54 protein-coding genes (1 of these 54 only partly in view) are annotated in these 57,345 nt (G+C 61.9%); 26 read left to right on the forward strand and 28 right to left on the reverse strand.

What is annotated here, in order from left to right; translation table 11 throughout:
* Positions 1–164 precede the first annotated feature (164 nt).
* From QRN54_RS29830 to QRN54_RS33765, 6 genes are all read right to left on the reverse strand, one after another.
* Positions 165–533: a hypothetical protein gene (locus QRN54_RS29830; RefSeq protein WP_285183790.1), complete on the reverse strand. Its 369-nt coding sequence runs from the start codon at positions 531–533 to the stop codon at positions 165–167.
* A complete protein-coding gene (locus QRN54_RS29835; protein ID WP_058228272.1) occupies positions 530–1,171 on the reverse strand; it encodes an AAA family ATPase in 642 nt (213 codons plus the stop codon). The genes QRN54_RS29830 and QRN54_RS29835 overlap by 4 nt, the downstream gene beginning before the upstream one ends.
* A gap of 538 nt (positions 1,172–1,709) precedes the next feature.
* A complete protein-coding gene (locus QRN54_RS29840) occupies positions 1,710–2,285 on the reverse strand; it encodes a hypothetical protein (protein ID WP_285183791.1) in 576 nt (191 codons plus the stop codon).
* Positions 2,282–3,484: a replication protein gene (locus QRN54_RS29845; protein ID WP_285183792.1), complete on the reverse strand. Its 1,203-nt coding sequence runs from the start codon at positions 3,482–3,484 to the stop codon at positions 2,282–2,284. The genes QRN54_RS29840 and QRN54_RS29845 overlap by 4 nt, the downstream gene beginning before the upstream one ends.
* Positions 3,485–3,834: 350 nt before the next feature.
* Positions 3,835–4,065, reverse strand: a complete 231-nt coding sequence (locus QRN54_RS29850; protein WP_285183793.1) for a hypothetical protein — start codon at positions 4,063–4,065, stop codon at positions 3,835–3,837.
* A 145-nt stretch (positions 4,066–4,210) separates the two neighbouring features.
* Entirely contained in the window at positions 4,211–4,792 is a 582-nt protein-coding gene (locus QRN54_RS33765; protein WP_502944079.1) for a helix-turn-helix domain-containing protein, read from the reverse strand.
* A 262-nt stretch (positions 4,793–5,054) separates the two neighbouring features.
* On the opposite strand from QRN54_RS33765, the gene QRN54_RS33685 reads away from it, so the two are divergent.
* Positions 5,055–5,942, forward strand: a complete 888-nt coding sequence (locus QRN54_RS33685) for a nucleoside hydrolase (protein ID WP_350318892.1) — start codon at positions 5,055–5,057, stop codon at positions 5,940–5,942.
* On the opposite strand, the gene QRN54_RS29865 is transcribed toward QRN54_RS33685, so the two are convergent.
* Positions 5,870–6,154 (reverse strand): hypothetical protein, encoded by a 285-nt coding sequence (locus tag QRN54_RS29865; protein WP_285183794.1) that lies wholly within the window; start codon positions 6,152–6,154, stop codon positions 5,870–5,872. The two genes, QRN54_RS33685 and QRN54_RS29865, sit on opposite strands and share 73 nt — an antisense overlap.
* 75 nt (positions 6,155–6,229) lie before the next feature.
* Between QRN54_RS29865 and QRN54_RS29870 the strand changes: the two genes are divergently transcribed.
* Both QRN54_RS29870 and QRN54_RS29875 read left to right on the forward strand, forming a co-directional pair.
* Positions 6,230–6,469, forward strand: a complete 240-nt coding sequence (locus QRN54_RS29870; RefSeq protein ID WP_222672036.1) for a hypothetical protein — start codon at positions 6,230–6,232, stop codon at positions 6,467–6,469.
* The gene (locus QRN54_RS29875) at positions 6,466–7,500 is read left to right on the forward strand and encodes a DUF6545 domain-containing protein (protein ID WP_285183795.1); all 1,035 of its coding nucleotides are present in this window, start codon (positions 6,466–6,468) and stop codon (positions 7,498–7,500) included. The genes QRN54_RS29870 and QRN54_RS29875 overlap by 4 nt, the downstream gene beginning before the upstream one ends.
* Here the strand turns inward: QRN54_RS29875 and QRN54_RS29880 are convergent.
* Both QRN54_RS29880 and QRN54_RS29885 read right to left on the reverse strand, forming a co-directional pair.
* Entirely contained in the window at positions 7,439–7,825 is a 387-nt protein-coding gene (locus tag QRN54_RS29880; protein ID WP_222672038.1) for a hypothetical protein, read from the reverse strand. The two genes, QRN54_RS29875 and QRN54_RS29880, sit on opposite strands and share 62 nt — an antisense overlap.
* Positions 7,818–8,408: a helix-turn-helix domain-containing protein gene (locus tag QRN54_RS29885; protein ID WP_285183796.1), complete on the reverse strand. Its 591-nt coding sequence runs from the start codon at positions 8,406–8,408 to the stop codon at positions 7,818–7,820. The genes QRN54_RS29880 and QRN54_RS29885 overlap by 8 nt, the downstream gene beginning before the upstream one ends.
* A gap of 801 nt (positions 8,409–9,209) precedes the next feature.
* On the opposite strand from QRN54_RS29885, the gene QRN54_RS29890 reads away from it, so the two are divergent.
* From QRN54_RS29890 to QRN54_RS29985, 20 genes are all read left to right on the forward strand, one after another.
* Positions 9,210–10,520, forward strand: coding sequence for a cutinase family protein (locus QRN54_RS29890; RefSeq protein WP_285183797.1), 1,311 nt, complete (start codon positions 9,210–9,212; stop codon positions 10,518–10,520).
* Between the two features lie 97 nt (positions 10,521–10,617).
* Positions 10,618–11,220 (forward strand): lytic transglycosylase domain-containing protein, encoded by a 603-nt coding sequence (locus QRN54_RS29895; protein WP_285183798.1) that lies wholly within the window; start codon positions 10,618–10,620, stop codon positions 11,218–11,220.
* Between the two features lie 3 nt (positions 11,221–11,223).
* Positions 11,224–12,315, forward strand: coding sequence for a C40 family peptidase (locus QRN54_RS29900; RefSeq protein ID WP_042925521.1), 1,092 nt, complete (start codon positions 11,224–11,226; stop codon positions 12,313–12,315).
* Positions 12,312–12,956 (forward strand): hypothetical protein, encoded by a 645-nt coding sequence (locus QRN54_RS29905; RefSeq protein ID WP_285183799.1) that lies wholly within the window; start codon positions 12,312–12,314, stop codon positions 12,954–12,956. The genes QRN54_RS29900 and QRN54_RS29905 overlap by 4 nt, the downstream gene beginning before the upstream one ends.
* Positions 12,953–13,531 carry a hypothetical protein gene (locus QRN54_RS29910; RefSeq protein ID WP_285183800.1) on the forward strand — a complete coding sequence of 193 codons (579 nt, stop codon included), beginning with the start codon at positions 12,953–12,955 and terminating at the stop codon, positions 13,529–13,531. The genes QRN54_RS29905 and QRN54_RS29910 overlap by 4 nt, the downstream gene beginning before the upstream one ends.
* Positions 13,532–13,591: 60 nt before the next feature.
* The gene (locus QRN54_RS29915) at positions 13,592–13,891 is read left to right on the forward strand and encodes a hypothetical protein (RefSeq protein WP_223304642.1); all 300 of its coding nucleotides are present in this window, start codon (positions 13,592–13,594) and stop codon (positions 13,889–13,891) included.
* A 38-nt stretch (positions 13,892–13,929) separates the two neighbouring features.
* On the forward strand, positions 13,930–14,334 hold the full coding sequence (locus tag QRN54_RS29920; protein ID WP_502944080.1) for a hypothetical protein: 405 nt from the start codon (positions 13,930–13,932) through the stop codon (positions 14,332–14,334).
* A gap of 15 nt (positions 14,335–14,349) precedes the next feature.
* Positions 14,350–15,123 carry a DUF8175 domain-containg protein gene (locus QRN54_RS29925; protein WP_285183802.1) on the forward strand — a complete coding sequence of 258 codons (774 nt, stop codon included), beginning with the start codon at positions 14,350–14,352 and terminating at the stop codon, positions 15,121–15,123.
* A 36-nt stretch (positions 15,124–15,159) separates the two neighbouring features.
* Positions 15,160–15,828, forward strand: a complete 669-nt coding sequence (locus QRN54_RS29930) for a DUF8175 domain-containg protein (protein ID WP_051649739.1) — start codon at positions 15,160–15,162, stop codon at positions 15,826–15,828.
* A gap of 9 nt (positions 15,829–15,837) precedes the next feature.
* Positions 15,838–17,499, forward strand: coding sequence for a hypothetical protein (locus QRN54_RS29935; protein ID WP_285183803.1), 1,662 nt, complete (start codon positions 15,838–15,840; stop codon positions 17,497–17,499).
* Positions 17,500–17,586: 87 nt separating this feature from the next.
* Positions 17,587–19,074 carry an SCO6880 family protein gene (locus QRN54_RS29940; protein WP_099698447.1) on the forward strand — a complete coding sequence of 496 codons (1,488 nt, stop codon included), beginning with the start codon at positions 17,587–17,589 and terminating at the stop codon, positions 19,072–19,074.
* Positions 19,075–19,204: 130 nt separating this feature from the next.
* Complete coding sequence (locus QRN54_RS29945; RefSeq protein ID WP_285183804.1) at positions 19,205–20,833, forward strand: type IV secretory system conjugative DNA transfer family protein; 1,629 nt, start codon at positions 19,205–19,207, stop codon at positions 20,831–20,833.
* Positions 20,834–20,864: 31 nt separating this feature from the next.
* Positions 20,865–21,632 carry a hypothetical protein gene (locus tag QRN54_RS29950; RefSeq protein ID WP_285183805.1) on the forward strand — a complete coding sequence of 256 codons (768 nt, stop codon included), beginning with the start codon at positions 20,865–20,867 and terminating at the stop codon, positions 21,630–21,632.
* A complete protein-coding gene (locus QRN54_RS29955) occupies positions 21,629–23,386 on the forward strand; it encodes a type IV secretory system conjugative DNA transfer family protein (protein ID WP_285183806.1) in 1,758 nt (585 codons plus the stop codon). Before QRN54_RS29950 ends, QRN54_RS29955 begins: the two co-directional genes overlap by 4 nt.
* Complete coding sequence (locus QRN54_RS29960; protein WP_285183807.1) at positions 23,383–23,970, forward strand: DUF4913 domain-containing protein; 588 nt, start codon at positions 23,383–23,385, stop codon at positions 23,968–23,970. Before QRN54_RS29955 ends, QRN54_RS29960 begins: the two co-directional genes overlap by 4 nt.
* A gap of 369 nt (positions 23,971–24,339) precedes the next feature.
* Positions 24,340–25,518 carry a hypothetical protein gene (locus tag QRN54_RS29965; RefSeq protein ID WP_285183808.1) on the forward strand — a complete coding sequence of 393 codons (1,179 nt, stop codon included), beginning with the start codon at positions 24,340–24,342 and terminating at the stop codon, positions 25,516–25,518.
* 71 nt (positions 25,519–25,589) lie between these two features.
* A complete protein-coding gene (locus QRN54_RS29970; RefSeq protein ID WP_285183809.1) occupies positions 25,590–27,020 on the forward strand; it encodes a hypothetical protein in 1,431 nt (476 codons plus the stop codon).
* On the forward strand, positions 27,017–27,523 hold the full coding sequence (locus QRN54_RS29975; RefSeq protein WP_285183810.1) for a hypothetical protein: 507 nt from the start codon (positions 27,017–27,019) through the stop codon (positions 27,521–27,523). The genes QRN54_RS29970 and QRN54_RS29975 overlap by 4 nt, the downstream gene beginning before the upstream one ends.
* Before the next feature lie 48 nt (positions 27,524–27,571).
* Positions 27,572–27,886, forward strand: coding sequence for a hypothetical protein (locus tag QRN54_RS29980; RefSeq protein WP_285183811.1), 315 nt, complete (start codon positions 27,572–27,574; stop codon positions 27,884–27,886).
* The gene (locus QRN54_RS29985) at positions 27,883–28,047 is read left to right on the forward strand and encodes a hypothetical protein (protein ID WP_176450595.1); all 165 of its coding nucleotides are present in this window, start codon (positions 27,883–27,885) and stop codon (positions 28,045–28,047) included. Before QRN54_RS29980 ends, QRN54_RS29985 begins: the two co-directional genes overlap by 4 nt.
* Before the next feature lie 232 nt (positions 28,048–28,279).
* Here QRN54_RS29985 and QRN54_RS29990 read toward each other — a convergent pair whose 3' ends face one another.
* The 5 genes from QRN54_RS29990 to QRN54_RS30010 form a co-directional block, all read right to left on the reverse strand.
* Complete coding sequence (locus tag QRN54_RS29990; RefSeq protein ID WP_285183812.1) at positions 28,280–29,218, reverse strand: hypothetical protein; 939 nt, start codon at positions 29,216–29,218, stop codon at positions 28,280–28,282.
* A 190-nt stretch (positions 29,219–29,408) separates the two neighbouring features.
* On the reverse strand, positions 29,409–31,766 hold the full coding sequence (locus tag QRN54_RS29995; protein ID WP_134999697.1) for a hypothetical protein: 2,358 nt from the start codon (positions 31,764–31,766) through the stop codon (positions 29,409–29,411).
* Positions 31,763–32,230: a hypothetical protein gene (locus QRN54_RS30000; RefSeq protein WP_285183813.1), complete on the reverse strand. Its 468-nt coding sequence runs from the start codon at positions 32,228–32,230 to the stop codon at positions 31,763–31,765. Before QRN54_RS30000 ends, QRN54_RS29995 begins: the two co-directional genes overlap by 4 nt.
* Positions 32,231–32,339: 109 nt before the next feature.
* Positions 32,340–33,911, reverse strand: a complete 1,572-nt coding sequence (locus tag QRN54_RS30005) for a relaxase/mobilization nuclease domain-containing protein (protein ID WP_285183814.1) — start codon at positions 33,909–33,911, stop codon at positions 32,340–32,342.
* On the reverse strand, positions 33,908–34,318 hold the full coding sequence (locus QRN54_RS30010; protein WP_223304641.1) for a MobC domain-containing protein: 411 nt from the start codon (positions 34,316–34,318) through the stop codon (positions 33,908–33,910). Before QRN54_RS30010 ends, QRN54_RS30005 begins: the two co-directional genes overlap by 4 nt.
* 823 nt (positions 34,319–35,141) lie before the next feature.
* On the opposite strand from QRN54_RS30010, the gene QRN54_RS30015 reads away from it, so the two are divergent.
* Positions 35,142–35,531 (forward strand): hypothetical protein, encoded by a 390-nt coding sequence (locus QRN54_RS30015; protein WP_285183815.1) that lies wholly within the window; start codon positions 35,142–35,144, stop codon positions 35,529–35,531.
* A gap of 120 nt (positions 35,532–35,651) precedes the next feature.
* Here QRN54_RS30015 and QRN54_RS30020 read toward each other — a convergent pair whose 3' ends face one another.
* The 10 genes from QRN54_RS30020 to QRN54_RS30065 form a co-directional block, all read right to left on the reverse strand.
* Positions 35,652–41,000 (reverse strand): helicase-like domain-containing protein, encoded by a 5,349-nt coding sequence (locus QRN54_RS30020; RefSeq protein ID WP_285183840.1) that lies wholly within the window; start codon positions 40,998–41,000, stop codon positions 35,652–35,654.
* Entirely contained in the window at positions 40,901–41,428 is a 528-nt protein-coding gene (locus tag QRN54_RS30025; RefSeq protein WP_285183816.1) for a hypothetical protein, read from the reverse strand. Before QRN54_RS30025 ends, QRN54_RS30020 begins: the two co-directional genes overlap by 100 nt.
* Before the next feature lie 241 nt (positions 41,429–41,669).
* Complete coding sequence (locus tag QRN54_RS30030) at positions 41,670–42,743, reverse strand: hypothetical protein (protein ID WP_285183817.1); 1,074 nt, start codon at positions 42,741–42,743, stop codon at positions 41,670–41,672.
* 157 nt (positions 42,744–42,900) lie between these two features.
* The gene (locus tag QRN54_RS30035) at positions 42,901–43,101 is read right to left on the reverse strand and encodes a hypothetical protein (RefSeq protein ID WP_285183818.1); all 201 of its coding nucleotides are present in this window, start codon (positions 43,099–43,101) and stop codon (positions 42,901–42,903) included.
* On the reverse strand, positions 43,098–43,280 hold the full coding sequence (locus QRN54_RS30040) for a hypothetical protein (RefSeq protein ID WP_042925465.1): 183 nt from the start codon (positions 43,278–43,280) through the stop codon (positions 43,098–43,100). Before QRN54_RS30040 ends, QRN54_RS30035 begins: the two co-directional genes overlap by 4 nt.
* A 141-nt stretch (positions 43,281–43,421) precedes the next feature.
* Complete coding sequence (locus QRN54_RS30045; protein ID WP_285183819.1) at positions 43,422–43,589, reverse strand: hypothetical protein; 168 nt, start codon at positions 43,587–43,589, stop codon at positions 43,422–43,424.
* The gene (locus QRN54_RS30050) at positions 43,586–43,810 is read right to left on the reverse strand and encodes a hypothetical protein (RefSeq protein WP_285183820.1); all 225 of its coding nucleotides are present in this window, start codon (positions 43,808–43,810) and stop codon (positions 43,586–43,588) included. Before QRN54_RS30050 ends, QRN54_RS30045 begins: the two co-directional genes overlap by 4 nt.
* Positions 43,807–44,382, reverse strand: coding sequence for a DnaB-like helicase N-terminal domain-containing protein (locus QRN54_RS30055; RefSeq protein ID WP_285183821.1), 576 nt, complete (start codon positions 44,380–44,382; stop codon positions 43,807–43,809). The genes QRN54_RS30050 and QRN54_RS30055 overlap by 4 nt, the downstream gene beginning before the upstream one ends.
* A 7-nt stretch (positions 44,383–44,389) precedes the next feature.
* The gene (locus QRN54_RS30060; RefSeq protein ID WP_285183822.1) at positions 44,390–44,716 is read right to left on the reverse strand and encodes a hypothetical protein; all 327 of its coding nucleotides are present in this window, start codon (positions 44,714–44,716) and stop codon (positions 44,390–44,392) included.
* 135 nt (positions 44,717–44,851) lie between these two features.
* Positions 44,852–45,799 carry a recombinase family protein gene (locus tag QRN54_RS30065; protein WP_209912037.1) on the reverse strand — a complete coding sequence of 316 codons (948 nt, stop codon included), beginning with the start codon at positions 45,797–45,799 and terminating at the stop codon, positions 44,852–44,854.
* Between the two features lie 97 nt (positions 45,800–45,896).
* Here QRN54_RS30065 and QRN54_RS30070 point away from each other — a divergent pair, with 97 nt between their 5' ends.
* Together QRN54_RS30070 and QRN54_RS30075 are read left to right on the forward strand one after the other, a co-directional pair.
* A complete protein-coding gene (locus tag QRN54_RS30070) occupies positions 45,897–46,727 on the forward strand; it encodes a hypothetical protein (protein WP_209912013.1) in 831 nt (276 codons plus the stop codon).
* 142 nt (positions 46,728–46,869) lie between these two features.
* A complete protein-coding gene (locus QRN54_RS30075; protein WP_209912016.1) occupies positions 46,870–47,829 on the forward strand; it encodes a hypothetical protein in 960 nt (319 codons plus the stop codon).
* A 584-nt stretch (positions 47,830–48,413) separates the two neighbouring features.
* On the opposite strand, the gene brxL is transcribed toward QRN54_RS30075, so the two are convergent.
* The 4 genes in view from brxL to brxC are tightly spaced (at most 47 nt apart) and all read right to left on the reverse strand, a layout consistent with a single transcriptional unit that may run on beyond the window.
* The gene (gene brxL / locus QRN54_RS30080) at positions 48,414–50,525 is read right to left on the reverse strand and encodes a BREX system Lon protease-like protein BrxL (protein ID WP_285183824.1); all 2,112 of its coding nucleotides are present in this window, start codon (positions 50,523–50,525) and stop codon (positions 48,414–48,416) included.
* On the reverse strand, positions 50,525–53,029 hold the full coding sequence (pglZ, locus tag QRN54_RS30085) for a BREX-1 system phosphatase PglZ type A (RefSeq protein ID WP_285183825.1): 2,505 nt from the start codon (positions 53,027–53,029) through the stop codon (positions 50,525–50,527). The genes brxL and pglZ overlap by 1 nt, the downstream gene beginning before the upstream one ends.
* Before the next feature lie 47 nt (positions 53,030–53,076).
* Positions 53,077–56,601: a BREX-1 system adenine-specific DNA-methyltransferase PglX gene (pglX, locus tag QRN54_RS30090; protein ID WP_285183826.1), complete on the reverse strand. Its 3,525-nt coding sequence runs from the start codon at positions 56,599–56,601 to the stop codon at positions 53,077–53,079.
* Positions 56,602–56,643: 42 nt separating this feature from the next.
* Positions 56,644–57,345 carry the 3' portion of a BREX system P-loop protein BrxC gene (gene brxC / locus QRN54_RS30095; RefSeq protein ID WP_285183827.1) on the reverse strand. The gene runs 2,820 nt beyond the window's last position, so the window shows 702 of its 3,522 coding nt (coding positions 2,821–3,522); the start codon falls outside the window, past its right edge — the gene reads right to left on this strand; it ends in the stop codon at positions 56,644–56,646.

Below are 57,345 nucleotides of genomic sequence, written 5' to 3' on the forward strand. Positions count from 1 at the left end.
ATTTCCACCTCCCCTCCCGATCGCGGCTTGACTCCTACACCCCGTGAGATGTCTTTCAGCGGGTTTCCCGGTCTGGAGCCTCGCCGGGTTGCCTCCCGGTGGGGCTCCTTTCATCTTTTGCGTATATCCGCATCTACGGATATACGTAAATACGAAAAAGCGAGTCAACGTCGAGCGAGAACGTCCCGTTTCACGCGGTTACTGAGGGTTTCGTCGGCGAGCAGACGTTCAACCAAGACGACTAGAATCTCCTGGGCCGTCACTCGAGCAACTCCCAAGTCTCTGGCTGCTGCGCGTTGCCAGTCTCCCAGCCTGTCGTTCTGGTCCGGCGACAAGTCCACGTTCTTGCGCACACTTCGCTGCAAGGGCGGAACGACGTTTTGCTCGCGCTTCTTCGTTGCCGGCTGAGGGCTTTGCATCGCAACGGGCTGTTCCCGTTCAGGGATCACGTCAGGTGTTGGTTCTGGAACCCTTTTCGCTGCACTTTGCGCACGCTCGGCGCTGGCGCGTATCCGATCCTTGGCGTTACTCATGCCGCATCCTCGTTTCCGATTTCCAAAAGTTCTTCTACGGCATCTCCGTAGGCGGTGTTTGCTGCGTTGTCGATCGGGAGGCCGAATGCCTGAGCGAACTGTTCGCGCCGGCCGACTGTTGCCCTAAGCACGTGATCGCCGGCCTCAGTGATCATTTCGCGGAACACATCGGTGGAACTGGCGTTCGGGATGGTGCGAGTGAGAAGCACCGCGAAGATCGGATCTGCTGTTCCATCGCCTCGCAGATCATTTGCCTCTTCAAGCAGTTCGCGCACTGCGGGCAGTCTGGCGAATTCCATGGTGGTGGGCGCGAGTGGGCAGATGACATGCGTTGCAATTCGCATCGACGACAACACGATTCCCCGCTGCTCCTTCATTGGCGGCGTATCGATCACGACGGCGTCGTATTTGTTGTTGGCGATGCCGGGTAGCTGCTTGTGAAGATTGTTCACCGGCATACCGATTACAGGGAAGGGCCAATCCCCCAGCGTTTGCCAGCTCAGCAGCGATTCGTTCTCGCCGTCCGCGTCCACGCCCAGTACGTTCAGGCCGGCCTCGTGCAATGCGTGCAACAGGTAGGCCGCGGTAGTGGTCTTGGTCGAACCTCCTTTGAGGTTCGTAACCGTGAATACAAGCATTTGCACTCCTTCCGAGTGGTTGCAGCAGAACCCCGAACCGTTCCCGAGATGCTGCATTCAAGTTGTCGAAATCGAAGACTGGCCGTGCGACACATTGCTGCGGAGACGCTGAGATACGGAGATGCGCGTATCCGCAATTCCGTAGATACGTAGCTGCGGATTTCAGCGTACACGACTATCCGCATAGTCGCATTTCCGTATTTACGTATATACGCATATCCGCGCAAAATCATAAGTAACCATCTCAGAACGCTGGGACGTTTCCCACCTCTTGCGGCCTAGCTGCGGGGACGAATGCGCGGCTTCAAGCGCGGACAGCAAGGCGCTAATTCGTATATACGGAACTCCGTATATACGTCTGCAAAATACCTGTTCAAGTAGTTTTTCGCGCCAGGTCGGGACAGCGCAGATTGTCCGGAAAGCTCCGGGCCCTGCCCAGAGGACTTGGACGGTGCAAAGTCAAAAAAAGCACTTTCCAGTCGACTTATGTCCGAGCGCTCGCTGACGTGCATCAGCCCGTGTTCTAGGGGCTGCGTTCTTACGATCGCAGGCGGATATTGCGTCGTGATGGCCCGAAAACTGTCACTCCATGTTCGACCTCGGCAGGGGTAGAGCTGTGATGGATGAGCGAGACGCGGTCTGTTGCGTGCACTGAGGCTTGGTCGTAGGAGTGGACGGTGGCGTTGTCGTAGGCATAGGTGGTGGTGTCTTCTCCGACTTCGCCGAAGGAGTCGTCGACGAGGTTGCTTGTGGCGCGGTTGGTGGCGCGGACGCGTGTGGTGTCGAATGCGTCGGTATGGGCGTTCCCGTAGGCGAAGAGAGTCGTGTGCCCGAAGATTTGGGATCGCGCGGCGTCGGTGGCCACGATTTGGGCGCTGCGCTTCGTTTCGGGTGTCAGTCGGGTGATGACGACCCGTGAGACGCCGACGATGCGGATCGTGATGCCGTCGGGCAGCTCGGCGTCGGTGAGTTCTAGGGGTTTGTCGTTGGGGTGGTCGATGACGATCGTCTTTGCGCCGGTGCGCAACCGTTCGTGGATCTGGGGGACTGTCTGGCAGGGGGAGAGCGGCCGGCGCTTGACGGGCGGCTTTGCGGACGGGCGTTTACCGTTCATCGCTTACCCCGATCTGAGAGATGGGTGATCCACACGGGCGAGGTTTCATTCTCGCGCGCGGATGCCTGGGTCTTTCGGATGCGGGCGCTGTCGGCGGCGCGGCGGGCGACGAAACGGGCAGCTTGGCGGCCGGGGGAGTCCTCGGGCGCGGCCGATGCGTAGCGGTTGCGTTCGGCCTCGAATGCTGCCGCCTGTCGTTCGCGCTCGGCTTTTTCCTGGTCAGCGGCTATCTGAGCGAGAACGTGTGGCGCGAAGGCCAAGTCCTGCTGCTTCATCAGCCACCGGATGAACGCGATGGGGTGTTTCGGGGCCGGTGCCATCCGCGTGGCCTTGCTCCAGGCGTCGATCGCGTCGTTGAGATCCGCGGCCGTCCAACCGTGTGCAGCTGGTTCGGCCAGTGCGGGTGCCCAACCTCGGGGGGTGTGCCGGCGCGCCCAAGCGGGAGTTCGAGGGTTGCTGAGCCATTTGGATGCGAGCAACAAGCCTTTCCGGACGCCTTCGGCCTGCTCGACGTCCGCCTTGGACTCCTTGCGCCGCGAAGCGGCTCGTTTATCCACAGATCGTTTAGTAGTTAGAACCTCTCTACGAGAGGAAGGGATACAAAACTGACCCCTGCGGGGGTGGGGTGCCATCTGTATAGATCCGTCGACAACGATGCGGGTGTTATCCACAGGTTTCCGTGGGTGCAATGCCCAGACAGATGCCCATCCGCGGCCCTTGTCTTGGAAGCGATGCGAGCCGAAGCGTTCGCCTCTACGGCGAAGCCGGCCGCGGAGTACCTCGGTGGCCACACGCAGCAGTTTGAGGGTCTCGCGGGCACGCTGAACAGTTCGCTTCTTCTTGCCGGTGCGTTCGACGAGGGTCGGGATCGACAGCCGTGAGTTGCGTCCGGTTTTGAAGTCGGCGGCTCCCGCCATTGCAGCGGCGACGCTCAGGAGTGTCTTGAGGCTGATGCCTCCACCGGTGCTGGCGACGAGCTGAGGGCGGATGGTGTTGTATTCCGCCATGTAGGCCTCGCGGACGATCACTTCGACCCAGTGCTGTTGTCCCTGCCAGTACGCGAGGCCGGCGTGCGCGCCTTCGTCGAGTTCAAGGCGGACTTGGCAGTAGCGGCGGCATGCTGCCGCGCGACCACCGAGAGCGTTGAGGTACGCCGGGGTCAGCGAATGGCACTGATGCCCGTACAGGTGCCCCGACATTCTGCGGGGTGTACGGGCGGTTCCGTAGCGGCGGCGGGTAGAGCTGCTACCGCAATACGGGCGTTGTAGGGGTGTGTGCGTGTGCTCCATCGCTGAGACACGCGAAAAATCGGTTATGGATTTTGCATCAGGACGCGATGTACCCTGAGACGTGTCTGGCAAGACAGGTCCCTTCGGGGAATAGCAATAACGCTGAGAATCGAGCTACTAACTCGAATCTCACCAACTTCGAAAAACCCTCGACCCCGCCCGGTTGGGGGTTTTTTGCTGTCAGTTGATGAGCGTTACTGCAAACGATGTGTGGTTGTCACGGCATCCCCCGCCCGGGTCGGCCGTCTACGCGAGCTTCGTCACGCGGTAAGCGGCAATACCTCCTGATCAAGTCCCAGATCGAACAGAATCTCCTGGTCAAGCTCGACCACGAGTTCCGAATGGCCGGTCACGAGCGCGAGCACATCAGCCAGGAACTGGCTCTCAGATGACACCCCCGCATTCATCCGGAGTTTGTCGAGAGCTTCGGCCACCGGTAATGGCAGACGAGTCGACACACGATGGCGATCACCCTTGCTAGGTGTAGGCATCTAGAGCTCCTTTCGCATCCGACCACTGAAGCAGGCGATCCTGGGCCAGCTTCCTGTCCATCCTGGCCCAGCATCGCGATTTCGTTGTGGTGACACGCCGCGCAAGCGTCAACTTCACAATCGGTTGAAATTATGGGGAGAATTCTTAGGAGTCATCGAAGCGTGTCGCGATGGCCTTCCTTCGCTCACGATCGCGCTGCCATGACCTCTCGATCATGTCCACGTCGACGCCGTACAAGTCTGCGAGCTGTTGCGCACGGCTCAGGTCATACTCCTTCTTTCCCTTCTCGATCCTCCCAAGAAGCGTTGCGGAGATACCCAGCGATTCCGCTGCGCGACTTTGGGTCAGGCCCGCATGCGCTCGACGGTCGCTGAGGCTAAGTTCGTCGTCTGGAATGGGCACGATGTCCGCGACCGTGATCCGCAACTTTGATGCAACACGTGCTAGCAGCTCTGGGGTAGGTGCGGCTCGTCCGTTCTCCCATGCAGAGATTGCTTGCGGGGACACCCCCGCAGCATCCGCCAAATCTTCAATCGTGGCTTTGCGCGCCTGTCTGTAGCGCCGCAGTCTTGCCGCACTAAATCCCCGCACAGCGCTTCGCGACACAACAACTCCCAGCTCTTGAGACCATCCCGAGAGTGATTGTGTCGTCCTTGTGGCACCATATCTTGCGTTCTGTTTAGAATTATGGAGCGTTATTATGGGGTTCGACCGCAAGGCCGTCATACTTCGGCCGTTGGACTACACGAAGAGGAGGGCCTGTCCAGCCAGGAATCCGTATATCCAGGGGCGTTGGGGAGAGCAGTAATCACACTCAATCAACCTCAAACTGTCAGAAACGTCACTTTTGAGTGAATCCGAGCACTCAGCCAACTAATACTGTTCTCACCTACAAAAGAAACCGGGTGGTACTTAAAGAGCTTTATATAAGTATTAAATAAGCGTCATATCACTTAAGCAATTAGGGGAAAAGTTGCGCTATGTACTTGTGGATTCGGACTGCGGAGTCGACGATTCCCTCGCGTTGAGCTTCGTGGCGCGGAGTACGGGATGTGTTCTAGCGGGAGTGACAACGACATGGGGCAATTGCACGGCCGAGGAGGCCGCCGCTAACGCCAGTTTTGTCCTGAGTCTCGCCACAAGTGATGACGTGCCAGTCGTGGCAGGCAGCATGCCGGAGAGTTCGTGGCAGCGGGGCAGCGCGCACGGCCGCGACGGTCTCGGTGACACTGAGCAGCCTCGGAAGCCTTGGTCCGGACCCGTCGGAGCCCCGGAAAAGATCGTTCAGTTTGCTCAAGAGAACGCAGGGAACGCGGAACTACTGTGCATTGGACCACTCACCAACCTCGCGACCGCGCTCGCCCTCGAACCCAATCTCCCTCAGCAATTGAGACACGTCGTCGTTATGGCGGGACACGGGGACAAGAGGAACGATTGGCTCCACACCGTAGGAGATACGAACACACGCCATGATCCGCTCGCAGCCCAGTTAGTAGCGGAATCAGAACTGGCGATTACCTGGGTCGGAATAGATGTCACCCGCCAAGTTCTACTCGACGAAGGCGACTTCGGAACAGACGTCCTTGGCCGCACCCTTCGGCGCATCCACGACTCTTACGGCGCCCAGCGCGGTGCTGCATATGGATACGATCCCCAGGTGGAGTGGAAGGTGCCCGCGCATGACGGAGTGACTGCGGCATGCTTGGTGAACGAACTGACGGCCAAACTCACGACCTTCTCAGGGAGGATGGCGGTCCAGGGTGATACCAGCGGGCCCGTGCTTCGATTCGTAGGTCCGGGTCATCACCGAATTGCGGTTGGGATCGATGCGTCATCGGTACGCGCAATGCTCAGGAGCTCAATGAGATGGGGGTAAGCAAGCAGATCACTCGACTCAGAGCTCGGAGGATTGTCGCTCAGGCTCTCAAGCGACAGGCGTTCACTGTCGATGACCTCCGCCAGTTCTGTTTCGAGCGGACCGGCCGGCCTGTAGTTCTCGTACCTTTCCCAGTTGCAGAAGTAGAGGATCGTCCTTCTGGATTTCTCCTGCGTGCCCGCAACAATGTTGATTACGTGTTCTATGACCATCGGACAGGTTCCTGGCGAGCAACATTAATTATCTGCCACGAACTGGCCCACATACTTCTTGAGCACAGTTGCGCGATGACCGAAGTACTCGATGATCAGATGTTAGCTGCATGGTTCCCGTCGTTGTCCCCGGAACTGTTGAAAAATGCTCTCAAACGCACCGACTACGACACCACCACCGAGCACGGTGCGGAATACCTGGCCACAAAGCTTTTGATCCTGACTCTGCTCGATGACCTGGACTACAAAGCCTTACGGCGCTCCGTCAAGATCATCTGTGCAAGCAACATGATTCAGGCGTATGGAAGCCGATGAGAAACCACTTACCGCTCGCCGTTGACCTAGGAATTCTCGTTTTTGCCTGGGCGATCGTGATCGCACGATTCTCGCTGGTGCGTAACTATCACGCCCAGATCGTCAGTGTCTTGATTCTGTGTTTCACTGCTGTCGACACTCTGAAGTTCGGCCCAATCAACGACCTGCTGACCTCTGCAATCGATGCTCGAGCGGTCCGACTATTTGCCCACATCCTGTGCGTTGCGGCGGCGGCTGTTGCCGCATGGGCAGCAGCGAGTGCCGTTGGACGGCTGAGACCTGGATTTCTTGTCCTCGGCGTCACGGCCGCGGCGCTGGCGCTGGCAGTTTTGGACGCGGTTGCTGGCAATCGCGGGCTAGTTATCGAAGCGGTGGAGCCTCAGTATTTCTCGCTCTCTTACTTCACAATTTATGCAGGCTCGATCGCGATATTTGAAGCGTACGCAGTGGTTGTACTGGCATCGGCCATTCGTACTGACAAGCCACACGGCGGGCTTCTTGCACCGGCTGCAACCGTCGTCGCACTCTTCCTCGCGACAGGTTTGAACGCGATAAGCCTCCTCTGGTACGCAGTGCGCGCTGCCACTGGAGATATCGGGCCGGCTGAGCAACTCCAACGAAACAGCAACGGAAACCTTTTTGCCTATTTCACGCTCGTCGTCGCGCTCGTTGGTTCGGCTGCCGTGATACGGCGAACTGTCGCAGGAAATGAATCGCAAGCGCGGTCCGCTACGAATGTCACTGAACTGCAGCGTCTGTGGCAAGACCTGACAGACGCTGCACCGAGCGTCAAATTCGATATGCGCCATTTTGAGCCTGATGCGCGAGTGGTTCGAATGATTACCGAGTGCATTGATGCGGTCTACGAACTCGGCCTTGATCCTGCCGTGGCAACTAGGTCCGACCTTTCATCTCAGCGGACCACACAGTCTCGCAATTCCACTCCAGAGACACTTCCCGCCGCCCGTATCAGTGCTCGAGATGTCTTTGATCTGGCGAGACGTTGGGATCAGAAATCCCTTCCAGACTGACCAGCAATGCCTTGCGTTGAGTCGCGTTGGCGGAACCGCGAAGCATCACACATTCGGGTCCCGCGGCGACTAGGACCTGAACTAAACGCAGTTCCGTATACGCCTCGTTCTCACCGGGAATTCCGAAGTAACTCTCAATTGCTGCGCTTCCGCTTTTAAAAGCCGCACTGAGTTCGACGAAACGCGCCTGCTGTTGGCCAGTTAGTTTCCCCGACAGCAGATCAGTTTCCTCGCAGCCAAGAGCACACGCCACTTCAGCACTGCTCAAGCCCGTCACACTGAGCAAAAGTCTGACTTTATCCTGATCAGTGACGTAATCACTCATCGCTGTCTCCCTGGTTCAGTTCGCTCGCCAATGATCTTCGTCGCGCATTCGCTTTTGTGCGCGCGGGGGTGATGTCATCCGGGGGTACGGACCAGAATTCTTCCAGCGCCCGTGCAACCCACGTCGGGTTGATGAGACCTTGCTTGTCTTGATTGCGAAGCATCGAAGAAGCCACTTTGCCTATGTACGGGGAGATCAACGTACGCAAACGATCTACGACGATTGCTAGTTCAGAGTTGTTAATTTCGTCGGCCAGGCGGCGAAGTTCGACACTTACCTCAACAAGATCACCTAGTGCGGCGTAAGAAATCGTGACCTCGCCCGCGGGCGCACCCATCTCCGTCGCTCCGAGAGGCGTGGGGTCGCCCCCTTCGTACGCCGTCGCCGCGCTGCCCTCGGTCCACTGCAGGACTCGGTCCAGCTTGGAGAACGTGGCCATGCGCAGAGGCGGCGACTCACCACTCTCGATGCGCACCATCGTGGGCTCTGAGGGTCCACCTTGTGCGGCGACTGCGGCAAGGCTCAGGCCCAACTGACGTCGACGCAAATTGACTACGTCGGCGAACTGCTGCATGTCGGGCATAGAAGCAGCGTACTTAAAAGAGACCCAATTACCCGACTCCACAGCCACCTCACAAGTTGTCACGAACCCAACATATATAAGTGTTGCGTAAATGCACACACTTTGGGTACGTTCATATCGCCAATGTATGTGTCGTATGTAAGTGACGCGCGATTGGCTCGCTTCGGACACAGGCCCGGCGCGGTTGATTGAAAACGGGACCAATTTGGGGGCAATCGTGGGGATCAATCTCGAGCGGCATCCACAGACCGCACAGGAAGCCTTACCTGCGGCGGATGCAGCACCCACATGCCTCACTACCGCTGGCCGGCAATCTGCCCATCCCGGCCAGCTTGGTCTCCTTCGAAACCGCCTGGTACCCGCTCCGCTCTTCCCGCCCGAAGGCGGAGTGGGTTTTTCCGCTTGTATCCCATCTTTCTTACGTGTCACTCGTTGCGCAGCCCGCACCCCAGGGCACGTCTGCGTAGACGCCGCCATTCCAGGCATCTTCCGTATATGCCCGGTTGGGCATACCAGCATTCCGACGACTTCGGAACTTTTTCGTCGGTTCTTCGCCAGCGAGCAGTCATGACGACGAACTGCACTTTCCGGACATGCCGACTGTCCGACCCAAATACGTGTCCCAGGTGTGCGGTGGCGTTTGGCGACTCCCGCGCACACCTGGGGCCGCTTTCCCTCGGAGGTCGCGCAACCAGCACGACTCTGCTGAATCCCGTGGTGGTTGAGAAGAAGGAACGAGTATCTATGAATTCGACTGACGTACCGGGGAACCGACTTCGGTTTTCCACTCGTATGCGGCCGGTGACGAGCGCAGCTGTGGCTGCGGTCGTGGCGATGTTTCTGGCAGGTGGTTCACCTGCCTTCGCCGTGGCTGAAACCCCGTCTGTGGACACCAGCGATTGTGGCGATGTCATCCAGCTGGCGGCTCCGGGGACGTGGGAGACGAATGAGGGTGCAGATCGGAAGACAGTGCCTGGGATGCTCGCCCAGATCACCGGTCCGGTAGAGCAGGAATTGTCCTCTGGCGCTTCATCTGTCGTGACCGTGCCTTCCACGAGCACCACGACCACTACCACGAAAGCTTCGCCCACTACCTCCTCGGGTTCCTCATCGACGTCCAAGCCGTCGACCCCGTCTTCGACACCTCGTGCGAAAGCTCGGGAGATCCGGGTTGTGTCCGAACAGATCCCGTACGTCGCGCAGGTCGGGGGCCCCGTCGCTGGAGTGGTGACGGGAAACTCGGTCACTCTCAAGGAGTCTCGCGCCGAAGGTCTAGCAGCTTTGGAGGCTCGCGCCGGACAGCTCGCCAAGGCGTGCCCCTTGTCGAAGTTCGTCATTCTCGGATACTCGCAAGGCGCCGTCATTGCCGGCGACTTCCTGTCCGCAATCGGAAACCGTCAGGGCGTTGTCGATCCGTCGCGCATCCTGGCGGGTGTCCTGCTCGCCGATCCGTCGCGTTCCCCCTCGACCCCTGATCCCGAAGCGGATACGGCAACAACGAATCCGGTGAAGCTCGCACCTACGGCTGAGACGATGATCGGCCCCAACGTCACCGGCCAGGGCGTCCTCGGCACCCGCGACAAAGGTATGGGGGTGCTCTCCGAGCGGGTCGCGAGTTTCTGTGCGCCCAACGACTCGATCTGCTCGCTGTCCGGCAAGTCGAAGGCGATCGCCGCGATCGTGCCCTTGCTGAATCTGACACCGGAGGACATCCCCGACTACGCACTCAACAAGGGACTCGAACTGGTCCGCAACGTTGCCTCGGCAAGCCCCGCCGACCTCAAGAAGGCGGCGTCCTCGGTCACCACGCAGCTCACCAGGTTGACGGTTGCTGCCTCCGTAAATCCGGCCACGCTTCCGATGGAGCTGGCTCGGGTGGTGTTCGCCTCCACGATGCTCGACGACGTCGCGAAGGTCGTCAACATGCCCGAATTCGATGCGTTGGTCTCGCTGACGCATCCGGAAGAACTGGTTCAGCAGGCCACAGAAGTTGCCGCGTACCTGTTGCTCGATGCACACCGCTCATACGGCAGCTACACCGTCGACGCAGCGGGCGATTCAGCGACCCAGTGGGCCGTGAAGTGGATTACCGCTAAGGCGCAAGCCGCCTGAACTGGCTTTTCGTCCTTGATCACCTATGGGAGTGGGGGATCAAGGACGACCAGATCGACACATTTTTCGTTCGTTTACTAGCTGGGGAGCTTTCATCATGACCAAGGACAGATCATCTCGCCGGATCGCGGCGATCGCTGGTGCCGTAGCAGCTGCAGTGATCACACCCGCTGCATTCCTATGGCTGACCACTTCCGTCGATCAGGTCGATCAGCGCAGCACCGCTGCCACTCCTTCTTCGAATCCGCACGAGTACGCCCCCTGGCTCATCAAAGCCGGAAATGTCTGCCCTGAAATCGATTCCGCGTTGATTACGGCTCAGATCGACACGGATTCCGGGTGGGACCCGAGTGCCCGATCCGTGTCAGGAGCCGAAGGGCTGGCCCAGTTCCTGCCGGAAGCATGGGCGGAGCACGGCGTCGATGCGAACTCCAACGGTGTCAGCTCACCCCTGGACGCGGCAGATGCGATCATGGCGCTCGCTCAATTGGACTGCCGGACAGCGGAACAGGCGAACGCTGATCTGTCAGCGGGTCACATCAAAGGAGAGCTGACGGATATCGTCCTCGCCTCCTACAACTGCGGGTACGGCTGTGTTCTTGCAGCGGGTGGTATCGATCCTGCGAACGCTTCCGGCGGACTCAACCGTGAAAGCGCCGAGTACGTCGCTTCGGTCAAAGCTCGGATGTCCGGGAACTAACTCATGAAGTCCACCGGCACCCTGGTGGCGGCTGTTCTCGCGCTCATTCTCGCGCCGATCATCATGATCGCAGTGCTGCTCGAAGACACCTCGCCGTCATCCGATTTCAGCCAAGGCTCATTGGCCACTGGCACCGTCCCACCCGAATTCGAGGCGTGGGTCATCGAAGCCGGTTCGATGTGCGCGGAAGTCAGCCCTCCACTGATCGCCGCGCAGATCGAACAGGAGTCGGGTTGGAACCCTGCCGCCGTTTCGCCGGCAGGTGCCCAGGGCTTGTCACAGTTCATGCCTTACACGTGGCCGTCCTACGCCATCGATGCCAACCGGAACGGAGTCATTTCGCCGTTCGATCCTCCGGACGCGATCATGGCGCAAGGAAAATTCGACTGCGATACCGCTGAGCAGGCAAAAAAGGACATCGCGTCAGGACGGATCAGCGGTGACCTTACGGACATCATCCTCAACGCCTACAACTGCGGCTACGGCTGTGTGCTCGCCAACGGCGGCCCGAACATCACCAACGGCGAGACCGAAGGTTACGCGCCGGGGGTGAAGGCGAAGCTCGCGAAGTACACCCAGATCGGAAGCGCGGGTGCCAACGGTCCGCAGTTCAAACCTGGTGGCCCCTTCGGGCAGAACGTGATCGCGGCGGCGTTGAAGTGGCAGGGAACGATTTATGCCTGGGGTGGTGGCGACGCGAACGGTCCTACCAAGGGAATCAGCGACGGCGGCGGCCGCGCCGACCAACTCGGTGACTTCAACAAAGTCGGTTTCGACTGCTCAGGACTGACCTTGTACGCGGTGGCGCAAGCATCCGGTGGGCAACTGATCTTGCCGCACTACACCGGTGACACTTCGAACCCCGGGCAGCTGTACGACCCACGCGGACAGGAGATTCCGCTCGATCAGAAGCAGCCGGGAGATCTCATCTATTTCGGTTCAGGAGGCAGTACCCACCACGTCGGAATTTATTACGGCAAGGACGCTTCCGGAGCAGACCAGCTCCTCAACGCACCACAGTCCGGCGAGGTCGTCTCGATCATGCCGCTCTCCGGCTGGGCCGGAGAAGAAATGTACGTACGGAGGTTCGGATGAACACCACACAGCACACGCAACTCTCGACCACAATCATGACTCTGACAGCAGTGGCGGCGATCGGATTGAGCGCAGTCGCGTGCGGGTCCACTTCGCCCTCACCCACCGATGTCGCCACACCCTCGACATCGACACCCTTCACGACGCCGACCGCAACGACTTCCCGAGTCCCCGCGACCCCACCGGTCATCCCGCAACCTGCTCCCACAGCGCTTCCACCATTGGCACCGTTCGATAGTGAGAATCCCGACGAGGTCGCTGCTGCAGTAGCCCAGGTCTGGTACAGCTGGGACACCACCGTGGATCTGAGTGCCTACGACGCCCGCGTGCGGGCGGTACCTCTTCTGGAATCCGATCTCGCGCACTCGATTCTGAACTTCCCGCCGGTCAGTGGTCCCGGTTCCGACTGGCTGGAACTGACCGCGCAAAACGCGGTCCTCACAGTCGGAGACGGCGATGTTCGGGCCGCATCCGAAACCGGAGCCCCGCCGGATACGGCCACCTCGGCATATCGGTTGCTCACCGTCACGCAGAAGGTCGCAACCGCGCAGGGTCCGCTACCTGATCGCAGCATCGTCGTCTCGATGGTCTTGAGCCATTCGCCCGGAGGGTGGCTTGTGTCGAAGGTGGTGCCGCGATGAACGCCGCCACCGTGCGTCAACCCGTCATCGGCGGTATCGGCGGGGGAGTCGGAACATCGATGATCGCCACCCTGATCGGTGGCCTCGATGTCGGCGTCGTCGCCGGCGACGGCTCACAGGTCGTCGACGTTCTGGTCACCGAGTCGACCGCTTCGGCAGTACGGGCGGCAATCGGCGCAGCGATGGCGATGCCGGTACGCCCGGTCCTGGTCGTCGTGGCGCATTCGCCCGAAGGATGGTCCCCGCCGGTCCGCCAACGTCTGAAGATGTGCGAGCCGAACCTCCCAGGCGTGGCCCGCGTCAGCTGGATCAGCGCCCTCGCCGGATGCGACGACCCGTGGAGCTACGTAGTCGAGCACGTATTCGCACAGAAACCCGTGAAATGGGCGCTGACCACCCGCAAGGAACGCGGTGTGATCCTCGACGCGGTCACTCCACTGGTCTCTCGCCCTGCCCCGTTCGAATCGTACGAACGCTCAGACAGTGAAATCGCCGCTGATCTCGATACCCACGCGAGCGTTCCGGATTCCGGCCGCGAGCAGGGCAACGATCCACCCCACGCCCGTGTGTCGTAGCCCGCCCTACCCCGCCTGTCCGCGCCTCATCTCCTTCTCACACAAGAAAGGCAACCACCGATGATGATCTACCTCGCACAACACACGGTCGACGTCCTGGCCCAGATCGACGTTCCCGACCCGCCGCCGAAGCCGCTTCCCGGCAAGCTCGGGGACCGCGGAAACGATCTGATCGGATACGCGAAGACCGGTTTCATGATCTTGGCGATGCTCGGTTTCCTTGCCTGCGCCGGCCTCGCGGTCGTCGGCATCAAGGGACGGTCGGAAGTCGCGAAAGCCGCTCTCGGACACCTGCCGTGGGCGTTGTTCGCAGTCGTTCTGGGCGGCGGCGCAGCCGGTCTGATCCAGGCGTTCCAGTGACCATGCGGAGACGACGATGCTGCTCAGCGGTGCTGACGATGATTGCCGCCGGTGGTCTCGTCGTCTCCGCAGCACCCGCCCACGCAACGCCGGTTCCGCAGCCCGCAATCGTGGTGCTGCATCAGCAGCCTGCGCCGACCCCGGAGGCTGACCCCAGCGAGGATGCGGGGACCGGGGGAGTGCGCTGGGACGAATTCGGCGGTACCTCCGACGAAGCACCCCAGGATCTCGATTCGTTCATCGACACCACCCTCGGGTGGCTCAAAACCCTCACCGGATACGCCGGAGTCCTCGGTGTTCTGATCGTCGCGGCCCTGATGGTGATCGGTATCAAAGGCCGCTCCGAAGCGGCAAAGAAGGCCGTGGACGGGCTCCCTGCAGTTGTCGTCGCGACCATCATTTCCGGGGCGGCGTACACGTTCATTCGACTGTTCACCGGCTGAGAAAGAAGAAGCCATATGCCTTTGACCACAAAGCAATTCGCCCCGAAGAAGTCCTGGCGTGAGCCAGCGATGATCGCCGCCGGCGTCGTCGCAGTCCTGGTGGTGATATTCGTAATGGCGAGCGCCTGCGGTGGGGACAACCCACCACCGCCAGCAGCGGCACAGGGCGGTGACACGGCCGAGACCGCTTCCTCCGGAGCAGCGACGTCGCCGGCATCGACGGCCGCGAAGGGTTCTCTGGTTCCTCAGGTTCCGGAACCAGCCCGCTCGTCTTCCGATGCAGATTGGCTCACCCGGCCGCCGCAAGGAATTTCGTGGCAGCGGGTCGACGGTGTCCCGTTGCCGTTCAGTGCGTCGGACGGGCCAACCGACATCTCCGGCGCTCTTGCATCCGGGTACACCCACACCCCGCAAGGCGCGGCCGTCGCCGCCCTGCAGATTTCGATGCGTCTGATCTTCTCACCCGATTTCGCGGCTGTGGTCGATCAGCAGACGTCAGTCAGCGAGGACGAACGCCGCCAACTGCTCACCGCACGCAGCGCTCAACCGAGTATCGATGCCGACGCGGTGGGCGCCTCCACCTTGCAACCTGCGGCGTTCAAAGTCGGTGACTACTCCGACGCTGCCGCAACCATCTATTTCGCGTATCCCACACAGACCGGCAGCTACCGGATCGCCCGCACGGCGGTGGAGTGGTCCGGCGGGGACTGGAAGTACACCGGCCGCATGTCCAGCAGCGCGCCGGAGCTTCCCGACACCACCGACCTCTCCACATTCACCCGCCTCTAACCCGTCTCCCTCGCCGACTCAGGAGTTGACGTACCGATGTCATTGACCACCAACCAATTCAACGCCTCCCGGCGTCCCCGTTGGGTGCTGCCCGTGATCGTCGGTACCGCCGTGATCGCAGTGCTCGCGCTGATCACGATCCTGATCGCGCGTCCCGACCCCGTGAGTGCCCCGACCCCGCCCCCCAGCGGTGAAGTGACCGGGCCGGACACGAACGCACTTCCCGGCAAGCTCGAGTGGAAGCTGATCGACGGCGTGCGTTTGCCGTTCTCCAAGGTCGACGGCCCAGCCCGTGTCTCGGGTCCCATTGCCTCCGGATACAGCCACACCCCCCAGGGTGCGGTCGTCGCGGCCTGGCAGATCTCGACGCGGTTGGCGGCGAGTGCCGACTACGAGCAAGTCATGGCGGCGCAGGTTCGAGGCACGGAAGCGGATCGGACACAGGTCCGCCAAGAGGTGGCCCGCGTCCGAAACCTCACTGCCGATCAGTTCTCGCAACGGTTCACCGCGCCAGCGGGATTCCAGATCGTCCACTACTCCGATGTTTTCGTGCAGATGTACTTCGCGACCCAAAGCCCTACCGGCGGTTACGACTTCACAGCGCGAGCGGTCCTCTGGGATGGCAAGGACTGGCAGTACCAACTTGTCAGCGGCCTTCCCTCGCTCCCCAATTCCACTTCCATTGCCGACTTCACCGTCTTCTGAGGACTGTCGATGAACCTTTCACCTTCGCCCCGTCGCTACCTCACTCGCCTCGTGCTGTTGATGTTCTCGGTGTTCGCTTTGCTGGCACTGTCCACGCCGATCGCCTCCGCGCAAGAGGCCGATCCGGCAACGCCACCCACCAGCTACGAAGAACTCACAGCCGAACAGAAGACCTGGCGTGACCCCAAGGGCGTCATCTCGTGCAAAGAGCACCCGGAGTTCCCCACCTGCGCAGAGAACCCCGCCATGTCGTACACCTACCCAGAGGACAACACCGCCTTTACGGCGCGCCTCGACGGTGAAAGCGACGTCAACACCACTATCGACATCGCCGGAACACCAGGCCGCATGCTGGACAAGGCCGCCGACTCTGCGTTCGGCAATGCCGCCGAATCGGTAGGAACCTTCGCCGGAGATTTCCTCGTCGAATCGATGACCTGGTGGATCAAAACCGAGTCGATCGACATCAGCTACGCGAACGTTCTCGCCGGAAAAGCGCCGGTGCAGAAGGTCATCGGATTCATCATGATGGCGGGCATCTTGTCGATGGCGATCGTGATGATGATCTCGCGCCGCACCGAACCCGCCGCCGACATCCTCGTCGGCGGAGTCAAATACATTTTGATCTCCTCACTGTCGATGGTGGTGCTCTCCGGCGCACTGCACGCCGGAGACGACTTCGCGAAACAGATGGTCGAGGACGGCGCCAACGAATTCGGCCAACGCATCAAATTGATGCTCGGCACCTCCGTCATCGGCAACCCCGGTGGTGTTCTGTTCCTCGGGCTCCTCGCTGCCCTGCTCTCGTTCATCCAGTGGGTGATGGGCTTCATCCGGCAAGCCGGAATCGTGGTGCTCTACGCGCTGATCCTCTTCGCCGCGGCCGGACAGTTGACCACCTGGGGCAAGCAGTGGTTCCCCCGAATTGCCGGCGCGTGTATCGCGTTGGTGCTGTTCAAGCCGATCGCCGCGATGTGCTACTCGATCGGCTTCAAACTCATCGGCACCGACCAGTCCATGTCCACCCTGGTCACCGGGCTGATGGTGATCGCTCTGACCGTCATCGCCCTGCCGTCGATGATGGCGTTCTTCTCCTTCACCGGAGCAAAAGTGGCCGGAGGTCCGGGGGCCGGCGCAGTGCTCGCTGGCGGAATTGCCGGAGGTTTGGGAGCTGCCGCACTGGCCAACAACATGGGTGGAGGAGGGGGCTCGGGAAAGTCCGGCGGTGACGAGCAGTCCAGCTTCATGGACGCTACCGGCCCCGATTCCTCTTCTGCCGAAGTCGATCCCAGCCCCGGAAACAGCGGTGGTATCAGTGAAGCACCCGCAGAGAAGGGTGCCACTGGTTCCGGTTCGGATGCCGGTAGCGGAACCGGAGCCGACACCTCCGGCGGGGAACAGGACGCGGATCTTGGACCCGGAACCACGGAGAACCCGGACGCCAGCGGGCCGCAAACCCCCTCCGATCCCGGCTCGATCGGCCCAGATCTAGGCGGCGCAGCAGGGGCCGGGGAGGGCGCGGCCGCGGCCGGTGGAGCCGGGGCAGCCGCCGCGACGGGCGGTGCAACGTTGGCAGCGGGAGCGGCTCTCAAAGCTGTCGACGGAGCGCTCGACGCCGTCGAAGGCGCCGCCTCGGAAATGTCTCAAGACACGGGGCCGGACATGCAGTAGCGCCCCGATACGCGGGCCCCACAAGCTCTTTCCGCTCCATCGAAGCCGACAACGGCTTCCCCTCATCTCTATCGAACGGAGAACATCATGGCACCAGGATTCGGCGGATACCGTCCCATCAGGGGGTACGGAGTCGGCAAGATCGGTGGCGCAGGCACAGCGATCATCGTCGCCACAGTCATGGCGATCGCAATCAGCTCCCAATTCTCACTGATGCTGATGGTCTGGCTCATTCTTCTCGCGGTGCCGGTCCTGGCACTGACGGTGGTGCCGTTCGGTGGATCCGAACGCACTGCCGTCGGGCATCTGGCGTGGGAATGGAAGAGCTGGCGCGGGAACGCCGCCAATACCGACGCTTTCTCCTCCGACGTGCTCACCGAGGTTCCGGGAAACGATCATCTGCCTGGAGTTCTCGCACCGCTGCAGCCGGTCACCGTCGACGACGGGTTGGGTGGCAAACAGTGCTTGGTCTGGAACCGCCGCACGGGAATCGTGTCCGCGTTCTTGCGGGTTTCGCCGGTCGGAATCACGCTCGCCGACGAAGCCGATGCGATCGCTTGGATGAACGGATACGGCGCCTGGCTCGCTGACCTGGGATACCGGCCGATGATCTCCTCGATCGTCTTCACTGTCGAATCCTCCCCGACCGGCGGGGTGAACCAGCGTGAGTACGTCCTCGACCGCATCGAGGACGACGCCCCCGAGGTCGCGACCCGCATCATGCGCAACCTGGCCTTGGCATCACGGTCCTCGACCGCCGACGTGAGCACCGTGGTCACGATCAACTTCGACCTCTCCAAAGCAAGCCCGGAACCGCAGACACTTCTCGAAGGTGCCGCCGAAGTGGTGCGCTGGCTCCCCGGCATCGAGTCCTCACTGGCCGCATCCGGGGCAACGGTCACCGGCAGGGCCACGACGCCGTTCCTGATCCGCCGTATCCGCGCCGCATTCGACCCCGCCATCCGGATGTTCCTCGCCGAAGGTGACAGCGAAGAGGACGAGCTGATCGCGTGGCGCGATGCGGGACCCATCCGCACCGACGGCAACAAGAAGACCGACGTCTACAAGCACGACTCCGGATATTCGGTCTCATGGGTGCTGCGCTCGGTCCCCAATGGCATTGTCCGCCAGAATGTTCTGCTTCCCCTCGTCTCCCCGGGCAAGTACTACCGCCGCTTCTCGATGGTGTACCGCCCGTTCAGCGCAGCGCAGGCCTCGGAAATCGTGGAGAAGGAAATCGCCGGTGGAACATTGCGCCGAATCTTCAACTCCAAGACGAAAAAGGACGAGACACAGCGCGATCACGACGACCGTGTCCGCAGCCGCAAGGCAGCTCAGGAAGAATCCCTCGGCGCAGGTCTCGGGCAATTCACGATGTACGTCACCACCACAGTCCGCAACGAGGCCACCCTCGCAGCGGCATGCGCTGACGTCGAAGAACGGTGCGGCAACACCAAATTCCGGTTCCGCCGAGCACGCGGCGCACAGGAAGCGACGTTCGCGGCGTCCCTCGGTCTCGGTATCGATCCGACATCCGCGCTGAGCCGCAACGCGAACACGAGATGGCTCGGGTAGAGCCTTCTCGCCCTGCGCCTCGGCACGCGAAAACGAACGCTCACACCTCCGAAACCTCACTCCTCGAAGGACACGACATGACACACCCTCTCGAACATCTCGGCTCGGCCAGGGCGCTGGGAGTGACGCGATGAGTATCGGCCTCGAAGATCGTGAGGTGCGCGAGCACCAGCGCACCGCCGCTCAGGCCGGTGTGGCGGAGCGCTGGCTCGCCAAGCTCGGTATCGTCCCGGCGTGGCGTAAGGAGGAGATCGAGGCCCAGTCCTTCGATCCCAATGCTCCCGCCTATACCCATTCCAATCCGTTCATGCCGTTCACCGAACTGGGTCCGGTACCGCCCGCTCGCGGAGACAAGCGCGAGTTCGGCGGCTACGCGCACAACGTCGACGCTGGAAAACTGTTCTCGGGCACCACCGCTCAGGTCAAGGGCATCTATCCGTTCCCTGCGTCATCAGGCGCGCGAGTACGTGGAGTCCCGTTCGGACGGCACCTGCACACGGCGGAACCCATCGGCGTGGACCCCTCTCAGTGGCTCGTCGACGGACTGGTCACCAACACCGGAATCTGGGTCCAGGGACAACCAGGTGTCGGTAAGTCCACCGCCGCCAAACGCTTGCTGGTGGGGCTGGTCGCCTACGGATTCGCCGGCATCATTCCCGGCGACCTCAAAGACGAGTACAGCGCCATCGTCGACGAAATGGGCGGTGAGGTCTTCAGAATCGGGCGCGGCTTGCACTCGCTGAACCCTCTCGACCTCGGCCCGATGCGTGAAGCGATCATGTCATCGGTCGGAACCAAACGAGATCAGCTGCTCTCCATCTCCCGCGGCCGCCGACTGGCTCTGCTCGAATCACTGGTCACGATCATCGGCGGCGCCGCCCTGACGTCGACCTATCGTCTGCTGTTGGCCACAGCCGTGGACATCGCAGAAGAAAGCCACCACCGCGCAGGTCTTCCCGACCCCACGATCCCCGATGTGGTCGAGGTGATCAAAGCCGGTCCCGACCCGCTGCGCAAAATCATGGTCGCGTACACCGACCTCGAGTACGCCCGCGAAATCCGTGAGTTCGTCAACACCTTGGATTTGCTGGTCAGCGGCCCTATTTCCGGGATGTTCGACCGCCCGTCCTCGTTCGAGGCACGGGCCAGCAGCCCGGCACTCTCGCTCTCGCTCTCCGCAGTCGAGGACGACGAAGACGATGTGGTCGCGGCCGCGATGCTCTGCGCCTGGACGTGGTCGGCCGGCGTCATCGAAGGTCGCCAGGCCGCCGGGTCTCGGCGCAACGTCTTCCAGATCCAGGACGAGTTGTGGCGCTCGCTACGTGCAGCGCCGGGTCTGGTGGAAAAGTCCGACCGCATCACACGCCTGAACCGGCACCGCGGTGTGGTCAGTTTGCAGTCCACTCACTCGATCACCGACCTCGAAGCTCTGCCTACCGAGTCCGACCGCGCCAAAGCCAAAGGCATGGCGGCACGTAACGGCGTCAAACTGCTCGGCGGCATGGACGACGCGGAAGTCGACCGCTTGCACGCGATCACCGCGTTCACCTCCAAAGAACGCGAAATGGTCGTCCGCTGGTCCGCACCCCCGACGTGGGTTCCCGGACAACGACACCCCGGTCGTGGCAAGTACCTCATCAAATCCGGATCCCGGATGGGGCTGCCCGTCAGCGTCACCCTCGATCCGGAAGAAATCGCGCTCTACAACACCGACGGCGCGTTCGATCACATCAAATCCGGTGGCCACCATGCAGCGTAGGAAATCCCACTCCCGCAGGAAAGGAATCATCATGAAATCCGTTATCGCACAACATGACAGCGATACTCGTCCGGTCGCAACGGAAGAACCTGTGAGAGTTCTCGTCGTCAGTGACGATCTGCCCTCGGCCACCGACCTCGCCTCGTCCGATCCGGATCTGTTGTGGAACCCCGACGCCGTCGGCGTCGTCGGGTCCACATGCTCGTGGGATCTGCTCGGCGCGGTCACCGACGCCCCGGCCGCGGACAGAATCACCGAGCATCTGTTGCGCCCGGTCCTCGACAACCGCCTCGCCACGTTCTTCCTCCCTGAGGCATCACTGCTGACCGCGAACATGCTTCTCGCCGCCTCACGCACGGGTCTGTCGCTCGGTGCTGTTCTCGGGTGGGTCGGCTCCGAGAACACTGCCGAGGCGGCACACGCGTTGCGTGAAACGGGCGAATTCGACGCCTACGAAGACGTTCTCGCGTTCGATGCGCAGGACGAGCTGACCCAGGGATCGGTGTGGGAGACCATGCAGATGGCGCTGACCCCTTTGGCAACCGACACGGTGTTCGACGCGCTCTCCCGACCCGGTTCCGGCCGCAGGAACGCACCCGCACCGTTCGGCACACTGCACGGGCCTGCCGGGGCATCATCGTCGGCGGCCGTCACCGTGCACGTGGTGCGCCCGGTCTCGTCGCCGTGGCGCGACATCACCTCGGCCCTGGTCGAAGAGTTGCGCCTCTGCGCTGCCGAATGCGCCCGACCGACCACGATCGTCGAACTCGGCACCTACGGAAAAGGAGGCCGGCGATGACCCGCGACGCCTACGCCCCGCTCGCGGCCACCGCCGCGCTCCTCGCCTTTCTCGGTGTGGTGCGCCTACGGACGATGTACCGCAACGGCACCCCGATGTGGATGCTGATCGTCATCGTCGTCGCGGTTCTGATCGTGCTCATCGCACTGGCGGTGCTGGCCCGCAAGTTCTGGCCGCGCAGTAGCGCCCACGCGAAGCTACGTAGTACCGAGAATCTGAGCGACATGATCGGCCGCGACGCAGCAGAGAAGGGCGTCAAACTCCGAGCGTCGATCGGCGGTGCCCCGAACGCGAACGTGCGCAAGCTCGCCAAGTCCGTCGACATGAGGCAACTGGCATCGGTGATCGGCCGGATCGGCCGGACGATCCTGTACAAGTCGTTCGAGGAATTCACGCTCGTCTTCATGGGACCGCGCTCGAACAAGACCTCAGCTGTCGCTGTTCCCCGCATTCTCTCCGCCCCTGGCGCGGTGGTCAGCACCTCCAACAAACCGGACCTGTGGATTCTGACGTCCGCACTGCGGGCCGCGCTCGGCCCTGTCTACGCCTTCGACCCCGGCAACATCGCATTTGTCCCGCAGACCTGGTGGTGGAACATTCTCGGCCACGTCCGCAAACTCAAGGATGCTGTCTCCCTCGCGGATACGTTCATGGACGACACCAGCGGAGGTGACAAGTCGAAAGAAGACGCGTTCTTCACCCCGACCGCCCGCAATCTGCTCGCCTGGACGATCCTGGCCGCAGCGATCGAACCCGGATGCACAATGCGTGATGTGCTCATCTGGATCAGCACATTCTCCGACCGGCCCCGAGACATCCTGCGCTCGCACGGGCTCAAACGAATGACTCTCTCGTACACCGCCGTTCTCGAACTGCCGAACACCACCAAGGGCGGCGTCTACGGCGGAGCGAACACAGCCTTGGCATGCATTCAGGACGAAGACACGTTGCGCTGGGTCACTCCTCCGCAGAGTTGGGAACAGTTCGTCGACGGCGCTGCCGAGATCGAGGAACTGGATCTGTGGTCACTGTTCGCGTTCGAGGAGGGCAACGTCCCCACCCTGTACCTGATGTCGCAAGAAGGCTCCGGCTCAGCTGGCCCGCTGCTCACAGCAATGGTCACTCGGATCTTCGAGATCGGTAACCTGACCTCCTCCGCCCACGGTGGCCGTGTGGATCCGCCGATCACGATCGTGCTCGACGAGTGCGCCAACATCTGCCGCATCAAACAACTCCCGGAGCTGGCGTCGTGGTTGGGATCGAAGTCGATCAGCGTCGATGCGATCTTCCAGTCCAAAGCTCAGATGCAGGCCGTGTGGGGCCACGACCGCGCCCAGGCCCTGTGGCTTGCCGCGACCGTAAAGATCTGCGGTGCAGGCTTGCAAGACAAGGGATTCGCCGAAGAACTCTCCAGCCTCATCGGTACACACAAGATCACCGAACACTCCTATTCGAGCGGCCGCGGGGGCGGCTCCACCTCCGAACACAAGGTACGAGAGCCGATCATGCCCCCCGAAGATGTCGCAGCCATCAAAAAGGAGAACGCGCTTCTGATTCGTCCCGGCGCCAAGCCTGTACTCATGGACCTGATCCCCTGGTACAACGAACCTGATGCCGGCGACATCGCTGCGTTGAGCAAAATCGCCACGACCGAAATGCGCAATGCTGCCATCGCCGAACTCGGCAACGACAATCCTGTTGCACGAGCATTGCATGCAGCCTCCACCAAAGCCGCTGCGCCCGAGCAGATATGACCGAAGTGGACCCCGCGGTTGCCGAACTCGCCGCTGAACTGGTGGCCCTGCGTCGCCAGTTCAGCGCCCTGTCCACCAACCAGGAGCGGACCGCCGACACCGCGAACCGCGCGGTCCAAGGACTCGACGACCTCGAAGAGCAGCTGACCGTCGCAGCGCAGAAGTTCTCCGACGCCGCCCAGGCCACGCCGGAGGAAGACCCCGCCCCGGCACCACCGCCGGGACCCGAACCCCTCGACGTCGTGGTGCTGTACGCATGGGTCGGCGATCACATCAGCAATTGGGCACAACGCAAAACCGTCGGCACCGGCGGCGACGGATTTCACTGGTGCCCGCAATGGCTCGAACACCCCGAAGCCATCACACGCCTGTGGGCGCTACGCCGAGCATGGCTCGAGGCTGTCACCGAGCCGGGCGCAGCAATGACCGCATACTTCCGCGACTGCTTCGACCCGACCATGAACGCCCTCTCCTCCGAAACCGGCCCGTTCTACGGCTGTTCGGTCGACCACCACAACAACAGCCCGTTCCTTCCATCCGCCGAACCACCGTGGAGCGAGAACCCTGCCGGCGGCCCGGAATGAACCCATGACGTGCCGCCGCGCAGGCACACTCCCAGATCGCCCGCCTGCGCGGCGGCTGCCCACGAGGGTGCTGATGTCCCTTCTCCCCAGCGGGGCCATCAGCACCCTCGACCCCAATCCCCTGATGGCGCGCCGCAATCGCGCGGCGACCATTCACGGTAGCCAGGTATCGAGTTACTCGATACACTCCACTCATTAGATACACTCGATGTGAGTGAGACGAGGACGGTGCGACACAACGAAAACCGCACAGGCCACGACGACGCAGACCAGTCGGATGTGGCAGAGCCACCAACACCCTTCCGCTTTGACAGAAAGAAACAGCTCATGCGAACGAAGATGAAAGCCCGCGTCATCGCGGGAGCCACAATGAGCGCAGTCGTGCTCGCTGCCGGCAACGCAGCAGTAGCCAATGCTGCGCCGGAGTTGGACCCCCAGACCCCGGGTCCGTCCAATACGGCGAACCTCGACCCCCAGACACCGACCTCACCCACCCCGGCCGCACCGGCACCGGCACCGGCACCTGCTCCGGTCGTCGAAGAACCACCAGCACCTCGACCGTTCTACGTCGAGCCTGCTCCGGAGTACAACCCGCAGCAGTGGCGTCCCGCGCCGAGCCAGAACACTCAGTCGACCCCGGCGCAGAACACGGAGTCTGTCCCGGCGCAGAACACCGCTCCGGCAGAACCCGAACAGGGACCCCTGCACTTGCCTGACCCGACTGTCACACCAGTGGTACCGATCCAGGCCGAGGAAGGTTTCATCCGGCTCGGAGACGCGATCGCCAAGCGCCCGTACTGGGTGCCGCCCACCGAGGCGGAGAAGATCAACAATCAGGCATCGGTAGCGACCGCACAGATCGCGACCTTCTACACCAGTACCGGTGTCATCGAGAGTGAGGCCGATCGCAAGGCTGCGTCAACCGTGGCAGCGACAGCGTTGGGCGCGGCCGGAGGCGCCCTGCTAGTCGGCGCGCCGCTGGCAGGGGTAGGAGCTCTCACGGGACTTGCGATCGCAGCACCCTTGGCACCGGTGCTGACTCCCATCGGGTTCCTCCCCGCCGCCGGTGTCGGCGCGGGTATCGGTGCGCTCACACTCGGCGGCGCTGGAGCCGTCGTCGGGGCAGGGCTTGGCGGCGTAACCGGGTTTGCGGCCGCCACCGCGCTCGGTGCAGGTACCAACAACGGCGACATCGAGTTCGAGTTGCCGTTCACCGAAGAACCCGCAGCCGCTCCGGCACCGGCACCGATCGTCGTCGATGCACCGGCAATCACCGCAGCCACAGCTCAGACTGTGGCGCAGGTGGAATCGGCTCCCGGTGGTACCGAGGTCGTCGAGACCGTCCGCACCGCTGTTGCCGACGTTCCTCCTGCAGCCCAGCAGGCTGCTGGTGATGTTCGTGCGGCCGTTCTCGATCAGCCTGGCGGGGAGCAGATCGTCGCAGCCGCTGACCAGGCTGCTGCCGATGTGAACACCGCACTGGCAGGGGTCAGCACGCCTGTGTTCGATGCACTCGCAGCAGTACAGGCAGGGCTCGTCCCGGCCTGACTTTCATCCTCGCGCCTGGCAGGGACTTTGCGCTCCTGCCAGGCGCGTTCGACTTTCTAAGGACGTTACTTATGCCCGCGATTGTGGACGTGTATCTCAACGCAGACGGAACTCTCACCCATGACGGACAGCAACTCGACGGGCCGCCTGATGCTGCGCTGCGTCTGGTTCTCTCCGAGATCGCCGAAAAGGCTCAGGCCAGCGGTGTCGATACCGTCGTGCGCGTTCACCGGGCGGACGGCGGCGTCAGCACCATCAACGCTTTGCGTGACGGGGGCCTGCGGCGTCCGGTCATCGATCCTGCTGCAGCACAGCGCCGATCCCCCGCCCCTGCTTCTCGCTCGCGGTGGACGCAGCACCTCGCATTGCGGAACCGATACGTCGTCGCAGGAGCACTTGCACTCGCCACCTTCGGCATTGTCGGGGTCGTGATCAGCGGCGGAAACGATACCGCTCCAGCGAGTTCTGCGACGCCGCTACCGAATCTTGCTCGGATTGCACCGGACGGCTGGAGTTCTCACGTGAACTGGGATATCTCCCCCGTCGGTGACTTCGCCCCGGTCACCTCCGGGGACCGGATTCTGTATCTGACACCGCAAGCGACACTCCGGGCGGTCAATGCCAACGGCGGCGCTCTCGTTTGGGAATCGCAACCGCTGACAGCTGCGAGCGCCGCCCCCGTCGTCGGAGGATCCGGGGACAAGGCGATCGTGGCCGCAAAAGCCGGCACGTCGATCGAGGTGCTTCCGCTCGCGGGATCTGGTCCGCACCTGAGTCCCACGTCGATTCCAAGTACCCCGTCCGCGACGTTGACCAGCAACGGCGAAGGAATCCTTGTCACCGATGCAGGTGCTGCCCCGGCGATACTGACCACTGATCATGCAGTCGCCCCTCTCACTGTCCCGGCGGGCAATGCCGTCTACGAGGTTCTCGACGACGACACTGCCGTGATATCTCCAGCAGAAGGACCCTGGTCGATCCTGCGCCCCGGTGACCAGCCTCCGGCCACAGTGAGCGTCACCTCTCCGGGTGGAGCGGTGGGTGCGCCCCACGCGGTGTCCTCCGTGCACGGTGTCGTTGCTGCGTGGTGGAACACCGACAATCCGCAGAATCGGATCGTGGCCTTCCACGATGCCCGCAGCGGACAAGTTCTCGCCGCGAAGGAAGTACCGGCCGCAGTCACAGACAACCCGCTCCCGACCGTCGTCTCCGAAGACCGTACGTTACTCAGCGCCGGACCCGTCCTCGCAGACTCCAGCACACAGCAAACCGTCTTCGCGCCTGCCTGGAAACCGTCGAATGCCACCTCCGGCAACATCTTCGGGTCACTGGTCACCAGTAGCAGCACCGTGCGTGCGCAGTGGACCGGCCGCGGCGAAGTTGTCTCACTGACCGAAGGCGCAGCCGTTCCCTGGCTGGTGACCGACGACGGTTCCGCAGTCGTCCTCGACCAACTCGGGGACATCACCCGCATCGCGGCCGTCCGCAAGGACGAATCATGAACCTCCCCAGCGGATCACCGTCCGCTCTGCCGAACATGCAGACCGGTGTTCGCTTGTTGCCGACCCTCCTGACTCTGTCGTCCTGGGCCGGGGGCGCGGCGGTCGTCGCGCTCTCCGCGACAGTGATCATCAGCGCCTACAGGCACCGGCGCAAAATCGCACCCTGGGTAAGTCGCCCCCGGAACCTGCTGCGTCTGGCCGGAGGGGTGCTGGCAGCCGCAGTATGGATCTGGTTCCTGACCGACACGATCAGCCGTGCACCAGCACCGGCGCTCACTCTCCAGCGGCAGTGGCCGTTCGGGGTCGGCGCGTTCACCGTCCTCTCAACAGTGGGCGTCGTGTACCTCGTCCTCTCCGTGAGCCGAGAGCGCCCGATCGCATGTTTCCCCGACAGCAAACGTGCACTCCTTGCGTTCGTTGGTGACGAGACTGCCGGCATCGCCGCGATCGACCCTCCGCCGCGCGGTGGGCAGAGCCAGTCGAAGAGAAACGGTAGGGTCTGAACCTCGGCACTGACGTGCCTCAAGAGACGACAGTGATGGGGAGCACGAGTGCCTGCACAAGCTTGGGTGACACTGATCGTAGGTGGCGTCGCCATCGTCGGTGTGCTCCTCACCTGGTGGCAGAAGAACACTGCTGACCGCCGTTCCGAGTGGTGGCGGCGCACCACGTGGGCATTCGAGCGGACTTTCAGCGAGTCCGATACAGAAGCGAAACTCGGTTGGAAGGTACTTGAGACACTGGTCGCGTCTAAACTGGCGACGAAGGACGATTCCGATATCGTGCAGGTCATCGCTGAGCACACTGCTCTGGGTAACGACTCCGACGACGAAGTCGATGAAGACGGCACCGAGGAGGACATATGACGACGAAGTCGGTACGACGTAAGTCCGACCCACGCAGCCTTGCCGTGCGTACAGCAGCGGCGCAGGCCGCTGTCAAAGCCAGCGAAAAGACGGGCCGCGCAGTCGATGCGCGGGTCAAGAAGCTCGCTGAATCTGCTGGTAACACCAAGTCTGCGCGCTGAAGGCGCACCGGCACTGACGCCCGCTGTTTGTTTCGTCGGGTGCTTGAACTGGATTCGACCAGCAAAGGTCAGTTTTTCTACGCACCGAATGAGGGCAGCGCCGGGAGAGTTCAGCTCCCCGACCGTGCCCTGTACTCGTTTGTGTCAGGACTAGAGCGCCGGTACGGATGCAGACGAAACAAGCCTGTGCCACCACAAAACGGATTTAGCAATTTAGCCAAGTCCGAATCGGCTAGCGCGGGTCGTCGCTGTCGTCGGCCAATCCGAGTTTGTTGATCATTTTTCTTTTCAACCATTCATTCGACGTGTCGCGAATAGTGGTCATGTGCGGTCGGCCGAACCAGAAGATGAATGCGGCCCCCGCGCTGAAACAGATCAACGTCACGCTCTGGAGCTCGGCGGAGTAACCGATCGCTCCGGCGAATCCGGTTGCACTCAGTGACCCGCCGAAGGATTTGATCGATTCGGGAACCGATCCGTACACAGGGACCGGCATCTTCTCCAGCGCCGAGTACAACTCCCCAGCCAAGGTGTCGGCCTTTTCCGGACTCAGATCGAATGCGGCGACAGCTGAGTAGACGAAGCGGCTGATCACCTCGGCCGGTTCGAAGATGTAGGTGTCGTCGGCATCCGGTTCCGCCAGGTCCAACCCGGGGCCGACAATCTGCAACCGCCCTGGGTCGAGCGCAATGTAGGTGACACGCTGCCGAGTACCGTCTAGCGGAGTAAACGTTTCCACGTACCGCTCCAGCTCCGCGAGGAAGCGGGTGCCCGCTAACTGAGTTTGCCGTCGACTTCGGGCCAGCTCGCGATCGTGCTCGCCTGTTTGTTTTGCGAATTCGGCTACCGCTCGCCGGAACAACTCGTAGTCCTCCGGGCCGAGCTCGGGCTGCTTTACCCCGCCGAAATAGTCGAGGGCTAGTCGTGTGATTTCTTGCGATTCCGAGCGGGGGTAATTGACGCGCTCCATTTCTTCCCGCCTGATGGCGCGCATAAATGTCTGGTGTAGCTCGGCGAGCCGGCGTCGAGATTCGAGGACTTCCCCCTGCAATTCTGTCGATCGGCAGAAGACTTCGATGTCGATCGATCCTGTCTGCAACAGCACCGAACTGGACATCGACCACGTCTCGGTGACCTCACCGACCTGTGTTCCATGAAAAACGCCGGTCATCACCGATCCTCCGTGTAGTTCGTCTTTCGCAGAGTAGAGCACGGATCGACATGGCGTAGACGAACACCTCCCATGCCTGAGAAGACAGGCCGCCTGCGTCACGCGTAGGGATTCTCGTGCACCCTCATCCACGCAGATAACCAAGGGGTCGGCGCGCTGCCGTAACCGCGCCGACCCCTTGGTTATCTGACTACAGCGCGCGTTTGGCCACTCTCGCTGCCGTCGCTGCCGCAGTCCCCGGTGGTTTACGAGGTCCCCGGCGATGCGAGGGTTTGACGCCGGTCGGTGGCGTCAACGGGCCAGCAGCTCTGGCCGCAGCCTCGGTGGGCTGTACCTGTGCAGCCTCGCCTTGCGCCCGTTCCTCTCTCGCAGCGCTTCGCTCCCCGGCCGCGTACGACCGTTCCGCGCGCGCATCGGCGATGGTGCGGCCGTCACCGACCTCGTCGAGCGGAAACGCCCGCTCCGACTCCTCGGCCGTCGCCTGCGAGAACGGGATCTCGGTGCTTCGCTCGGACCCGACATCGTGGTCGTAGATCGGCTCGTCAGGTTCCGGTTCATCGGGCAACGGAATGTCCTCGTCCCAGCCACCGTGGGTCTTGTCGAGATCGACGACTTCCCCGTACTGATCGCTCGATGACCGCGAATCGTCGTGAGCAGGTGCGCCATCGGCCGCCCGGGACCGGTTTCGGCCACGCTCGTCTGCTTCGACGTACTCGATGCGCTGCGCTTCACTTTCGGCGGCATCAGCGTTTCCGTCGTGGCGTGCTGCCTGGGTGTTCGCTTGCTCGCGCATGCGGTCTCCGTCGAGCAGCCCCGGATAGTGTCCGGCGAGTTTGGCGTCGAACGATTCGTCGATCTGACCCACGAGCAACGCTGCCCGCGCCCGATCGAGTGGATGGCCGGGTTGCGCCTGCGCGAGCCATTCCTCTGCGACCTCCCGTTTGGCTTCGTCCTCGCTCTTCTGCGAGACCCGACCGGTCGTTGCCGCCTCCCTCATCTGCCATGAGGCGTACCCGCTAGGGGAGCGGATCTTCTCGTTGAAGGTGATCCCGGCGACGACATCCGCGAGCCGGTCCGGGTCGGCACCATCGCGCACCAACGCGGTGAACTGCCGCTCGGCCGTCGCCCACTTCTTGTCCCCGAGGATCGACTGATCGACGCGTCCTTCGAGGCGATCAGCCAGGGTCAGCGGCGGCGGCGCGTCCTGCGCAGCCTGTGCTGCCTCCGCTTGAGCATCGCGCCACCGTCCGCGTAGCCATTCCTCCCGGAAGTCCTCCCACGTCTGTGTGCTCGGCTCATTAAATTCGGCCGCGATCTTCTCGTTGCGTGGCAACGCCATCCAGGCGTTCGCCTCGTCGATCTGCTCGGCCTCCGACAAACCCTCGGTGTAGGCCTCGCTTGCGTGCCACTGCCCACGGAGCCACTGCGCCTGCACCCCGTCCTCGCCCTGCCAGGTATGCGCGTCCGGGAACTCCCAGTCCAACGCGACCTGCTCGTTGCCTGCCTTTTTCATCCACTCTTTCGCTGCCGCGAGTTCCTTACTCACTGAGACCGCGTCGATGAGCGACTTCTCTCCGCGCCGTGTCTCGTCCAGACCAGTTGCTTGTGCTTGTGCCCGCTGCCAGTTCTGATAGAGCGCCGGGTCGTGCTCACTGGCCCAGGCTTGTGCTGCTTCGAACTCCTTGTCCGCGGCAAAGGCGCTCGCCCATCTGCCGATCAAGGCCAGCTCATGGTTGCGTTCGGCGTCGCGCATCTCGGGTTCTTCGAAGTTCTGGAAGTTCACACGTGGAGCGTTTTTCCTCCAGTCTCCGTAGAACTCTTTGTCGTGTTCGAGTGCCCACTCTGTGGCCTTCGCGAGGTCGCCGTTGTGCTTCTGCGCGTGCTGGAAGACACCGTTGAGCCAGAATTTGCGGCGGCTTTCTTCGAATCCGTTCTCGCCGCGAAACTCCGGATGCGAAGTGTCTTCCCACATCGCCCGTACTCGCGCTTGTTCGGGTTGATGCAACCAGCGTGCTATCTCGACGCGTCGGGATTCTTCGCGTTCGAAGGTGGCTCGCTCCTGCGCCGTCTGCGCCGCAAGGTTGAGCTGATGCTGATGTAGTTCTTCCACAGTGCCGCGGAGGTCATCGATGCTGCTGTAGTTGCTGTTCTCGTTGAGCCATGACCTCAGCTCCCCCGCCATCTTGGCTGAACCGACCACCGTGGACGTGTAGTTGTCCTCCCATCCCGCCTGCACTCCGTACCGGCCTCCCGACAGCGGAGCGATGCGCACAGTCATCCCCGACTCGGGATGCTGCTCTGCGTAGACACGGCCGGCCGCTGCCGCCGCGTTCCACTGCTCGGTATCGTCAGCGCTGAGCTTGCGTAATCCGTTCTCGGCAGCGACCGCTTCGATCCGGGCCACGTTCTCCGCGTCCTCGAAAGCCGCGCGTCCCCTGCTTTCGCGAACAGTGCGCATCAGATCCGCTCCCGCGCGCATTGCCATCATCCATCGCATCGCGTCGCCACGCCCGAGCGAGAACGTCGGAACCTCGTCGTGTTCACTCATCTCTGCTCTCCGTCCGATACGACCGCAGGTGCTGTCGGCGAAGAGGGCGCCGGGGCGAGAAAGGTCTGCGCCGCTCGTTCCCATGCCGCAGCAGGAGCAGTCGCCGAGTGTTCCGTGTTTGAGAATGCACGGATCACTTTCACCGATTCAGGAGTAGGCGATGAAGGGACTGTGCTCGCGAACGCATCGAAGGCGCGGATCACCTCCACCGCTGCACCTGCGTATTCGAACACAACGACCGCGTCTTGCCTGAGTGACTCCTCCACGATGGCCGCACGCACGTCGTCGATCGGATCGACTGCGGCGGCGTGCACGTGGCGGGCGAGACTCTCCACAGCTCGGGTAAGAGAAGGATGTGTCGAATGCAGTTCACTGACCGGCGAGTCGACAGCTCGGTACATCAGTGACACGGCGAAGACAGTAGAACCTCGGTCGGTGACATTTTCGTTCGTGGGGTCAGTCATCGCTGCCCTTTCCAGCTCGTCGGTCGTGCCACGAGCACTGCTCGCAGCATGCAATGGGTGGCGACTCCCGACGATGTGGACTTGTACGCGGCGGATCACCCGCCTGCGATCACAACTGCCTCTCTCCCCCTCTCCTTGGCAACCATTCCGGCGTGCTCGACGCCGAAGCTCTTGGTGTACGTCCGCGCGAAGGCGCGCGATCACGAACACCGTCGACTACTGCCGCAGTGGTGCGCGGAGCACCCGACACTCCGCGGCCCGCTTCGTCCGCGAAACGTCCCACGCAACGAGCCGACCTGGTGGCCGCCGCGCAGTGATGCGAGCGTTTCGATACCTCGTGCCACGCCGCGATCTCCAACAACAATTCCGAAAACGCCAACGCCAACTCGAGCCCGGCGTCACGGGTCATACCGCGGCCGGACACTAGTCCTACTCTCGACAACTGACGAGTCGAAGCACGCAACGCCCGCGCCATTTCTCCCGCAGGCGGTGATTCCAAGGACTTCGGCAGCCGTCCTGCCCGATCGAACGACCACGCCGCGCGGCTCAGCTCCCCGCGCCGCTGCGCACCGTCCGCGACCCTCGCCCATACCGCCAACAGCGGCTGCACGCTCTTCGCCACCGCCACTGGCGACTCGGTCCTGCCGCGTACTGCGACCGCGCTCCCGCGCACGACTCCCGCGATCGAGGACAACACCTCATGCGCCCGCCCGGTCTCCGGTACCGCCAATGCCGCATCCCCGGACCACCGCGCCGACAACTTCACCCACGAGAGCTCCGGAGCCAACTTTCTACCTCCGAAGAAGATCGGGCGGCCGGTCTTCGCGTCGCGGTCCTCGGGATCAGCGACCGCGTATCCGTCGATCTTTCCGTCGTCGTTGCGGTGCAAGTGCACCAGCACACCTTGCGAGCGCAGCTCGGACAGAAACTGCTCCGAGTCCGCGCTCATCGCGGCGGTCTCGGTCACCACTTGACGCAACTGAATCTTCGCGGCCTTACCGGCTTCTCCCCGGCTCAGCCCCTCGTAACCCTGCCGCATCCGGGTCGCCGCTTTCTCGATCTCGCCGCGACTGGCCGCTGGTGCTGCAGAACCGTCGTTGATCGCGGTCGCCTGCAAACCGAGTCGATCCTCCCAATCCCGCATCACCGTGCGGGTCACTCCGAAATCGTTCTTCGGGTGAAAGCGACGACCCGTGTCCTGGCGCACCAACACCGCGGCGATGTGAATGTGATCGTTGCCTTCTGTGGACTGACCGTGATGCACCGCGATCCATCGGCACCCACCGGCGTCACCTTCCGGAGCGATCCCGGTTCGGTCCATCACATCGCGTGCAATCTCGTTCCACTGCGCGTGCGAGAGCTTCCCCTCTTCCGCCGACAGGCTGAGCGAGCAATGCCACACGTATCCGTGTTTGGTGTACCCCGGCTCACCTGTCTGCGGCTGACGCCTGGGCAACTCGGCCGCCTCGGCAGTCGCGTTCACGTGATCGAGCAACGCTGTGAACTCCGCCGGATCGAAGTCGAAATCTCCCGGCCCCACCAGATCAGGCTGCAACGCGCCAGGGTCGGACTGCCACGCCCCGATCACCGTCGGGCGCGTGTGCTCGTTGTGATCGCCCCGCCCCATCAGGTAGCGGACCAACCCCTTCGCATCCCAACCCTTCACGATCTTGTCGATCACCGCAGGCTCCGAAGATGCTCCATCAGCCAGGCATCGATCTTCGTGTTCGTGCGCCGCGTGAACTCCAAGACAGCATCAGCATTACCGCCCAGCTGCCCCGTCGAATTCGCATGACGGGCGACATCGTTGAGATTGCCGGCCACGTTCCCCAACAATCGACGCAACTCCCGCACCTCAGCCGCGACACCGCGCAACTCGTGCACCGTCGCCGGAGCATTCTCTCCTGAACCTGTGGTCATCGCCTTCGCCGTCTCGACCGCAGACGCCGCGATGAACGCCCCCGACTTCAAGCCCCTCATCGTCGAAGCCTGCTCGATCAACGCGTACTCGTCCGGAGTGAACAGAGCTTCCTTGCGACGCGAACGAACGACCACACCGTGCGAACGGTGACCTCGCTTCGCCTTCACGCTCAACCCAGCTCCTCAACCGTCCAGACGAACCCTCGACTGGACCTCACTCGCCGGACGCCCGGCGACAACCACCCCGCCGCCGGGGTGCTCAGACCTCGAACCCCTTCGAGTCTGAACCACGCCCGCGGCAGGCGCAAGCTAAAACCCCAGGGTTTTAGAATATCTTGCTCTGCTTTTCCACCAGACCTGCCTGCTTCCTGCGGAAATGCACAACGCGCGATCACCACGCACCCGAGCAACCCCGCCGGCCCCCACCCAACTCGCGTCTGCGCGGATTCTTCATCAGGCAAGAGGTCGCGAAGCGGCCTCGCGGCAGCCCCGCCCTTCGCGCTCTTCTCTGCTCGCCACCCACTAGGCGCCACGTCTTCCCGCGAAGCCGACCGCCCGATCCCGTCGTCCACACTTGGGGGTGGCGCGCGAGGATTGTGGGTGCCCGAGACGCAGCGGAGCGAGAGGAAAAATCTCGGGCATCCACATGAGGAGCGGCATGCGCCATCCCCATCTGTGGGCAACGGGCCGCCGCTACGCGGCGAACACCACCACGCTGCGCGCGGAAAACGCCGATCCGAACTTGGCGTGTTGCCCCCAACCTGTGCACCGGGGAACTCGGCTTTGGGCACAAACCAGATTCCTCCGCTCCGCGTCTGGTTTGCACACAACGCCGCCCCGGACACCCAGGCCGGGGACAACACCTCTGGCAACAGCGACACTCCACAACCTCTCCTCACTCAAAGACTCCGCGCTTCGCCCGCACTGATTCACAACACGACGAACCATTCGATACAGTAGATTCATTCGAACTGAAAGGACCGGTGACCACATGGCCACAACGAAGAATTCCGCCGCCGAGAAGGCTGCATCGGCGTACCGAGCCGCCCTCGTCGAAAACTCGGTCGAGACTCTCGTCGGTGACCTCGCGGTGAAGATGGGTGAATGGAAGCTCGCACGCGAGGCACGCGAGCGTGGTCAACGTGAGCTGATCGCACGCGAAGAAGCAACCGAGAATGCCGTAGCCGCTGCATACGAAGCAGCGCGTGAAGGCGGCGCGAAAGTCAGCGCGCTCGAGAAGATCGACCTCAAGCCCACCGCCGCCCTCGCAGCCGTGAGCAAACGAGCAAAAGCAGGCAAGGAGAAGGGGAACATCGCTTCCCCGTCCACACCCACCTCACCACCCACTCCGGCCGCTACGGGCACCAACCCTGCCCACTGACCGACACCACGACGAACCAACAGGCGACCATCCACAAAACATGAATCTGGCTCCATCCCGATGTCTCGGGTGGAGCCAGATCCATGTTCGGGGCGCGACTGCGCGGTGCGCCCCTAGCGCTCAGCGGTCACGGTTCACACCAGGAGACGGCCCGCCGCTTCGGTCCAGATGTGACGGACGTGAGCGCTCGACGGCACTCGAAGGGCTCTGCGGGGTCGGCTCGGATTCCTCGCCTGCCTCTGGTTCCGGATCGCCACGAAGCTCGATGTCGATCGCGCGCTTGCGCACCTTGAGCGCCTCCAGCCGTTCCTCGTGCTCGAATTTCAACCCGAGTCTCGCCTCCGATCGTCCCTTCTCTCCGACTGCGGTCGCGAGTTCGCGTTCGGCATTGACCAACCGGCGGTCCATTCCCTCGATCGCATTCTCGAGCTTCACTGCGATACCGACACCACCGTTGCGCAAGGTGCCCGCGTTGAACGTGACCGTATGACCGTCGATGTCCGGAAAAACGATCGCGGCGTCAGCGCTGCGCCCGTTCGGCACATTGCGCGCGTGCAACTCGAAGCCGCCCAGCCGTCCGATACGACCGCCGTCGATCTCTTTCCAATGCGATGATCTGTCTTCGATGAGCGCATACAACCGCGCGGCGATCGCGTCGCCGGCCTCGATTCGAGAATCGATCGTGCTCCCGTCGAGTTCGATCACGAACTTCTCACCCCGAGTCGATACCCGCTGTTCGATCGCGCTGGTGAACGTGGCGATGCTCTTTTCGAGTTCCGGAATCCGGTATTCGGATTCGCGGACACGCAACGCCAGCATCGACTGGCTGCGTTGATGAGATCTTCGCAAACGCTCCAGTTTCCCGACCTCGGCATCAACTTCCGCCTTTTCCAGCACCAGTGGATTGCCCGAAGCGATGGCCACCGCTTCGTTCGCGTTCATCGCCGCGTCTCCGATGTCGTCGATCTCGCGGACGTCGAGGCTTCCTCTCATGAACTGATTGATGAAAGTGGCTTTCCGTGATTGCGTCGACCACATCCGAGCATCGAACGTTCCCTCGGTGATGGCGATCCCGATCCTGATTTCAGCGTTCTGATTTCCCTGCCGGACGCCGCGCCCGTCTCGCTGTTCCAGATCGGCCGGCCGCCAGGGACAGTCGATGTGCATCAACGAGACAACCCGGTCCTGCACATTCGTCCCCACCCCCATCTTCGATGTCGACCCGACCAAGATCGCGATCTTCCCGGATTTCGCGTCAGCGAACATCGCCGCTTTGGCCTTGTCGGTCTTGGCGTCGTGGATGAACGCGATCTGCTCGCGCGGCACACCTTTCGTAGTGAGCTCCGCTGCCAGTTCGTCGTACACGTTCCACCCCTCCCCCGGCGTTCCCAGATCACAGAACACCAAATGCAACCCGCCCCGACGCGGATGCGGAGCGCCGTCCTTCCCGATGTAGACGTTGTCCTTGTTCTCCTCCCAATTGCGGTGTAACCACGTAGCCGCCGCACCGATCTTGTGTCCGGAGTCGGCCTGTGCCTCCTCCAACGCCGTCCCGGCGTCGGCGAACAAATCGTCACCGTCTTCAATTGCGGCTAGTTCCTGTGCGGTGTGGGCCTTGCGGGTGAGCAAGCGCAGATCCAGCGCCGCTGCGCGCCCTTCCGATGAAATTTTGAGCATGTTGTCCACGGTCGGCTCGACAAGTTTTTTGCGGACCGCATCCGCACGTTCACCGAGACTGATCACGAAATCACGCTGAGCTTGCGTCGCCGGGACGGAAATCAGTTCGGGAACTCGCTGCCCGTCGCCCCGCCTCGCGATGGCCGGTGTCGGAAGGTCGAGATCTTCCGCCGTCTTCACATCAGCGGCGACGTGAAACATCTTCAGCAACTCGGGCACGTTCCGGAAACCCGATACCCGTTCCTTGAGCGACCAGGAGTTGCCGTCCACCGACATCTCCAACTCCGCCTTCGTGGAAGCGAATGTTCCCGCCCACTGATCGAAATTCGTGATCCCGGCAGCTTCCATCAGATCGGGTCGCAGGTACCGCTGCATGACGTATGCCTCGGTGATCGAATTCGCGATCGGGGTCGCCGTTGCTCCGGTGACCGCCCGCCCGTTGTGCTTGTCCCGCAAGTACTCGATCTTCATGTGCAGATCTTGCGCACGCTGAGAACCGGCGATCGCGGCCGATTGAATGTTGGTGTCCGTGGACAGATTCTTGTAGTCGTGCAGCTCGTCGACGACGAGGTAGTCGATCCCGGTCTGCTCGAAGGTGATTCCCGGATCCACCGGACCCGACAATTTGCTCTTGAGCTTTTCCTCCGCTTTCAGAATCAGATCCTCGGTGCGTTTGATCGTTCGCCCCGCACCCCCGTTGCGTTTGAGTGCTGCCAAATACTCTCGCCTCGGCGCAATCTCCCTGTCGTGGTACCAGCGCGCGGTCTCATTGCTGACCACCAGCCGCGCGAAACTGCCACGCGTCATCACGATGGCATCCCAGTCGCCGGTCGTGGCACGGGCGACGAAAGCGCGCCGCTTGTCGCCGGCCAGATCGTCAGTGCCCGCAGCGAGAACACGCGCCTGCGGATACGCCTGCAGGAACTCACGCGAGAACTGATCGAGCATGTGATTCGGTACGACCATCGCCGGTTTGTTCACCAAACCGAGTCGACGTAACTCCATCACCCCCATCGCCATTTCGGCTGTCTTGCCCGCGCCCACAGCGTGGAACAACCCGACATTCGGCTCGGCCACCATCCGTGCGACGGCGCTCAACTGATGCGGCCGCGGAGTGAAATTCTTCGTCAGTCCCGGCAAGGTCATGTGTTCGGTCGGATACGACCGCAACACGATCCCGTTGAACCGGCGGTTGTACTCGTCCGCCAATCGCTGAGCCCGTCGCGGGTTCTCCCACACCCACTCCGAGAACCTCTCGCCGAGCTGCGCGGCCTTCTCGTTGGCCGCATCCGTCTCAGTCGGGTTGAAGATCCGCGAGTTTCCGTCCTCGTCCGGGTCGTAGACACGGATCGCCTTCTGCCGTAGCCGGTACTCGGCAAGTTTCGGTGCCGGCACCCGCTCCGTGCCGAATTCCTCGGTGGAAAGGACACCACCGACACCGCCATTGACCCGCCACTCCGAACCGACACCCCGCGAGACCAGAATCGTGGTGTCACCAAGCACTTCCTGCAGGAAATTCTCCACATCGTCCGCTTCGATCCACGCCGCACCCAGTCGAGCATCGATCTCAGCCGGACCCAAGTCCTCAGGAATGACAGCCGACAGCGGCGCAATGTTTTCCGAGTAGGTATGCGGGTCGTCGACGAGCGCCGTCTCTGCTGCCGAGAGTTTTGCGCGCACATCACCGGACAGATACTCCGCTGCCGAAACAAGCGCACCGCCTTGCTCGGGATCCGCGAAGACCAGGCCGCGCAACTGCTCTCGCGCGCTGTGCTCCTCGACACCGAGTAGCTGCGCGACGACTTCGATATCGACACGGCCGTGGGTGTCCATGCAGATCGCCAACGCGTCCGCTGGTGTGTCGGCTCCGAGGCGGGGTGTGCGTGGAGCAACGACACGTCTACTCATGATCGCCATCTTCGACGCCGTATCCGTCGTTGCGTCGTAATCCTCGAGTGCCATCACAGCCGGTTGGTGCGGATCCTCGCGGAATGTTCGCATCACCGGCGGCCGTCGCACCGACAACACCGGCTCGCCGGTGTCCGCGTCCAAGCGCCCGCTCGGATGCCATGAACATCTGTTGATCGGCCCGTACCGATCGACGTATGCGTCGTACCGTGCGTTCAACACCGAGCGCAGATCACCGATCGACTCGTTGTCCTGCGCAGAGGCGGCCTCCGCTTCGAGCAACGCCACGGTCGCATCACGAATACCGAGAAGGCCCCGAAGTTCGCGCTGCTGACTCGACGGAACCGTCAGTGGTTCGTCCGTCCCGTACACCGTTCGGCGCCGGAACTCCCCATCGGGGGAGAGACTGATGTGCCCTGGGAAATGTGCTGGGCTACCCCCGACGACAGCGGCCACCCGCCGCTCATCCGCACTGATGCCACGTGGCGCATGCACTACACCGGCACCCCGCGCTTGGGCCGCCACCTGAGCCAATGCGCCGCGCAGATCCGAAACTAGATCCCGATCACCGGCATTGACCTTCACCGTGTCGGAGGAATACATGCCGTGTCCGACTTCCACCGTGCCGAGCACCATTTCCGGGTGACGTTCGAAGTACTCGTTCATCCGCACCGTGGCCACTTCCGGGACATCCCCGTCCAGCATGCCCGCCCGGGTCGCTGACTTCTCGATCGTCCGCTCGAAATCCCCTCCCACCGAGACAGGTATGCCGTCGCGGCGACGCAGAATCAGCACGTCGGTCACAGCGTCGGTGCCGGCCGTTCTGCGGTGAGCGCCGGTCGGCAATCGGATCGCGCCCAAGAAATCCGCACTGGCCGCGATCTCACGTCGCGCCGAAGGGTTCTGCGCGTCCATCGTGAAGGCAGAGGTGATGACCGCGACCATTCCCCCTGGCTTGACCAGAGCCAACGACTTGAGAATGAAGTGGTTGTGCATCGAATGATTGCCCAGGTTGTGTACCGGATCATGCAACTTCGCCCCGGAGAACGGCACATTGCCGACTACCGCGTCGAACGTGCCTTCCGGCAGCGGTGTGTCCGCGAACGATTCCGTGCGGACCGTCGCTGCCGGGTACAGCTGCGCCGAGATGCGGGCGGTCGTCGGATCCAACTCCACCCCCGTCATCCGCGCAGCTCGTGGAGCCAACCCGATGAACGTTCCCGACCCGCTCCCCGGTTCGAGAACCTCTCCCCCGGTGAAACCCAAGTCCCCCAGGTGGTCCCAGATCGCCGCCACGATAGCGGGGTCGGTGTAGTGCGCGTTGAGGACCGTACGCTGAGCGGCGAGCCAGGCCTGCTCTCCGATCAGCGCGCGCAGCTCGGCCGCGTCATCACGCAAGTCCTGGCGAGAATCGTCGAAGATCTGCGAAGCCGCACCCCACGACGACCAGCGCGAAAGTATCTGCTGCTCCTCTACGGTCGCGGCCTTACCGTGCTCCTCGATCCGGTGCAGAGTCCGGATCGCATCGAGATTTGCAGAGATGCGGGCGCGGATACCGCTCGGAACCGGCGGCATGTCCAGCGGCGGCCGCCAGCTCGTCGCCTCACTGCGCCCGTCGACCCGATTCAGTCGGCCATCAGCTCCGACCTCTGTGTACGGAGTGAACCGAATCTCCTCGTAATCCTCGACATCGAGGTCCCCGGCGTAGAGCGCATCAACCGCGTCCGCGGTAAGGCTCTGCTCGTCGGCGGCCCTCGCCGTCTGATCTCTCGGTACCTCCTGGGTCAGCCCTTCGGTCGGGCGGCGTCCTGAGCTGCGAAGATCGCCTGGAGCTGCGCCCTCTTCTCCTCCTCGCTGAGGTTCCCGTGATCGCTCTGCATCCAGCGCACCTCCTCGACCAGGTGCGGGAACCTGCGATCCCAATCGATCGCCTCCGCCGACTCCTCTTCCATCTCCAACCGGCGATCGACTTCGTTCGACTCCGCTGTCGCCGTCGCCAACTCCACGTCCCGCGCGTTGCTCACGTCGTCGCTCTCGGATGTCTCCGGCGGAATCGAATAGAGAATCTCCGTCAACGCCAGCTCCTGGGCCTGAGCCCGCACCGCGTTCAACCGCCCCACTCTCTGCAAATAGCTCTCCTCCGGGAGGAGTGAGGTTACTTCGAGTTGCGCGCTCACTGTTGCCACCTGCTCGGCTATCGCCTCTGCCAGCTCCGCGAAGTAACTCTCCGGATCCTCCATCGTCGCGACCCGACTCGGCAGATAGTTCCGAAAGTAGGTCCGCACTTGCTCCAGATAGATCGGGGTACTCATTGTTCTTCCTCTCGGTCGTTGTCGACGGTCTTGGATCGGGGTCGGCCCACAAACTTTCCAGACTCAGCTGTCCCTCGGATTCGCGCGATTTGCGCGGCCTTCGTGCCACAGGCAACTCACCTCCATTTTGGGCAACCGCATCCGGTTACCTCTAATGGTTCTAGTGTTGCTTATGAAACGAGTGATGCGCCCCTTCCTTTGCTTCAAACAGACTTAGATCCCCGGATTTTTGCTTGTGACCTCAGTCACTTTCATGATCGGCCGGTCGGGCCTCGAGAACGGCAATGTCCTTATCCATACCTCGGACCAGGGAGTCGATCGCTTCTCGGACCGCTTCCAGCTCTGCGCTCATCGAGTCAGTAGCCTCTGCGGCTTGTCGATGTTCGACAGTGCGATTTTTCAGGGCGACAATACGGTCCGCGTGCCCGGCCGCCGCTTCGAGTTGATCGAGGTAGCGCAGGCGGTCGTTCATCTCGTCGACCTTGGTGCGGTAGCGGTCGAGAGCGTTCGCGCGCGCTTTCAACGAGTCCCACACCGAGATCAAGTCGCGTTCGTGAGCGGCAAGTACGCCCAACAATGCAGAAGCGTCACTGCCTTCCGGTATGTCCTCTTTCCTGGTGAGAGTCTTGCGCACGTTCCACAACTCCGCCGCGTCAGCGGACAAGGCTGCGACTTCTTCGGCAAGATTGATCCGGCGGCGATGACTGCTCAGATAGCCACTCGAAAAGGCCGGCGAAGTCTCGATGACATGCGCCGTTTGCGCTACGTGCAAGGCCAGTTTCAGCTCGGGTGGACTCGGCGTTCCCTGCGCGATACGCATCCGCCCGTGAGCGAGGGCGTCGCGACCAGCGGTTTTCATCGTTTGTCCACGTCGCACGGCTTTTGCTTTGCTGTCACACGCCCATGAGGCACTGGCCGACCCGATCGTTGCCACGAATAGCCATAACATCAGGTCCTGAAGCATCCACGGACCCACGGCAACAACCACCGTCGAAAGAAGCAAGACAAAGGACGACACAGCCATCACCCACCGCATCTGCTCGTACGAGCGGATGAGAGGACTGTCCGCCCCAGGGGTCGACCAGGAGGCGACGCCCGCAGTCGGGCCGACCGTGGCGTCGAACCACGTTTCCAAAGCTTGCGCAGTCCGTGAGTTGAAGTCGATACCAGGCGGGGTCGGTAGGGAATACAGCACGGGTGCGGAATCCCACTCCTCCGAACCGGCGAAGATCGGCTCCACCGGCGTCCGCGCCCCGGCCTCGAACACTTCCCCGACCGTCCAGTCATCATCGTCCCGATCACTGTTCTTGCTCAATGTTTTCCGCCCCTCACGCCGTCGATTCATGCTCGTCGAACAGATGACATCACATCTGTTCACCACCCCCCACGATCGAATCGTCCTGGTCGGCGGCGAGACTTGCCAGTTCGGTAAAAATGTCGAGTTGGCCGCCGATTTCGGTGGTCGACATCGCTCACAACCCTTCAAGGCGCAGCTGCAATGCGCGCCACTGCCGCTCGGAGATCAGATCATCTCGGCGACTGGAAAGAAGCGCGTTCCGAATCACCGCATATGCGTGCTCTTCGAGCAGTCCGTCCTTGATTGCTGCTCGATAGGCGCGCTCGACCGCATCTCCGGTCGCATTCTCACTGACGAACATGCCGTCCTCGCTCATGCGGCTCGAACGGTGTGCAACAGATCTGCCCTCACATCGACGGCGGCCATCCCGCTGTACCACCGCCCATTTGCCACAAGTACGACCGCCGCGTACAGAACTCCTGCCGCGTCCGTTCGGTAGCGTCGAACCTCGTCGACGTATCCACTGTAGTCAGGATCGGTTGAAATCAATTGCATAACAGCACCTTTCGTAGAACTGTCTACCAACCTCACGACACTGAAACCTCCGGATACTTTCAAATTGTCAGCAGGCCTTATCGGACTGTTTCTAATGTATCTAATGGTTCCAATTGTGTCCATCTCTCAAACCCGCTCCCCTCAGAACAAGGCGTTCTGGGCTTGGTCTGCGACACTGTCCGTGCGCCTCTCATACGCGGTGGCGAGAGAGCGCGCGGCGGTAGGGCTGCATCCCATTTCAGTGCCGACTTCTTCCCAGGTAGATCCGTGGTGGTGCAGTTGCCAGGCGTCGCGTTCGTCGTCGTTCATGGTCTGGGTTCCTGCCTGCTCGAGGGCGACCTTCGGAGTTTGGCCGCTTTCAGGAAGCTGTACGTCGAAAGGGCGAGTAACCCGACTCCGGCGATGAGGGTTCGACTGGTTCCGATGGTGAAGTCCAGGGCGGCGACAGCGAGCGCGAGGACACCGAAGATGCTGTGCTTCACCACCCCTGGCCTGCTGATTCGCTGATCCGGCTTGTCTGGAGTGTTCATGCTCGACCTTCGCGGATGGCTGCGAGGCGTTGGGAGGCTGCGCGGCGTTCGCGGCCGATGCTGAGCAGGTGCTCGAACAGTTGGTCTTCGGGGAGTTCCTCGGCGGCTTGGGCGAGGGATCGTGCCGCTTCGCGGAATCCACGGCGGTACGCCTGGGTGAGAACGGCGGCGATGTTGTGCTCGAGTTCGGCGGACGGGACGCCGATGGTGGTGATGTCGGTGAGTGCTTTGGTGAGCTGTTTCCCGAGGTGCCCGCTGGTGCGGCCCTCTTGCTGCAAGGTAGTGAAGACGTGGGCACTGTTGTGGGGCTTGCCGGCCAGAGCGAGTTCGGAGATGGCGGTGAACAGTGCCGCGTTCACGGGCCGGTAGAAGTCTGCGCTGGTCAGGGCTGCGACGGCACGTTTCGCGCTCTCGGCCGGCGCCCAGAGCAGTGAGCACAGGAGTTGAGCTTCGACGTCGAGGGCGGTGCTGTATTCGTCGATCTCACCTTCGTTGTCGGTGAGGTCGTCGAAGTCTGGGACGGTGGCCAGTGAGAGTGTCACGTCGGGGTCCTTGCTGTCGCCGGTGGGCATGGGGGGGTCAGGGTCGCGGTGAGGTGAGTTGCCGGTGACTGCGCAGGATTGCGGCGGCCGCGCGGAGGTTGCGTGCAGCGTCCTCGAGGTGGGTGGCGATGTCCTGGTCGTAGATCTCGTCTGCCAGGACCCCGGTGACCGCCGAAACGTCGGGGAGTTTATAGATGGTGCGTAGCTCTTCGCGTGCATCACTGATTCCGGCGAGGGAATCGTCGATGGCTGCGAGCATGGTGCGCAGTTTCCGGTCGACGGCTGCGCTGCTTTCCCCGAGTTCGGCGTCGAGTGCGCGGTCGACGAAGTCTGCGTCGGGAGTGAAGGTGAATGCGTCGGTCATGTCGGTTCTCGATTCTTCAAGTGGGTGGTTGATGTCAGGCAGCGGAGACTGGTGGAGTGTCGGTATTCCAACCGTGCACTATTCGTTTACGCAGGTCCGCTTGGGTCTTCACTGATGAATCCATGTCGTTACCTCTCATCGGTGGTCCGGGCACAGGAGGGTGGGCGTCAAATTCCAGCCACTGGCAACGAGCCACTGTTGAACCGGAATCGGAAGACCCTTGCCTGCCGCGGCGCGAGCAAAGGTGCCGGCAAGAATTGGACCGTCGCCGCACACCTCGCACGCGACGTCGAAAGCGGGTGGCTCGGGTTCGCAATGGCGACAGTGCGATAGGACGACGACCGATCCCTGATCGTCGACATTCGGATGGAGCCATGCAACGGCCAGGTCGCCGCGTTGATGAGCGGCTTCCGCTCGTGTACTCGGCTCGTACCCACACGTCGGGCAGGTACGTGGCACTCGCATGGGCACAACAGAATTCACAGGAACGTCCCCGGGAGGTTGCGCTGTGGAGGTCGAAGCTGACTTGTTCTTGTTGAGATGGCCGTACACGGTTGTGCGGGGCACGTTCAACATCGCCGCAATCTGCGCGACCGTGTTCTCCCCCGCGTCGTACAGCCGCTGAGCGAGCGCAATTTGATCGTCGGTGAGCTTCGATGGGCGCCCGCCCTTTCGGCCACGCGCCCGCGCAGCGGCCAAACCGTCCCGGGTGTTCGCCACAATCAGCTCACGCTGGAATTCCGCGAGTACCGACAGCATCCCGAACATCGCCCGCCCTTCCGCGGTCGATGTGTCGATTCCCTGCTCGAGGACCTTCAACTCGATCCCGCGCTCGCGCAGCTGCGCACCGAGGGTGATCAGATGAAGTACCGAGCGCCCCAATCTGTCGAGGCGAGTGATCACCAACGTGTCCCCACCCCGCAACCGCGCCAGAACGACATCGAGTTGCGGGCGTGAGGCTTTCGCGCCGCCGGCATGATCGAGATGAATGTTCTCGGCCCCGACGCCCGCCCGCGCCAGCGCATCGACCTGGTGAGCGGGATTCTGATCTGCACTGGAGACTCGCGCATAACCGAACAACATCTGTCGAAAATATCTCACTCAACCGTTTTTCGACAGACTTTCCACCGTGGCAATTCAGCACACTCAATCAGCTGGACCGCTCGTCTACACTCCGTCTGTGCTCAGACGCCTCGCATTGCCAACGCGTTCCGCCTTCCGTGATCGCAGCGGACGCTCCATCGGTGCCGCTGCGACTGCGCTCGTGGTGATGTCGCTGCTCGCGGCCTGCTCCTCGAAGAGCGGCAATACCGAGAACCCTACGGTGGAGCCCTCGCCCACGACGGTCTCGTCGACGATTCCCTCGCCAACGACAACCTCTGCGTCGGCCTCGCACACTGTCACGCCGTCCAACGCCGTCGCGACGCCGCCCTCTGCGCAGAATCTGCTCCTTTCCGCAGCACAATTACCTGGTGCGGGCTGGACACCACAATCGGACACCGACCCGGAAGCCGCCGAGCTCCAGGAAACGACGCAGCCAGAGTGCAGTAATCAATCGTGGATCCTGCGAAGTGCCGACATGACCGACATGGCCGGCGCGTCATGGACGTTCGATGCTGCCGCCGAGGTGGAAACGATCAGCAGTCAAGCCTTCGTCTACCCCGATGCGGCGGCAGCGACCGCAGCAATGGCGTCGTATCGCGATCTCGTGGGCCGCTGCACGAGTTGGCAGAGCGTCCTCACAGCGAAGGGATACACCTACGCCGAATCACAGGAAATGTTCGATGCATCGGTCGGCGAGGAATCGGTTGCCCGGCAAGCCGGCACCACGCACGTGCGCTTGACCGATCTCCCCACCTTCCGGATGTATTGGGTGACATCGCGTGTGGGGCAGACGATCGTGCAAGTCGCCTACCGGCCCGGCTCCCTGCTCGGCACTAATCAGGGAAGAGATCAAGCCCTCGAACTCGCGTCGACCGCAGTGTCCACTGCCGAAAACCGTACGAAATAGAACCAGCCCGATAGTCGGTCACCTCGGTGGAGGCTGGGCGAAGAAAGATCAGCGCGGTAACCAATCTGCCACTAAGGCCGATCCACAGTTCGGCGGGACATCGGCCATACAAGCAAGCGCCTCCCGCAATCCGTTTCGGGCGATGAAGGGCACAGTAGTGAAGAAACTGGACTACGACCTGGTCGGTGAACAACTGTTCTCGAACCCGAAGGTCAGAGCACGTATCGAACGGCACTACCGCCTCCCCACCGATGCAGCCACCGCGTCACAGTTCCTCGACCACGCGGTACGCCACCTCGATCAGGAAGCGATGGACAACCCCCTCACTCAGACCTACAGCAACCAACAGGTCTTCAAAGCTGCAGTCAACGCCCTCGGCAGTAACTCCCGAAACTGGGCGAGTTTCGTCAAGGTCCGTGACCAGCACCTCGAAGGACTTCTCTACGGCTTCGACCCCGAAAAGACGCACACCGCCATCCTCGACGGGACGTTGACCCTCACCGATATCCGTGAGCACCTCAGCGGGCAAAGCGGAACCGGCGATGCGAGGGCAATCATCCGCTGGGCCGCCCTGCTGACCGCTCAACCGAACTACTACCAACAGATCCTCGTAATCGCCCGCGCCTTCGTCGACCTCGCAGCCGATGCCGACCACCCGCTCGACAACGAGCATCTGATGATGTGCCTCGCCGGCTACCTGATCGCACCTCCACGCCGCTGGCCAGGCGACAAATACATCGACACCGACACCCTGTTAATGACGCCCCGCGAACGAGACCTCCCCGGGATGGGCTACCCCCTCGCCAGCGAATTCCTCCGCAACCTGCATTGGAACGGCTTCAAACCCGACCGCCACATCATCAGGCTCCTGAGGCTCTGGGTTCCCGAACTCCGAGACACCGTCGACCCCGACGTCGATCGTCTCTGCACGTTGATCGGAAGCCGAAACCAGTCCCTGCGCTACTTCCTCAAATACTCACTGATCGGCGTTGCCATCACCCCGGACGGCAACTACTCCCGCGCCGACAACCTCATCTGGATGCTCGGCGCGTACCTGGAAAAGAAGAACAAGGAATCGGACGTGCAATACATCCACGACTAGAAGTCTGTCGCGATGGATCGAGTTCGGACACCACTGACTACTCGTCCGCTGCCAACACCCATGCGGCTGGAGTAGAGCACACGGCACACCTCGAGGTGACCCACCCGGCTGGTCGTCAGTACCAGCCAGGTGGGTCGAGTGCGCCCCAACTCTGGAGGGCCGGGGCACGTATTTTGGGAGCGGCTCGATGGACGGTCTGTGACGGCATCTCGACGAACCCCGTGCATCACCATCTCGAACAGAGGGCGCGGAAGGGGAATGTAGCGCACACGGTTCCACGGATCTGCAACCGCCCGGCGGGTTTAGCGGCCATCCTGTTTGTCGAAAAGATGGAGACAGCAGATTATTCGACATAGATTATCGACACGAGTTCTCGACATCTTCAACTCGGCACGAGCTGGGGATACGCGTTCTTCACAGAAGCGTCGAATACCGATCCATTTTCGACGCTGCGAGGGCACCGGTCGTGGTCATCGTTAGCCGCGGAGAGCGTCGACTCCGACACACGGTAACGAGGCCCCTCTCGACCATTCAGTCACGGGTGACGTCGGTGGGCTCACGTCCGTCGACGCCCGCCCGTCATCTCACTCCCGGATATACGTCACGCCGAATGCCCGAGCCTGGCGAAACTCCTGTCGCGTACTGCCGAAGTCGAACCAACCGCCTTCTTGCTTCTGAAAGATGTCGAGGCCCCGGCCGAGGTTGATTCGCCATCCGTTGTCCGTGCGGATCCAGCGATCATGACCGCCAGGGTCCTTAGCCACGTCAAGCTTGATGCCCTGTTGTGCAGCCCCCTGAATGATCTGGCCGATCATCTGCAACTGTCTCTTCTGATACTCAGGGTCGGTTTCGAGCAGGGTGAAGAGCTTGAATGTGACCTCGTCGGCGGGGTCTTTGGCCGAGGCGATCAAGGCCAGTAACTCGACGAGATTCCGACCCTGGTGGTTCATCCGGATGTACGGGTCGTGCAACTCGATCTCGGACGCACCGCGCAAGTACGGCATAAGGAGGGTCTCGTAGGAGACGCCGCGTTGATTTTCGACGAAATCCCGGTGCCCTTGATACAACTCCTCCTTTACCGGGACGGAGACGACCGCCTTCTCCGAGCCGGCAAGGTCCTCGATCTCCTCGACAGCGTCTGGGCGATCGCGGTAGTAGTGCCGGGGGTACTCGTCTTCCTCCAGTGTCGTGACAGCGGTCCACTCACCCGCGAGCGATTGGTACCCGAACTTCACCGTTGCCATGGTGGAGTCCATGCGCAGGATCTGGTCCTTGACGCGTTTGCGACCCTCGATTGCGAAGCGCAAGATCTCTTCGATCTCCTGGGCGGTGGCCTGCTCATGCGGATAGAGCAGTTTCATCAATCCGGAGAACGTCTTGTGGATGCCGTCTCGGTCGCGAGTGGAGATGTCCGAGCCGAGTGTGTAGTACTGCTGGTAACGATCGGAGTAGTCGAGATTTCGCATCGACTTGAGAACTTCGGCAATGTAGTCGACGACGAAACCGTAACCGCTGGAGAACATCTCGCCGCGGATCGTGTCGATTTCCCAACCAGGGATGTAAAAGTGCAGGCGGTCGAGGTATGCCGAGTCGTGGTAGCTCTCGGGGAGCTCGTCGAAGAGGTCTGAGTGCTTGAGCATGTACGGAACGGTGTGCGAGGTGTTGCCGACGAACACCATCGACGCCTCCGCGCCGAGCGTCTCGACACCGCGGGAGAAGGACTTGTTCGCCATGTAGTTCTTCATGATGTCGACCAGCGCCTTGTCGGTGCGCTTCTTCTTGCCCGCGAACTCATCGAACGCGACGACGTCCCAGTAGCCGACGAGGCCGATCTTCCCGTTGGCGTTGTTCACGAACAGTTTCGGTACGGTGATCTCGCCGCCGGAGATCAACATGCCGTGGGGCGAGAACTCCGAGTAGATGTGCGATTTGCCGGTGCCCTTCGGGCCCAGTTCGACGAGGTTGTAGTTACGTTCCACGAACGGGATCAGCCGGATCAACTGAAGTAGTTTCGCGCGTCGTCCGAACATCTCGGGGTTGAAGCCGATTGACTGGATCAGGAGGTCTATCCATTCATCGGTGGTGAACTCGGCCCGGGCCTGGAGGTACCCTGCGTAGTCGAAACTCGACATCTGGATCGGCTGCAATCGACCCAGAATCCAGGGCACCGCACGGGCGTCGTCACTGTGGAAGTACTCGATGTCGCACAGGCACCACACGCCCCCTACAAGTAGCTTCTGGTTCGCAGTCACCGTGCTCGAATCCACAAGCACCCCGCTGATACCGACGTTCGCGAACGTCGCCTGATAGACGTCGTCCTTCTCGTTCAACGTCACGCTGACCCGGTCGATGATCCGGAAGCGACCCTTCTCGCGAATCTTCGACTTCACCAGCTCTGACTCGTTGCGGTGGACATAGTGCTCGGCAAGGATCCTGCGCACCTTCTCGATGCCCTCCTGGATCGTCGCCTCGTCGTCAGACGCAGCGAACTGCCCGAGCAAGTACTCCAGCACGTACGACGGCACGATCGCGTTGCCTTTGACCGCCTTGACGAGGTCCTTGCGCACGACAGCACCCGGGAACTGCGCGTTGATCTTGCGGTCCAACACCGTCAGCGCGGGCACGGCACCAGCAGGCCCCTTCTCAGGAGCCTGCTCGAGGAGGGCCACTTCGGTGAGGTCGATGTGGTCGCTCATCAGAAATCCCATCCGTCGTCACTCGCGAAGGCACGTCTGACCGTGTAAGGCGCGCTCTTGTACTTCTTCCACTGATCGGTGCCCTCGATCGGCTGTGAGAGCCGGAATTCCACGCTGTGGTTGTTGGCCTCGTCCGCGTTCCTACCGAGAAGCAGTGTGACGCTCTGGAATCGATCGCGTCCAACATCACTGCTCGAGTCGAAGATCATCTCCTGCTCGTTGGAGATCAGCGTGTCTCCGAAGTAGAGACCGGCACGCAGCCGCCGCGAGGGTTTGTGCGGCTCCACCTTGGCCGATTGGTACAGCTTGACGACGATCTGCCCGGTGGTGATGCGATCCGACTCGGGGTGGATGTCGACGTTTACCGGCTCGACTGTGTCGCTGCGCCTCTTGTTGATCTGGATCACCGGCACCACGATCTCCTGCAGCGAGGCGCCTCCGTGCACGAACTGGTATCCGGCTCCGGGCTGCACGATCCGCTGGATCGAATTCGGGATCTGTACTTCCAGGTCGCTCGACAATCCCACTTGGTCGGGCATGAACGTCGTGAACGCCGTGTCCTTCTTCAAACCTCGCCCCAGCACGTAGCGACGTGTTGATTTTACGATCTGCTCACCCTGCGGTTTCACCGTCAGGTTGAACTGCTCAGCCAGCTTGGAACGCTGATAGAGGAACCCGTGATCAGCGGTGACGATGATGTTCGTCGCGTTCGCGCTCGCGAGCTTCTTGACGATATCGATCAGCTCACGGACCGCGTCCGCTGCGGCTGTGAACGTTCGGTGCTCGGAGACGGCTTTGTCCCCGGTCGCATCGATCGTGTCGTGGTAGACGTACAGCACCTGATTCGACGAGTACAGGTCACGACGATCGGCCGGCTTCATCTCGATGAAATCTCTCGCCTGAATCGCCGTCCCGCCAACCATACTGAGGATCTTGCCGCGGTTCGCGGTACCGTCTGACTTCTGCCCGTCAACCAGCACCGGATCGCCGTCTGAGGAATGCGCCAGTGTGGTGTGCGGAAGCAGTGCCGCCATCCCGAGCTGTGTGTACGACGGCAGGACGCCGAGCATGGCTTCGATGGATGCGGAGAACTTGTTCTCTCCTCGGATCTTCGTGCTCAGCTCGTCGGCAATCTCGTAACGGAGTGCGTCGGAGACGATCACGACGACCTTCTTGCGCCCCTTAAGGCTCGGGGCAACATAGCGATCGTAGAACGACGATTGCGAGGTCATATTGATAGTGCGCCACTGCGGAACCGCATCGACCTGCTGCTGCCAAGCCACCCCGATCGGAGCGAGAAAATCGGTGACATAGGCATTCTCGATCAAGTCTGCTAGTGCCTCGATCGGCTGCTTGAACTCAGCAGTGAGGTACGCCTGGGTGAACTGGCGATAGCGCTGGTCGATGCGGAACCACTCATCGCGATACCGTGTCAGTCCCTCGTCGAAGCTGCTGAAGTCGAACACGGCGTTCCGGATCGCCGGAATCAGTTCGGCTGCGGCGCTCAGCCCGTCATACAGGGTCGCGTAGTCGTCGAACCAGAAACTGTCGCGACGTCTTGCGCTGATCGCATCGGTGATGTCGCGATACGGCATCGTCTGCGCACTGATCCCCTCCACCAGGCGCCGGATCACCTCGCGCTCGCCGGCGTCGAAGATGTCCGTGTCCTTCAGTCTCTCCCAACCGATCTCACTCATGTGATCGGTGTAGTCGAGATTGCCCTCGACTGTTCGGGCCAGCGATTTCATCGCTGCACTGCTTCGCTTGGAGTCACGGAAACCTCGGAAGTCGAGCGACAGGTTTCGTGCCTTGTTCGACTCGGCGACTGCGAACCCGTCGACCGCGCGCTGAAACATCCACAGCACGAAACCTGCCATCGTCGGCGTCTGCGAGGTGAACCCGTAGATGCCGGAAGCTCCGGACCAGTAGAAGTCCGCCAGGCCGTGGGAGGTAAACGCATCGAATCCGGCGGTTTCGCCGTCGGCGTGCTGCATCAGCAGCGTGCGGGTGAGTTCGGAGAAGCTGTGTTCCTTCTGGTTCAGAAGGACGGCGCACATCTGCGCCTGCACCACCGTCAGGTCGCCGACGTTCAACGGCAGCGATCTGAGCCTCGCCACCAGATTCGCGTCGTCGAAAAACAACGAATTCTCAGCAATCAACTCGCCGGAGCCTGGTGCTGTGAGCCCGAGGTCGACCCGCATCAACGCACCACGGTCTGCGGTGAACACCGGGCCGTAGGCGAGTTCGATGTCGAGCAACCAGTTCCCGGCACCTTCGGGCACGCTGCCGGATCGGTAGATCAAGAACTTCACTGTCGGTTCTTTCCGCAGCACCCGATGTTTGACTGCGAATTCGTTATCGACGATTCGCAGTACCGTCACATCGCTCGGTACGAGCGCGTCGATCCCGGTCGCGTAGCCGCCGTCGAGATCGTGCCATACGACGATGCGGGTGAAATCGAAGCGATTGGCAAGGTGCTCGGCGATCGTGAGAGTCTTACTCATTCATCGCCCTCGCCGCGAGTCGGTCCGAGTGCGCGGTGCGCGACTCCTCACCCATCGTTGGCCTCCAGGCCGACGATCTTCTTCACGGCCGGGTAGAACTTCGGGTAGTTCACTTTGACGCCGTCATCGAGGTCGATCTCGACTTGCTGGGTGGCGAGCGGATAGAGAACATCGTGCTCATAGTCGCGCAGTTCGGCGAGCACCTTGCGCAGCCGGTCGGCTTCCCTCTGGTCCTTCGCAGATGTACCGCCGGCCGCTGCCACTTCGGCTCGTTCGAAAGCCTTCTGCAGCTTGTTCTCGTACTCGCGCAGGTACTCGTTGAGCACAGTCGAGACGGTCGACGGCGTGTAGCGATGCAAGTAGATCAGCGCGTTGAACGAACCCTTGGGACTGGAGAACATCCAGTAGATAGGTCGCTTCTTGTAGCGCTTGACGTGATCGTCGTAGAACTTCGACCTTCCAGACTTGGTGATGAAGTAATCGCGTAGCGTTTTGACGCCCAGCGACTCCTCTACAAACCGCAGGTTCTCCTCGAAGTGTTCTGTGCCAAACGCAACTTTCAGGAACTGGCGGAAGCGTTCGACGACATCATCCTCGAACCAGCCGTCGTCAACGAACGGAATCACATTGTCGGCATCCGGCATGAAGGGGAAGTCGCTGATTGTGCCCGGTGATGCAACCTTTGCGAGATAATCCTTGAGCGTCGCGCCCTGATCGGCGAGGATCAAGCCCGGCTCACCCAGGCTGTAACGACCGAACATGCAACCAACGGCGTAGGAAATCAAATCTGCGACGAGATCAGCTCGCTCCAGCACCTCGTATTCGGCAAGTGACTTACCCTGCCCATACCGGAACTCGACGTTGCGCGTCAAGGAGACCCGCGGCATCGCGACATCAACAGTCGTGACGTGGGAGAGACCGTATGCCTCGGCAACGACGACATTGTTCGTCGATTCCAGGTCCTGCAGTAGTTTCGAAGTCTGTGCCGACGCGCGCGAAAGCTGCCCGTAGCGGCTCGCTAGCGGGCCGTCTTTTGTTTTCAGAAGTGCAGGCAGAGCAAAATCCCATGACGTTTCGAACTCGTTCCAGTCTTGTCGACTGAGCTCAACGGCTTGACGAGCAATGTCGCCTGCCTCAGTTCCCTGCAACGACACGACAGGGAGTTGTGCGATCTGACCGACCTCATAGTTGAGAGTGGGGGCGATCGCCTTCAACATTTCGAGTGCTACCGATGAGTTCGCGAATGCAGCCAGTTCATCGCGTCGCTCGCTGTCATCGGTGAAGATCGACGTGCCTGCAACGTCGTACACGAACCCAGACGGGTACATACGGAAAGCAGGCTCCCCCGAACTGATCTTGGACCATGAAAGCGACGGACGGAAGTACGTCTGCGGACTCCGAACGACTGACTTTGGACGTAACGCAAACAACTCAGCTCCGTCGACTTCCCAGTTTACGACGTGCTCGTGGTTACCCCACCACTTCCGGAATTCGCCGCCCTTGTTGTAAGGGAACCATCGAACGCCAGACGCCTTCGCATCATCGCGGTCGGTGCAGCCGAACGCGGTTCGGTTTGCGCCAACTTCCCACCACGAACGCAGGAAGCGGTCATTGTCGCCTGTCTGGAGTCCTACCTTGGGATTAGCGACGGCTTTCAGTGGTCGCCCCTTCGCAAAAGCAGTCCGTATTGCGTTGTGTAGCCAGTACGCGATCGGCATGCCGGGCACCTTAGTGAAATCGTCGGAGGCCGCCACGTATCTCCAATCGCAGTCAACACGCTGAACAGCTTCGAGCAAAGCAAGTTGTTTCGTTGCCTCGTTCGCTCCTTCAACCACACGTATGAACTCCGCTGAGCGTCCGGTACTTCGGCCGGGCTCAAGCACAAACGCGGTCGTTGACACCACAGCACCTCCGATCGAGTCGAACGCCCGCTCGCCAAGATGAGCCATGAAAACGGGCGGACTGAGCCGGACGACCTTCTCGCGTAACTCCTCATACGATGAGAGGAACATCCACGACTGCATCGTGATCATGGCGGTGGCGCCATGCGGCGCTGTCAACGTCAAACAACGCTGGATGAACATCGCGAATAGATCGGATTTCGCCTCCTTGAATTGAGACTGAGCGAACTCGGCAAGCCGTGCATCCATGTTTTTGCTGCCCATGTACGGAGGGTTGGCAACTGCCACCGAGTACGTCGCGCTCAGGATCTCGGCCTGCGCGACCGCTAGACAGGCACGGATCAGCGTGTCGTAGTAGAGCGTACCCTCCATGTCCTTCAGCCCGTCCAAGACCGCGACAGATTGCGTCGTCGTATCGGCGTCCGGCTGGATCAACGAACCTAGGACATCGGCATCACGGAATTGGTTCCAGAACGCTTCTTCGGCATCGCGGTCGCCGCTCTTCGTGATGAGCAGGTCCAACTCATCCGATCCGAACGAAATCGGCTCGATCACACAGACCTTCGGCTCCACTCCCGAACGGGTGAAGTAACGGCGATCCCTCGCCCGCGCCTTCATCGCGAGAGCGAACGCCGCTAACGCCCCCGCGCGCGGATCGATCTCGGTGCCGTGAAGATTGTGAGCGAGGATCAGACTGGGGATTTCAGAGGGTGCGTAGCCCTCTTCTTCATAGATCGAGTAGAGCAGGTCGAAGGCGTAGGTGAGCATGTGGCCCGAGCCGCAGGCCGGGTCGATCACCGTCAACTCTTCGGGCCCCGAAATCCTCAGGAAATCGGTCTCCTCCTCGATCGGGGCGATGTAGTAGTCCATCTGATCGACCAGTCGTGAAGTCGGCCTGTTGAGCATCCAGAGTCGTCCGAGCGAGTTCTCCAGGAGATAGCGGACGATCCAATGTGGGGTGAAAAGCTGTGTGGCTGCGGGGATCTCCTCGGCGCCGGCCTTCCTGTTTTTCTTGAACCCGGCGAACACCTCGTCTTTCCGCTCGGAGATGTAGAACTGGTAGAGCCAGCCGATTACCTCGACGTCCCCGCAGACATCCTCGGTGAGCACGTCACGAGCACGGGAGAGCAACGCCCCATCGGCTAGCAAGCCTGCAGGAACGAGTAACTCGGTGTAGGCGCCTTCGGCCTCGAACATGAAAGGCATCGTCTTGTGCCAATGCCGGCAGTATTCGGTGAGCAGCAGCGCATAGGCTTCACCCTCGGCGTCGGTGCTACGGCGTGTACCGTCCAGCAGGCCGATGATCGCTTCGTGCACAACGATATTGGTGATGACTTCGCCGTTGACGTCGCCGCGTTTCGCGTCGGCCAGGATCTCCGGTTGGCCCTGGGCGTGGCCCGATGCCGGTGAGACGATCCCGGCGTCGGTGTAGCCGCAGGCGTCCATGAAGCGTAGGGCGATGAGACGGTTGAACCAGGTGTAGGCGACTCTGTCGATGACGTGTTCACGACCGTGGTCGGCGATCTCGGACTCGAGAAGGCGTACTGTCTCGGTGCGCTCGCTCCGCGCGACGGACCCGGCGGCGAGCACCGTCGATGCCCGTGCCTCGACGGCGACGAGCAGTTCGCGCCTGGCAGCTTTCGCGAAGCTCTCCAACGGCTTTGTATCCATGCTGCGTCCTTAAACTCGTGCCCTTGAGGGGGCGCTTGGGCACTACAGGGTGATGCGTTTGTTGTCGTTGATCGTCGCGAGCAACATCACGCGAAGTTGACCTAGATAGGCGTCGACCTGTGCTTCGTTTTCGAGCACTCCGCCGGCTCCCGGCAGTGAGAGTTTCTTGATCGAAATGCTGTGCTTCGTCGGAGGTGTCGGGATTCTCGGGGCCTTTGACGTGTCGTCGTCGGGAACCACCGTTTCTGGATCCGGTACAGCTTTCGCAGCTTCGAGCTCGTCGAGGATCGCGGGATAGATCGTGTCGTCGAACTGCGTGGCCAGGTGACGGATCGTAGGGATCTGGATCTCCTGCTGGACGCTCGCCACAATCTGCTCGGTCTGGCGGGTCACCGATTGACGAGCCGCCTCCGCCGCGGCCGCATACGCCGCGCTGACCGGAATCTGCTTCCAGTAGTTGTCGATCTTGGCGATTGCTTCGTCCCGTTCAACAGCAACCACTCCATCGAGTTGCTCCTGTACTGCCGCGACCGCACTGCCGAGCTTGGTGGTCTTGTTGCCGCGGAAGATCTGGGCGTCTTCGAGCGCGGTCTCGATTCCGTCGGCGACTCCGGCGGGTAGGTAGGCGATGTTGGTGCTGTGTGTCAGCATGAACGAACGGGCATCGTCGTAGATGCTGCGCTGATTGCCGTTGAGGAACGCCTTGATCGGATCGATCACGTTGTCCTTGGCATCGAGCAGATC

The organism is Rhodococcus sp. MEB032 (assembly GCF_030208925.1).
GTDB lineage: Bacteria > Actinomycetota > Actinomycetes > Mycobacteriales > Mycobacteriaceae > Rhodococcus_F > Rhodococcus_F qingshengii.

Coding starts and splice junctions, on each gene's coding strand:
- QRN54_RS29875 (WP_285183795.1), top strand. CDS start 6,466: ATGAGAAACCACTTACCGCTCGCCGTTGACCTAGGAATTCTCGTTTTT.
- QRN54_RS29920 (WP_502944080.1), top strand. CDS start 13,930: ATGATTGCCGCCGGTGGTCTCGTCGTCTCCGCAGCACCCGCCCACGCA.
- QRN54_RS29840 (WP_285183791.1), bottom strand. CDS start 2,285: ATGAACGGTAAACGCCCGTCCGCAAAGCCGCCCGTCAAGCGCCGGCCG.
- QRN54_RS29965 (WP_285183808.1), top strand. CDS start 24,340: ATGAGCGCAGTCGTGCTCGCTGCCGGCAACGCAGCAGTAGCCAATGCT.
- QRN54_RS29880 (WP_222672038.1), bottom strand. CDS start 7,825: ATGAGTGATTACGTCACTGATCAGGATAAAGTCAGACTTTTGCTCAGT.
- QRN54_RS29990 (WP_285183812.1), bottom strand. CDS start 29,218: ATGACCGGCGTTTTTCATGGAACACAGGTCGGTGAGGTCACCGAGACG.
- QRN54_RS29975 (WP_285183810.1), top strand. CDS start 27,017: ATGAACCTCCCCAGCGGATCACCGTCCGCTCTGCCGAACATGCAGACC.
- QRN54_RS29895 (WP_285183798.1), top strand. CDS start 10,618: ATGACCAAGGACAGATCATCTCGCCGGATCGCGGCGATCGCTGGTGCC.
- QRN54_RS29955 (WP_285183806.1), top strand. CDS start 21,629: ATGACCCGCGACGCCTACGCCCCGCTCGCGGCCACCGCCGCGCTCCTC.
- QRN54_RS29910 (WP_285183800.1), top strand. CDS start 12,953: ATGAACGCCGCCACCGTGCGTCAACCCGTCATCGGCGGTATCGGCGGG.
- QRN54_RS29940 (WP_099698447.1), top strand. CDS start 17,587: ATGGCACCAGGATTCGGCGGATACCGTCCCATCAGGGGGTACGGAGTC.
- QRN54_RS30000 (WP_285183813.1), bottom strand. CDS start 32,230: ATGACTGACCCCACGAACGAAAATGTCACCGACCGAGGTTCTACTGTC.
- QRN54_RS29930 (WP_051649739.1), top strand. CDS start 15,160: ATGTCATTGACCACCAACCAATTCAACGCCTCCCGGCGTCCCCGTTGG.
- QRN54_RS33765 (WP_502944079.1), bottom strand. CDS start 4,792: ATGACGGCCTTGCGGTCGAACCCCATAATAACGCTCCATAATTCTAAA.
- QRN54_RS30060 (WP_285183822.1), bottom strand. CDS start 44,716: ATGACCGACGCATTCACCTTCACTCCCGACGCAGACTTCGTCGACCGC.
- QRN54_RS29835 (WP_058228272.1), bottom strand. CDS start 1,171: ATGCTTGTATTCACGGTTACGAACCTCAAAGGAGGTTCGACCAAGACC.
- QRN54_RS29870 (WP_222672036.1), top strand. CDS start 6,230: ATGACCGAAGTACTCGATGATCAGATGTTAGCTGCATGGTTCCCGTCG.
- QRN54_RS30045 (WP_285183819.1), bottom strand. CDS start 43,589: ATGAACGACGACGAACGCGACGCCTGGCAACTGCACCACCACGGATCT.
- QRN54_RS29945 (WP_285183804.1), top strand. CDS start 19,205: ATGAGTATCGGCCTCGAAGATCGTGAGGTGCGCGAGCACCAGCGCACC.
- QRN54_RS30050 (WP_285183820.1), bottom strand. CDS start 43,810: ATGAACACTCCAGACAAGCCGGATCAGCGAATCAGCAGGCCAGGGGTG.
- QRN54_RS30025 (WP_285183816.1), bottom strand. CDS start 41,428: ATGAGTACCCCGATCTATCTGGAGCAAGTGCGGACCTACTTTCGGAAC.
- QRN54_RS30055 (WP_285183821.1), bottom strand. CDS start 44,382: ATGCCCACCGGCGACAGCAAGGACCCCGACGTGACACTCTCACTGGCC.
- QRN54_RS29985 (WP_176450595.1), top strand. CDS start 27,883: ATGACGACGAAGTCGGTACGACGTAAGTCCGACCCACGCAGCCTTGCC.
- QRN54_RS29960 (WP_285183807.1), top strand. CDS start 23,383: ATGACCGAAGTGGACCCCGCGGTTGCCGAACTCGCCGCTGAACTGGTG.
- QRN54_RS29845 (WP_285183792.1), bottom strand. CDS start 3,484: ATGTCGGGGCACCTGTACGGGCATCAGTGCCATTCGCTGACCCCGGCG.
- QRN54_RS30075 (WP_209912016.1), top strand. CDS start 46,870: ATGAAGGGCACAGTAGTGAAGAAACTGGACTACGACCTGGTCGGTGAA.
- pglZ (WP_285183825.1), bottom strand. CDS start 53,029: ATGAGTAAGACTCTCACGATCGCCGAGCACCTTGCCAATCGCTTCGAT.
- QRN54_RS30065 (WP_209912037.1), bottom strand. CDS start 45,799: ATGTTGTTCGGTTATGCGCGAGTCTCCAGTGCAGATCAGAATCCCGCT.
- pglX (WP_285183826.1), bottom strand. CDS start 56,601: ATGGATACAAAGCCGTTGGAGAGCTTCGCGAAAGCTGCCAGGCGCGAA.
- QRN54_RS29830 (WP_285183790.1), bottom strand. CDS start 533: ATGAGTAACGCCAAGGATCGGATACGCGCCAGCGCCGAGCGTGCGCAA.
- QRN54_RS29950 (WP_285183805.1), top strand. CDS start 20,865: ATGAAATCCGTTATCGCACAACATGACAGCGATACTCGTCCGGTCGCA.
- QRN54_RS29925 (WP_285183802.1), top strand. CDS start 14,350: ATGCCTTTGACCACAAAGCAATTCGCCCCGAAGAAGTCCTGGCGTGAG.
- QRN54_RS30015 (WP_285183815.1), top strand. CDS start 35,142: ATGGCCACAACGAAGAATTCCGCCGCCGAGAAGGCTGCATCGGCGTAC.
- QRN54_RS29935 (WP_285183803.1), top strand. CDS start 15,838: ATGAACCTTTCACCTTCGCCCCGTCGCTACCTCACTCGCCTCGTGCTG.
- QRN54_RS29970 (WP_285183809.1), top strand. CDS start 25,590: ATGCCCGCGATTGTGGACGTGTATCTCAACGCAGACGGAACTCTCACC.
- QRN54_RS29995 (WP_134999697.1), bottom strand. CDS start 31,766: ATGAGTGAACACGACGAGGTTCCGACGTTCTCGCTCGGGCGTGGCGAC.
- brxL (WP_285183824.1), bottom strand. CDS start 50,525: ATGAGCGACCACATCGACCTCACCGAAGTGGCCCTCCTCGAGCAGGCT.
- QRN54_RS29865 (WP_285183794.1), bottom strand. CDS start 6,154: ATGGTCATAGAACACGTAATCAACATTGTTGCGGGCACGCAGGAGAAA.
- QRN54_RS29905 (WP_285183799.1), top strand. CDS start 12,312: ATGAACACCACACAGCACACGCAACTCTCGACCACAATCATGACTCTG.
- QRN54_RS30035 (WP_285183818.1), bottom strand. CDS start 43,101: ATGAGCGAGGACGGCATGTTCGTCAGTGAGAATGCGACCGGAGATGCG.
- QRN54_RS29900 (WP_042925521.1), top strand. CDS start 11,224: ATGAAGTCCACCGGCACCCTGGTGGCGGCTGTTCTCGCGCTCATTCTC.
- QRN54_RS29915 (WP_223304642.1), top strand. CDS start 13,592: ATGATGATCTACCTCGCACAACACACGGTCGACGTCCTGGCCCAGATC.
- QRN54_RS29885 (WP_285183796.1), bottom strand. CDS start 8,408: ATGCCCGACATGCAGCAGTTCGCCGACGTAGTCAATTTGCGTCGACGT.
- QRN54_RS29850 (WP_285183793.1), bottom strand. CDS start 4,065: ATGCCTACACCTAGCAAGGGTGATCGCCATCGTGTGTCGACTCGTCTG.
- QRN54_RS30040 (WP_042925465.1), bottom strand. CDS start 43,280: ATGCAATTGATTTCAACCGATCCTGACTACAGTGGATACGTCGACGAG.